Origin of the sequence: Microbacterium sp. C5A9 (genome assembly GCF_022627955.1) — a bacterium.
Lineage (GTDB): Bacteria > Actinomycetota > Actinomycetes > Actinomycetales > Microbacteriaceae > Microbacterium.
Window position 1 is genome coordinate 168,214 of the sequence record NZ_JABXGD010000007.1, and the last position, 54,570, is coordinate 222,783.

At 69.8% G+C, this 54,570-nt stretch carries 59 protein-coding genes (2 of these 59 cut by a window edge); 33 read left to right on the forward strand and 26 right to left on the reverse strand.

Annotated features, from left to right (window positions below):
* The 5 genes in view from HWD99_RS14385 to HWD99_RS14405 are tightly spaced (at most 47 nt apart) and all read right to left on the reverse strand, a layout consistent with a single transcriptional unit that may run on beyond the window.
* On the reverse strand, positions 1-700 hold the 5' portion of the coding sequence (locus tag HWD99_RS14385; protein WP_241796876.1) for an ATP-binding protein. The gene continues 1,835 nt to the left of window position 1, outside the view; only the first 700 of its 2,535 coding nucleotides appear in the window; it begins with the start codon at positions 698-700; the stop codon falls past the left edge of the window.
* On the reverse strand, positions 697-1,299 hold the full coding sequence (gene kdpC / locus HWD99_RS14390; RefSeq protein ID WP_241796877.1) for a potassium-transporting ATPase subunit KdpC: 603 nt from the start codon (positions 1,297-1,299) through the stop codon (positions 697-699). The genes HWD99_RS14385 and kdpC overlap by 4 nt, the downstream gene beginning before the upstream one ends.
* 47 nt (positions 1,300-1,346) lie before the next feature.
* Entirely contained in the window at positions 1,347-3,515 is a 2,169-nt protein-coding gene (gene kdpB / locus HWD99_RS14395) for a potassium-transporting ATPase subunit KdpB (RefSeq protein WP_241796878.1), read from the reverse strand.
* Between the two features lies 1 nt (position 3,516).
* Positions 3,517-5,196: a potassium-transporting ATPase subunit KdpA gene (kdpA, locus tag HWD99_RS14400; RefSeq protein WP_241796879.1), complete on the reverse strand. Its 1,680-nt coding sequence runs from the start codon at positions 5,194-5,196 to the stop codon at positions 3,517-3,519.
* Positions 5,196-5,285: a potassium-transporting ATPase subunit F gene (locus HWD99_RS14405; RefSeq protein ID WP_056276367.1), complete on the reverse strand. Its 90-nt coding sequence runs from the start codon at positions 5,283-5,285 to the stop codon at positions 5,196-5,198. Before HWD99_RS14405 ends, kdpA begins: the two co-directional genes overlap by 1 nt.
* A gap of 227 nt (positions 5,286-5,512) precedes the next feature.
* On the opposite strand from HWD99_RS14405, the gene HWD99_RS14410 reads away from it, so the two are divergent.
* The 3 genes from HWD99_RS14410 (at position 5,513) to HWD99_RS14420 (ending at position 8,302) form a co-directional block, all read left to right on the forward strand.
* Entirely contained in the window at positions 5,513-6,691 is a 1,179-nt protein-coding gene (locus HWD99_RS14410) for an SLC13 family permease (RefSeq protein WP_241796880.1), read from the forward strand.
* 223 nt (positions 6,692-6,914) lie between these two features.
* Positions 6,915-7,598, forward strand: a complete 684-nt coding sequence (locus tag HWD99_RS14415) for a GntR family transcriptional regulator (protein WP_241796881.1) — start codon at positions 6,915-6,917, stop codon at positions 7,596-7,598.
* Between the two features lie 2 nt (positions 7,599-7,600).
* On the forward strand, positions 7,601-8,302 hold the full coding sequence (locus HWD99_RS14420) for a GntR family transcriptional regulator (protein ID WP_241796882.1): 702 nt from the start codon (positions 7,601-7,603) through the stop codon (positions 8,300-8,302).
* A 21-nt stretch (positions 8,303-8,323) separates the two neighbouring features.
* Here the strand turns inward: HWD99_RS14420 and HWD99_RS14425 are convergent, their stop codons facing one another.
* From HWD99_RS14425 to HWD99_RS14435, 3 genes are read right to left on the reverse strand one after another with little or no spacing between them, the layout of a single operon-like run.
* Entirely contained in the window at positions 8,324-8,908 is a 585-nt protein-coding gene (locus HWD99_RS14425) for a GNAT family N-acetyltransferase (protein WP_241796883.1), read from the reverse strand.
* A 58-nt stretch (positions 8,909-8,966) separates the two neighbouring features.
* Positions 8,967-9,566, reverse strand: a complete 600-nt coding sequence (locus tag HWD99_RS14430) for an FMN-binding negative transcriptional regulator (RefSeq protein WP_241796884.1) — start codon at positions 9,564-9,566, stop codon at positions 8,967-8,969.
* Positions 9,566-10,531 (reverse strand): DMT family transporter, encoded by a 966-nt coding sequence (locus HWD99_RS14435; protein WP_241796885.1) that lies wholly within the window; start codon positions 10,529-10,531, stop codon positions 9,566-9,568. Before HWD99_RS14435 ends, HWD99_RS14430 begins: the two co-directional genes overlap by 1 nt.
* On the opposite strand from HWD99_RS14435, the gene HWD99_RS14440 reads away from it, so the two are divergent.
* Entirely contained in the window at positions 10,530-11,936 is a 1,407-nt protein-coding gene (locus HWD99_RS14440) for a PLP-dependent aminotransferase family protein (protein WP_241796886.1), read from the forward strand. The genes HWD99_RS14435 and HWD99_RS14440 overlap by 2 nt on opposite strands.
* 29 nt (positions 11,937-11,965) lie before the next feature.
* On the opposite strand, the gene HWD99_RS14445 is transcribed toward HWD99_RS14440, so the two are convergent.
* Positions 11,966-14,041 carry an APC family permease gene (locus HWD99_RS14445; protein ID WP_241796887.1) on the reverse strand — a complete coding sequence of 692 codons (2,076 nt, stop codon included), beginning with the start codon at positions 14,039-14,041 and terminating at the stop codon, positions 11,966-11,968.
* Positions 14,042-14,170: 129 nt separating this feature from the next.
* The gene (locus tag HWD99_RS14450; protein ID WP_241796888.1) at positions 14,171-14,530 is read right to left on the reverse strand and encodes a nuclear transport factor 2 family protein; all 360 of its coding nucleotides are present in this window, start codon (positions 14,528-14,530) and stop codon (positions 14,171-14,173) included.
* Between the two features lie 99 nt (positions 14,531-14,629).
* On the opposite strand from HWD99_RS14450, the gene HWD99_RS14455 reads away from it, so the two are divergent.
* The 5 genes from HWD99_RS14455 to HWD99_RS14475 all read left to right on the forward strand — a co-directional run bounded on the left by HWD99_RS14455 (position 14,630) and on the right by HWD99_RS14475 (position 18,392).
* Positions 14,630-15,328: a GTP pyrophosphokinase family protein gene (locus HWD99_RS14455; RefSeq protein WP_241796889.1), complete on the forward strand. Its 699-nt coding sequence runs from the start codon at positions 14,630-14,632 to the stop codon at positions 15,326-15,328.
* A 66-nt stretch (positions 15,329-15,394) separates the two neighbouring features.
* Positions 15,395-15,670: a hypothetical protein gene (locus HWD99_RS14460; protein WP_241796890.1), complete on the forward strand. Its 276-nt coding sequence runs from the start codon at positions 15,395-15,397 to the stop codon at positions 15,668-15,670.
* Positions 15,671-15,817: 147 nt separating this feature from the next.
* Positions 15,818-17,428, forward strand: a complete 1,611-nt coding sequence (locus tag HWD99_RS14465; protein ID WP_241796891.1) for a molybdopterin-dependent oxidoreductase — start codon at positions 15,818-15,820, stop codon at positions 17,426-17,428.
* A gap of 38 nt (positions 17,429-17,466) precedes the next feature.
* Positions 17,467-17,952: a molybdenum cofactor biosynthesis protein B gene (locus tag HWD99_RS14470; protein ID WP_241796892.1), complete on the forward strand. Its 486-nt coding sequence runs from the start codon at positions 17,467-17,469 to the stop codon at positions 17,950-17,952.
* Entirely contained in the window at positions 17,952-18,392 is a 441-nt protein-coding gene (locus HWD99_RS14475) for a molybdenum cofactor biosynthesis protein MoaE (protein WP_241796893.1), read from the forward strand. Before HWD99_RS14470 ends, HWD99_RS14475 begins: the two co-directional genes overlap by 1 nt.
* 77 nt (positions 18,393-18,469) lie before the next feature.
* Here the strand turns inward: HWD99_RS14475 and HWD99_RS14480 are convergent, their stop codons facing one another.
* From HWD99_RS14480 to HWD99_RS14500, 5 genes are all read right to left on the reverse strand, one after another.
* On the reverse strand, positions 18,470-18,715 hold the full coding sequence (locus HWD99_RS14480) for a MoaD/ThiS family protein (RefSeq protein ID WP_241796894.1): 246 nt from the start codon (positions 18,713-18,715) through the stop codon (positions 18,470-18,472).
* Positions 18,712-19,191, reverse strand: a complete 480-nt coding sequence (gene moaC / locus HWD99_RS14485; RefSeq protein WP_241796895.1) for a cyclic pyranopterin monophosphate synthase MoaC — start codon at positions 19,189-19,191, stop codon at positions 18,712-18,714. The genes HWD99_RS14480 and moaC overlap by 4 nt, the downstream gene beginning before the upstream one ends.
* Positions 19,188-20,432 carry a gephyrin-like molybdotransferase Glp gene (gene glp, locus HWD99_RS14490; RefSeq protein WP_241796994.1) on the reverse strand — a complete coding sequence of 415 codons (1,245 nt, stop codon included), beginning with the start codon at positions 20,430-20,432 and terminating at the stop codon, positions 19,188-19,190. Before glp ends, moaC begins: the two co-directional genes overlap by 4 nt.
* A gap of 26 nt (positions 20,433-20,458) precedes the next feature.
* Positions 20,459-21,229 (reverse strand): HesA/MoeB/ThiF family protein, encoded by a 771-nt coding sequence (locus HWD99_RS14495; protein ID WP_241796896.1) that lies wholly within the window; start codon positions 21,227-21,229, stop codon positions 20,459-20,461.
* A gap of 84 nt (positions 21,230-21,313) precedes the next feature.
* Complete coding sequence (locus tag HWD99_RS14500) at positions 21,314-22,210, reverse strand: alpha/beta hydrolase (RefSeq protein ID WP_241796897.1); 897 nt, start codon at positions 22,208-22,210, stop codon at positions 21,314-21,316.
* Between the two features lie 158 nt (positions 22,211-22,368).
* Here HWD99_RS14500 and HWD99_RS14505 point away from each other — a divergent pair, with 158 nt between their 5' ends.
* The 6 genes from HWD99_RS14505 to HWD99_RS14530 all read left to right on the forward strand — a co-directional run bounded on the left by HWD99_RS14505 (position 22,369) and on the right by HWD99_RS14530 (position 27,274).
* Entirely contained in the window at positions 22,369-22,761 is a 393-nt protein-coding gene (locus HWD99_RS14505) for a molybdopterin-binding protein (RefSeq protein ID WP_241796898.1), read from the forward strand.
* Between the two features lie 3 nt (positions 22,762-22,764).
* Entirely contained in the window at positions 22,765-23,550 is a 786-nt protein-coding gene (gene modA / locus HWD99_RS14510; RefSeq protein WP_241796899.1) for a molybdate ABC transporter substrate-binding protein, read from the forward strand.
* Positions 23,547-24,335, forward strand: a complete 789-nt coding sequence (modB, locus tag HWD99_RS14515) for a molybdate ABC transporter permease subunit (protein ID WP_241796900.1) — start codon at positions 23,547-23,549, stop codon at positions 24,333-24,335. The genes modA and modB overlap by 4 nt, the downstream gene beginning before the upstream one ends.
* Positions 24,332-25,387 carry an ABC transporter ATP-binding protein gene (locus HWD99_RS14520; protein WP_308220738.1) on the forward strand — a complete coding sequence of 352 codons (1,056 nt, stop codon included), beginning with the start codon at positions 24,332-24,334 and terminating at the stop codon, positions 25,385-25,387. Before modB ends, HWD99_RS14520 begins: the two co-directional genes overlap by 4 nt.
* A gap of 138 nt (positions 25,388-25,525) precedes the next feature.
* A complete protein-coding gene (gene moaA / locus HWD99_RS14525; RefSeq protein ID WP_241796901.1) occupies positions 25,526-26,611 on the forward strand; it encodes a GTP 3',8-cyclase MoaA in 1,086 nt (361 codons plus the stop codon).
* Positions 26,612-26,680: 69 nt separating this feature from the next.
* Entirely contained in the window at positions 26,681-27,274 is a 594-nt protein-coding gene (locus tag HWD99_RS14530; protein ID WP_241796902.1) for a hypothetical protein, read from the forward strand.
* A gap of 12 nt (positions 27,275-27,286) precedes the next feature.
* Here HWD99_RS14530 and HWD99_RS14535 read toward each other — a convergent pair whose 3' ends face one another.
* Positions 27,287-28,501, reverse strand: a complete 1,215-nt coding sequence (locus tag HWD99_RS14535; RefSeq protein WP_241796903.1) for an amidohydrolase — start codon at positions 28,499-28,501, stop codon at positions 27,287-27,289.
* 10 nt (positions 28,502-28,511) lie between these two features.
* Positions 28,512-29,159, reverse strand: coding sequence for a TetR/AcrR family transcriptional regulator (locus HWD99_RS14540; RefSeq protein WP_241796904.1), 648 nt, complete (start codon positions 29,157-29,159; stop codon positions 28,512-28,514).
* A 167-nt stretch (positions 29,160-29,326) separates the two neighbouring features.
* Between HWD99_RS14540 and HWD99_RS14545 the strand changes: the two genes are divergently transcribed.
* The 6 genes from HWD99_RS14545 to HWD99_RS14570 all read left to right on the forward strand — a co-directional run bounded on the left by HWD99_RS14545 (position 29,327) and on the right by HWD99_RS14570 (position 37,244).
* Positions 29,327-30,994 carry an ABC transporter substrate-binding protein gene (locus HWD99_RS14545; protein ID WP_241796905.1) on the forward strand — a complete coding sequence of 556 codons (1,668 nt, stop codon included), beginning with the start codon at positions 29,327-29,329 and terminating at the stop codon, positions 30,992-30,994.
* A gap of 153 nt (positions 30,995-31,147) precedes the next feature.
* The gene (locus HWD99_RS14550) at positions 31,148-31,972 is read left to right on the forward strand and encodes an ABC transporter ATP-binding protein (RefSeq protein WP_241796906.1); all 825 of its coding nucleotides are present in this window, start codon (positions 31,148-31,150) and stop codon (positions 31,970-31,972) included.
* The gene (locus tag HWD99_RS14555) at positions 31,969-32,775 is read left to right on the forward strand and encodes an ABC transporter ATP-binding protein (protein ID WP_241796907.1); all 807 of its coding nucleotides are present in this window, start codon (positions 31,969-31,971) and stop codon (positions 32,773-32,775) included. The genes HWD99_RS14550 and HWD99_RS14555 overlap by 4 nt, the downstream gene beginning before the upstream one ends.
* Entirely contained in the window at positions 32,772-33,860 is a 1,089-nt protein-coding gene (locus HWD99_RS14560) for an ABC transporter permease (protein WP_241796908.1), read from the forward strand. Before HWD99_RS14555 ends, HWD99_RS14560 begins: the two co-directional genes overlap by 4 nt.
* A gap of 1 nt (position 33,861) precedes the next feature.
* Positions 33,862-34,998: an ABC transporter permease gene (locus HWD99_RS14565; RefSeq protein ID WP_241796909.1), complete on the forward strand. Its 1,137-nt coding sequence runs from the start codon at positions 33,862-33,864 to the stop codon at positions 34,996-34,998.
* Positions 34,998-37,244, forward strand: coding sequence for a glycoside hydrolase family 3 N-terminal domain-containing protein (locus HWD99_RS14570; protein ID WP_241796910.1), 2,247 nt, complete (start codon positions 34,998-35,000; stop codon positions 37,242-37,244). Before HWD99_RS14565 ends, HWD99_RS14570 begins: the two co-directional genes overlap by 1 nt.
* 40 nt (positions 37,245-37,284) lie before the next feature.
* Here the strand turns inward: HWD99_RS14570 and soxR are convergent, their stop codons facing one another.
* On the reverse strand, positions 37,285-37,767 hold the full coding sequence (gene soxR, locus HWD99_RS14575; RefSeq protein ID WP_274618304.1) for a redox-sensitive transcriptional activator SoxR: 483 nt from the start codon (positions 37,765-37,767) through the stop codon (positions 37,285-37,287).
* A 76-nt stretch (positions 37,768-37,843) separates the two neighbouring features.
* Here soxR and fdxA point away from each other — a divergent pair, with 76 nt between their 5' ends.
* From fdxA to HWD99_RS14590, 3 genes are read left to right on the forward strand one after another with little or no spacing between them, the layout of a single operon-like run.
* Positions 37,844-38,170 (forward strand): ferredoxin, encoded by a 327-nt coding sequence (fdxA, locus tag HWD99_RS14580; protein ID WP_241796912.1) that lies wholly within the window; start codon positions 37,844-37,846, stop codon positions 38,168-38,170.
* A 12-nt stretch (positions 38,171-38,182) separates the two neighbouring features.
* On the forward strand, positions 38,183-38,704 hold the full coding sequence (locus HWD99_RS14585; protein ID WP_241796913.1) for a flavin reductase family protein: 522 nt from the start codon (positions 38,183-38,185) through the stop codon (positions 38,702-38,704).
* Positions 38,705-38,726: 22 nt separating this feature from the next.
* Positions 38,727-39,356 (forward strand): superoxide dismutase, encoded by a 630-nt coding sequence (locus tag HWD99_RS14590; RefSeq protein ID WP_241796914.1) that lies wholly within the window; start codon positions 38,727-38,729, stop codon positions 39,354-39,356.
* A 196-nt stretch (positions 39,357-39,552) separates the two neighbouring features.
* Here HWD99_RS14590 and HWD99_RS14595 read toward each other — a convergent pair whose 3' ends face one another.
* Both HWD99_RS14595 and HWD99_RS14600 read right to left on the reverse strand, forming a co-directional pair.
* Entirely contained in the window at positions 39,553-39,957 is a 405-nt protein-coding gene (locus tag HWD99_RS14595; protein WP_241796915.1) for an arsenate reductase ArsC, read from the reverse strand.
* A gap of 40 nt (positions 39,958-39,997) precedes the next feature.
* Positions 39,998-41,287: an NAD(P)-binding domain-containing protein gene (locus HWD99_RS14600; protein WP_241796916.1), complete on the reverse strand. Its 1,290-nt coding sequence runs from the start codon at positions 41,285-41,287 to the stop codon at positions 39,998-40,000.
* An 81-nt stretch (positions 41,288-41,368) separates the two neighbouring features.
* Here HWD99_RS14600 and HWD99_RS14605 point away from each other — a divergent pair, with 81 nt between their 5' ends.
* The 3 genes from HWD99_RS14605 to nhaA all read left to right on the forward strand — a co-directional run bounded on the left by HWD99_RS14605 (position 41,369) and on the right by nhaA (position 43,256).
* Positions 41,369-41,710, forward strand: coding sequence for a helix-turn-helix transcriptional regulator (locus HWD99_RS14605; RefSeq protein ID WP_241796917.1), 342 nt, complete (start codon positions 41,369-41,371; stop codon positions 41,708-41,710).
* 34 nt (positions 41,711-41,744) lie between these two features.
* Positions 41,745-41,918, forward strand: coding sequence for a hypothetical protein (locus HWD99_RS14610; RefSeq protein ID WP_241796918.1), 174 nt, complete (start codon positions 41,745-41,747; stop codon positions 41,916-41,918).
* A 66-nt stretch (positions 41,919-41,984) separates the two neighbouring features.
* Entirely contained in the window at positions 41,985-43,256 is a 1,272-nt protein-coding gene (gene nhaA, locus HWD99_RS14615; RefSeq protein ID WP_241796919.1) for a Na+/H+ antiporter NhaA, read from the forward strand.
* A 21-nt stretch (positions 43,257-43,277) separates the two neighbouring features.
* On the opposite strand, the gene HWD99_RS14620 is transcribed toward nhaA, so the two are convergent.
* Positions 43,278-44,288, reverse strand: a complete 1,011-nt coding sequence (locus tag HWD99_RS14620; protein ID WP_241796920.1) for a LacI family DNA-binding transcriptional regulator — start codon at positions 44,286-44,288, stop codon at positions 43,278-43,280.
* 106 nt (positions 44,289-44,394) lie between these two features.
* Positions 44,395-46,056, reverse strand: a complete 1,662-nt coding sequence (locus HWD99_RS14625; protein ID WP_241796921.1) for a glycoside hydrolase family 13 protein — start codon at positions 46,054-46,056, stop codon at positions 44,395-44,397.
* A 139-nt stretch (positions 46,057-46,195) separates the two neighbouring features.
* On the opposite strand from HWD99_RS14625, the gene HWD99_RS14630 reads away from it, so the two are divergent.
* Positions 46,196-46,624, forward strand: a complete 429-nt coding sequence (locus tag HWD99_RS14630; protein WP_241796922.1) for a DUF1761 domain-containing protein — start codon at positions 46,196-46,198, stop codon at positions 46,622-46,624.
* Here the strand turns inward: HWD99_RS14630 and HWD99_RS14635 are convergent.
* Positions 46,621-47,076, reverse strand: coding sequence for a VOC family protein (locus tag HWD99_RS14635; protein WP_241796923.1), 456 nt, complete (start codon positions 47,074-47,076; stop codon positions 46,621-46,623). The genes HWD99_RS14630 and HWD99_RS14635 overlap by 4 nt on opposite strands.
* A 161-nt stretch (positions 47,077-47,237) precedes the next feature.
* Between HWD99_RS14635 and HWD99_RS14640 the strand changes: the two genes are divergently transcribed.
* Positions 47,238-48,503, forward strand: coding sequence for a hypothetical protein (locus HWD99_RS14640; RefSeq protein WP_241796924.1), 1,266 nt, complete (start codon positions 47,238-47,240; stop codon positions 48,501-48,503).
* 57 nt (positions 48,504-48,560) lie between these two features.
* Here the strand turns inward: HWD99_RS14640 and purQ are convergent, their stop codons facing one another.
* From purQ to HWD99_RS14655, 3 genes are all read right to left on the reverse strand, one after another.
* Positions 48,561-49,268: a phosphoribosylformylglycinamidine synthase subunit PurQ gene (gene purQ, locus HWD99_RS14645; protein ID WP_241796925.1), complete on the reverse strand. Its 708-nt coding sequence runs from the start codon at positions 49,266-49,268 to the stop codon at positions 48,561-48,563.
* On the reverse strand, positions 49,265-49,513 hold the full coding sequence (gene purS, locus HWD99_RS14650) for a phosphoribosylformylglycinamidine synthase subunit PurS (protein ID WP_079112131.1): 249 nt from the start codon (positions 49,511-49,513) through the stop codon (positions 49,265-49,267). Before purS ends, purQ begins: the two co-directional genes overlap by 4 nt.
* 81 nt (positions 49,514-49,594) lie before the next feature.
* Positions 49,595-50,125, reverse strand: a complete 531-nt coding sequence (locus tag HWD99_RS14655; protein ID WP_241796926.1) for an adenine phosphoribosyltransferase — start codon at positions 50,123-50,125, stop codon at positions 49,595-49,597.
* A gap of 141 nt (positions 50,126-50,266) precedes the next feature.
* On the opposite strand from HWD99_RS14655, the gene HWD99_RS14660 reads away from it, so the two are divergent.
* The 4 genes from HWD99_RS14660 to HWD99_RS14675 form a co-directional block, all read left to right on the forward strand.
* Positions 50,267-51,574: an ABC transporter substrate-binding protein gene (locus tag HWD99_RS14660; RefSeq protein ID WP_241796927.1), complete on the forward strand. Its 1,308-nt coding sequence runs from the start codon at positions 50,267-50,269 to the stop codon at positions 51,572-51,574.
* Between the two features lie 164 nt (positions 51,575-51,738).
* Positions 51,739-52,824, forward strand: coding sequence for a carbohydrate ABC transporter permease (locus HWD99_RS14665; RefSeq protein WP_241796928.1), 1,086 nt, complete (start codon positions 51,739-51,741; stop codon positions 52,822-52,824).
* Entirely contained in the window at positions 52,821-53,711 is an 891-nt protein-coding gene (locus HWD99_RS14670; protein ID WP_241796929.1) for a carbohydrate ABC transporter permease, read from the forward strand. Before HWD99_RS14665 ends, HWD99_RS14670 begins: the two co-directional genes overlap by 4 nt.
* A gap of 5 nt (positions 53,712-53,716) precedes the next feature.
* On the forward strand, positions 53,717-54,570 hold the 5' portion of the coding sequence (locus tag HWD99_RS14675) for a glycoside hydrolase family 1 protein (RefSeq protein ID WP_241796930.1). It continues 577 nt past the right edge of the window; 854 of the gene's 1,431 nt are visible here — the first part of the coding sequence; it begins with the start codon at positions 53,717-53,719; its stop codon lies off the right edge, out of view.

A 54,570-nucleotide genomic window follows, 5' to 3' on the forward strand; every position in this document is an offset into this window, starting at 1 on the left:
AGGTGCCCTCGATGCCGTGGTCGGCGCGGTAGCTGCGCAGCGCGCTGTCGACCTCGTCGGCCAGCCAGAGCAGGGCGAGCTCGCGCAGCGCGGTGAGGTTGCCGAGGCGGAAGTAATTCGACAGGGCGGCGTCGATCCGTTCGGCGGGATAGACGAGGCCCGCCGAGAGGCGGTCGCGCAGCGACTGGGGGGCGAGGTCGACGACCTCGATCTCGTCGGCCGCGCGCACCACGGCATCCGGAATGGTCTCCTGCTGGGCGATGCCGGTGATCTTCTCGACCACCGCGTTCAGCGAGTCGATGTGCTGCACGTTGAGGGTCGTGACGACGTCGATGCCGGCGGCCAGCAGCGCCTCGACGTCCTGCCAGCGCTTGGAATTCTGGGACCCGGGGGTGTTCGTGTGGGCGAGCTCGTCGACGAGCGCGATCTCGGGGCGGCGCTGCAGCACCGCATCCAGATCCATCTCGCTCAGCGGCACCCCCCGGTGCTGGTCGACGCGCCTCGGCACCTCGGGGATGCCGATGGTCTGGGCCGCCGTCGCCGCCCGCTCGTGCGTCTCGACGATCGCGATCACCACGTCGCGACCCTCGTTCAGCAGCCGCTTGCCTTCGGCGAGCATCTCGAACGTCTTGCCGACGCCGGGGGCGGCGCCGAGCAGCACGCGCAGCCGGCCGCGCTTGCCGTGGCGCTCTGCCGTCATTCGCCCTCCCGCTCATCGAGCGCGAGATTGAGTTCTGCGACGTTGATGCGCTCGTCGCCGAGGAATCCCAGATCCCGCCCTTGAATCCTAGACTCCACGAGGTCGTGCACCTCCTGCTCGGTGAGGCCGCGCGCCTCCGCGACGCGCGGCACCTGCAGCAGGGCGTAGGCGACGCTGATGTGCGGGTCGAGTCCGGAGCCGGATGCCGTCACGGCGTCGGCCGGCACGGCATCCGGGCTCACGCCCTCGCGCTCGGCGATCGCGGCCTTGCGTTCCTCGATGGCCGCGACGAGATCGGCGTTCTCCGGGCCGAGGTTGCTGCCGCTCGAACCGCGGCCGTCGTAGCCGTCGCCGGCGGCCGAGGGGCGCGACTGGAAGTACTCGGGCAGCGCCTCGCCGTCGGAGTCCGTGAAGGACTGGCCGATCAGCGCGCTGCCCTTGTCGTCGGGCAGGGGCGAGCCGTTCGCCGCGAAGGGCAGCAGCAGTTGTCCGATGCCGGTGACGACGAGCGTGTAGCCGACGCCGAGCACGAGGGTGAGCACGAGCATCGCGCGGACGGCGACACCGGCGGTGCGGACCGCGGTGCGTGAGGAGGACATGGGAGGCCTTTCGAGAGTCTGTCGGTGAGCGCGGAGTCGAACCGCGGTCAGAAGCCGGGGATGAGGGTGATGACGAGGTCGATGAGCTTGATGCCGATGAACGGCGCGATCACGCCGCCCAGACCGTAGACGAGCAGGTTGCGCTGCAGGATCTGCGAGGCGCTCGCCGGCCGGTACTTCACCCCGCGCAGCGCGAGGGGGATGAGGAACACGATCACGATGGCGTTGAAGATGATCGCGCTGGTCACGGCGGATGCCGGCGAGTGCAGCTGCATGATGTTGAGCGCCGCGAGCCCGGGGAAGACGCCCATGAACATCGCGGGGATGATGGCGAAGTACTTCGCGATGTCGTTCGCGAGCGAGAACGTCGTGAGCGCTCCGCGGGTGATGAGCAGCTGCTTGCCGATGCGCACGATGTCGATGAGCTTGGTCGGGTCGGAGTCGAGGTCGACCATGTTGCCGGCCTCCTTCGCGGCCGAGGTGCCCGTGTTCATCGCGACGCCGACGTCGGCCTGGGCGAGAGCCGGGGCGTCGTTCGTGCCGTCGCCGGTCATCGCGACCAGGCGGCCGCCCTCCTGCTCGCGCTTGATCAGCTCGAGCTTCTGCTCGGGGGTCGCCTCGGCGAGGAAGTCGTCGACCCCCGCCTCCTTCGCGATCGCCGCGGCGGTCAGCGGGTTGTCGCCCGTGATCATGACGGTGCGGATGCCCATGCTGCGCAGCTCCTCGAACCGCTCGCGCAGACCGTCCTTGACGATGTCCTTCAGGTGCACGATGCCGAGGATCCGGTCGGCGCCCGCGGACTTCACGGCGACCACCAGCGGGGTCCCGCCGCTCGACGCGACGCGGTCGGTGAGCGCGGTCAGCTCGTCATCCGTGTCGAGCCCCATCCACGCGCTGACCGCCGAGCCTGCGCCCTTGCGGATCTGCGTGCCGTCGGCCAGGTCGAGTCCCGACATGCGCGTCTGCGCGGTGAAGGGCACGATGACCGCATCCGCCGGCTCCTCGACGCGGATGCCGTGCACCGTCGCCAGCTCGACGATCGACGCGCCCTCGGGGGTGGGGTCGGCGAGAGACGAGAGAGCGGCGATGCGCAGCAGCTCGTCGGCGTCGACACCCGGCAGGGGGAGCACCTCGTGGGCACGGCGGTTTCCGTAGGTGATGGTGCCGGTCTTGTCGAGCAGAAGGGTCGTCACGTCACCCGCGGCCTCGACGGCGCGACCCGACATGGCCAGCACGTTGCGCTGCACGAGACGGTCCATGCCGGCGATGCCGATGGCCGAGAGCAGCGCGCCGATCGTCGTCGGGATCAGGCAGACGAGCAGGGCGATCAGCACCGGGATGCTGACGGGCGAGGCCGCGTACGACGCGATCGGGTTGAGGGCGAGAACCACGACGACGAAGACGATCGACAGGCTCGCGAGCAGGATGTTGAGCGCGATCTCGTTCGGTGTGCGCTGGCGGCTGGCGCCCTCGACGAGCGCGATCATGCGGTCGACGAAGGTCTCGCCGGGCTTCGAGGTGATGCGCACGACGATGCGGTCGGACAGCACGCGCGTGCCGCCGGTGACGGCGCTGCGGTCGCCGCCCGATTCGCGGATGACGGGGGCGCTCTCGCCCGTGATCGCCGACTCGTCGACGGTCGCGATGCCCGCGACGATGTCGCCGTCACCGGGGATCAGCTCGCCCGCTGTGACGATCACGACGTCGTCGCGCTGCAGCTCGGCCGACGAGACCTCGATCGTCTCCGCGCGCTCGGCCGCGACATCGGCTGCCGCGTCGTACCGTGCGACCTTGCGGGCCATCGTGCTGGTGCGGGTCTTGCGCAGGCTCGCGGCCTGGGCCTTTCCGCGGCCCTCGGCCACCGACTCGGCGACGTTCGCGAACAGCACGGTCAGCCACAGCCAGATCGCGATGCCCCACGTGAACGGCGCGGGAACCGGGGTTCCTCCCGAGTCGGCGGGACCGCCGAGGAACGGCTCGGCGATCGCGAGCACGGTCGTGAACGCGGCGCCGACCCAGACGAGCAGCATCACGGGGTTGCGCACGAGAGATGCGGGGTTGAGCTTGCGCAGCGCGCCGGGCAGCGCCTGGGTCAGCTGCGCCCAGCCGAACGAGCGCGGCGGTTCGGTGATGGCAGGAGCGGATGCCGACGCATCCTGCTCTTCCGGTTCCCCGGTCGTTGACCGAGCGGAGCGAGACGAAACGTGGGAAGTCATGTCAGACGAGTCCTTCAGCGAGGGGTCCCAGTGCGAGCACGGGGAAGTAGGTGAGTGCCGTGATGATGACCGCGACGGCCGAGAGCAGGCCGACGAACTGCGGTCGGTGCGTGGGCAGGGTTCCGGTCGTCTCCGGCACGCGCTGCTGCGCGGCGAAGGATCCGGCCAGAGCCAGCACGAGCACGATCGGGATGAACCGGCCGAGCAGCATCGCGATGCCGAGCGCCGTGTTGAACCACGGGGTGTTCGCCGTGAGGCCGGCGAAGGCCGAGCCGTTGTTGTTCGAGGCCGAGGTGAAGGCATAGAGCACCTCGCTCATGCCGTGCACGCCGGGGTTCAGGATGCTGGTCGCCTCGACGTCGGCGCGGATGCCGGGCACGGCGAAGCTCAGCGCCGTGCCGATCAGCACGAGCGTCGGCGTCACGAGGATGTACAGGCTCGCGAGCTTGATCTCCTTCGGGCCGATGCGCTTGCCGAGGTACTCGGGCGTGCGGCCGACGAGCAGTCCGCCGACGAACACCGCGATGACGGCGAGCACGAGCATGCCGTAGAGGCCCGAGCCGACGCCGCCGGGGGCGACCTCGCCGAGCATCATGTTGAGCATCGGCATCATGCCGCCGAGCGCCGTGTACGAGTCGTGCATCGAGTTGACGGCGCCGGTCGAGGTCAGAGTGCTGGCGCTGCCGAACAGGGTCGAGCCGAGGATGCCGAAGCGCACCTCCTTGCCCTCCATCGCGGCGCCGGCGAGCTCGGGGGCGCTGCCGCGGCCGGCGAGTTCGAAGGCCGAGAGCGCGAACGTCGAGACGAGGAAGATCGTGCCCATCACGGCGGCGATCGCGTAGCCCTGGCGGTTGTCGCCGATCATGCGGCCGAACGTGCGGGGGAGCGCGAACGGGATCACGAGGATCAGCAGGATCTGCAGCAGATTGGTCCAGCCGGTCGGGTTCTCGAACGGATGCGCGGAGTTGGCGTTGAAGAAGCCGCCGCCGTTCGTGCCGAGCAGCTTGATCGCCTCCTGCGAGGCCACCGGTCCGCCGGGGATGCTCTGCGTCCCGCCCGAGACCGTTGTCACATCGGTGAAGCCGGCGAAGTTCTGCACCACGCCGCCCGCGATCAGGGCGATGGCCCCGATCAGCGCGATCGGCAGCAGGATGCGTCCGAGTCCGCGGATCAGGTCGACCCAGAAGTTGCCGATCGTGGTCGATCCGCGCCGGGCGAGTCCGCGGATCAGCGCCACCGCGACGGCCATGCCGACCGCGGCCGAGACGAAGTTCTGCACCGTGAGGCCGGCGAGTTGCGCGGTGTAGCCCATCGTCTGCTCGGGCGAGTACGACTGCCAGTTGGTGTTCGCGACGAACGAGGCGGCGGTGTTGAACGCCAGGCCCTCGGGAACGGCGGGCAGCCCGAGCGATTCAGGCAGGAACGCCTGCAGACGCTGCAGCCCGTAGACGAGCAGCAGGCCGACCACCGAGAACGCCAGCACACCGCGTGCGTAGGCACGCCAGGTCTGCTCGGACGAGGGGTTCACGCCGATCAGGCGGTAGATGCCGCGCTCGACCTTCAGGTCGCGGGGCGTGGAGTAGACGTGGGCCATGTAATCGCCGACCGGACGGTACAGCAGCACGATGGCGACGATGAGGACGGCGGCCTGCAGGATGCCCAGCCAGATGTCGGCGCCCATCAGAACTTCTCCGGGGCGACGAGGGCCACCACGAGGTAGACGACGGCGGCCACGGCCAGGGCGGCGGCGATGATCTCGAAGACGATCACAGTCGTTCCACCCCCGCAGCGATCGAGGAGACGAGGGCGAACAGCGCGAGAGTCAGCGCGATGTAGATGATGTCGAGCACGAGACTCGATACAACTCCCGTGCGGGCCCCGGCATGACGATCCTCATGCTTTGCCTACGGCGATATATGGGATGCATGCGGGATGCTCACGGTCGCGCGGCGACCGGCGTCGAACCGCGACGCCACGTGCGGATCTACACTCAGCGAGTGGGTACGACGCGCCGGCGAGTGGGAGCGGGGACGATCATCGTCCTCGCGCTGGTCGCGGCCGCCGCGGTCTGCCTCGTCACAGGACTCCTGCCCCGCGCGGATGCGGGGGATCTGGGTGCGCGCATCGCCCCGGTGCTCGGGTTCGTCGTCGCGATCACGGTCGTGGCCGAGCTCGCCCGAGACGCCGCGGTGTTCGACGTCGTCGCCCAGCGCCTGGCGCGGTGGGGACGCGGCAGGGTCGTCCTGCTGTGGGCGTCGGTCGTGCTGCTCGCGGTCGTCAGCACCGTGTTCCTCTCGCTCGACACCACAGCGGTGATCGTGACCCCGGTCGTGGTCGTGCTGGCGCAGAGCGTCGGACTCCCGCCGCTGCCGTTCGCACTCGTCACGGTGTGGCTCGCGAACACGGCGTCGCTCGCGCTTCCCGTGTCGAACCTCACGAACCTGCTCGCGGCGCGCGCCATCGGCGACGATCCGTTCTCGTTCCTGGCCCTGAGCTGGGCGCCGACGCTCGTCGGCGTGCTCGTGCCGGTCGCGATCCTCACGGTCGTCCATCGCCGCACGCTGTTCGGCGCCTACACGCGGCCCGTCGGCGCCGCGGCATCCGACCGCGTCCTGTTCTGGGGGGCGGCCGGCATCCTGCTCGTGCTCATGCCCCTGCTCGCGCTGACCCACGAGGTGTGGATTCCCGCGACGATCGCCGCCGTGCTGCTCGCCGGGCTCTTCGCCGTGCGGCGACGTCATGTGCTGCGGCCGTCTCTCGTGCCCTGGCAGGCGATCGGTCTCGCGACCGCGCTGTTCGTGCTCGTCGAGACCGCGCATGCGAACGGGCTGCTCGCCTTCCTCTCGTCGCTGCAGACCGACGGCCACGGACTCGGAGAGCTCCTGCGGCTCGCGGCGGTGGGCGCGCTCGCCGCGAACGGCATCAACAACCTGCCCGCGTATCTGGTGCTCGAACCCGCGGCAGGCGATCCCGTCGCGCTGATGGCGCTGCTGATCGGCGTGAACCTCGGCCCGCTCATCACGCCGTGGGCCTCGCTCGCGACGCTTCTGTGGCACCACAGGGTGGTGTCGCTGGGGGTCGAGATCCGCTGGTCGCGGCTGATGCTGTGGGGAGCGATCGTGGCGGTGCCGACCGTCGCGATCGCGACGCTGGCCCTGGCTCTCGTCGCGGGCTGAACCGAGCGGAGGACCGGCGCGGCGAGGCTGCCACGCCGAAGAAAGGGAAAGGGCAGCGACTCAGGTCAAGGGGATCTGGGGAAATCCGGGCGCTGAAAGGGGAGTTGCGCCGTCTGTGAGCCGCTGCCCCGCAGTCCGACGCTACGCACACCCGCGAGAATCCGCTGAAACTTCAGTGCCTGATGTGTGGTGCAGCGATGTATCGGCGGCATACAGTGTGCCAGTGGACGATGTCAGCTCTCCTCTGCCGATCCGGCCGCGGCAGCTCATCCGCGACCAGGTGTTCGCCACGCTCGCCGAGGAGATCATCACCGGGGTGCGTCCTCCCCTCGAAGAGATCCGCGACCAGGATCTCCAGGCCGAATACGGCATCTCCCGCACCCCCATCCGCGAGGCCCTGAACCGCCTCGCCGACCTCGGGCTGATCGAGGTCAGCACGAACCGCTTCACCCGTGTCGCACCGGTCGACCTGAACGCGCAGGCCGACCGGGTCGAGACCGCGGTCGCGATGATCGGCTACTGCGCCGTGAAGGTCGTGCCGACCTACACCGACGAGCAGGTCGCGGCGATGGACGCGCACATCACCGGCATCCTCGCCACCGACCTCGCCTGGACCACGAATCGTGAGGGACTCGCGCTCTGGTATGCGCTGTGGGCCGAGCTGGTGCTGAGCGCGCACAACCAGACGATGGTCGACATCCTCGACGGACGCCTCGCGATGCACCTGACGAGGACCGTGCCGAATCAACCCGTCGCCGACGACCTCGCGGCCTACATGCGCGCGGCACTCGAACAGCTGCGTGCCCTGCTGCGCGACCGCGACGGCGACGGATCACGCGCTCTGATCGAGCAGCTCTTCGTACGATCGACGATCGAGCCCCTCAGGGCCGCCGCCGCGGAGGAATGACGATGCCCGACGAGCGCATCGACCGGCTGCTCTCCACCCGACTGCTGGGAGGGTCGGGCGCCGCGGCACCGCTCGTCAGCTCCCGATCGGATGCGGTCGTCGACTCCCTCGCGCGATCCATCGAGACCGGAGACCTCAGGCCGGGCGACTCGCTCTCGGTGACGGCTCTCGCGCAGCGTCTCGATGTCGCTGCGGCGACCGTGCGGTCGGCCCTCAGCGCACTCGATGCCATGCACCTGGTCGAGCATCGACCCAACCGTGCCTCGGTCGTGGTGACTCCGACGAGCGCCTGGTTCGTCGCGGTCGCCGCGGAGTGCTCGGGCCTGTCGATCGCCGCCGCCGACCTCGGCATCATCGCCGCGACGGAGGCGCAGATCGAGAGCTTCGCGGCGCGGGCGGACGAGGTCGCGGCGCTCTGGTCGGAGGAGGGGCAGGATCAGGTCGTCGGGGCCGAGGGGCTCTGGGGCCTCCTGCACATGCTCGCCGAGTTCTCGCGCAACCCCTACCTCGCCGCCCTGCACGCCTCGAAGCGCACGGCGCTGGTGTTCGGCATCCGCTCGCTGAGCCGCTCGCGCAATCCGGCGATGCTGAGGTCCGCCGTCGACGCACTCGTCATGGCGGCCCGCGATCGCGACCGCCACGAGGCCGTCGACATCGTGCGCGACCTGTTCATCTTCGTGATCGACGGGGTCACCGAGCTCTGAGCCGGTGGGCGGCGTCGGTGCTCAGCCGCGCCACTCCTCCGCGAGGATGCCGTAGTTCATGCCGTCGAGCCACTCGCCCGATCGGTGCAGCGCGGTCTTGCGGCTGAACTCCTCACGCCTCATGCCGAGTCTCTCCATGAGGCGCCACGAGGGCTCGTTGTCGGCGAAGCATCCGGCGTGCACGCGGCGCAGCCCCAGCGGCCCGACGCACACGTCGATGACCGCACGGATCGCCTCGGTCGCGTAGCCGCGCCCGGTGTAGCCCGGGTCGAGCACCCAGCCCAGCTCCGCCTCCACGCCCTTCGCCTCCTCGGCCACCTCGAGCTGCGCCCACCCGTCGCCGATCCTGATCATGACGTCGCCGATGGGGGTCGGGTCACCGTTCTCGCCCAGGAGCTCGACGATGTGCATCGCGGAGAGGCGGTCGGGGTCGAGGTAACGCTCGCGGAACGCCTCGATCGTCGTCGGCGCGAGCCCGAGCCACCGATTCACCTCGGGGAGCCGCCGCCACTCCCACATCGCGTCGATGTCTGTCGGGGTCATCGGCCTGATCTGCAAGCGCTCCGTGCGGATGGGCCAGACATCAGTGTGCGGCGGGGTGGTCATCGCACCAGCCTATTCATCCGTTCGCGCGGCGCCCTGAGGGAGAGGCGCGACCGCCGACTCACGCCTGCCACCGTCGCATCTCGGCCGCGAGCGCGGGGTTCGTCTCGGTGAAGCGGGCGGTGATGCTCTCGCGGATCTCGGGCGGCTTGTTCTGGCTCAGCTTGGCGCGGGCGTCGAACCGGTCGACGCGCATCCGCAGCCCCACCGTGCCCTTCGCGGCGCGACGTGTGCCCGCCTCGTCCTCCGAGAGGCTGCGGCCGTGCGGGGTGCCGCTCTCGAAATGATCGGTGAGGCGCGCGAGCATCGCGTAGTTCTCCTCCTCACTGAGGATCTCCGGCGTGCCGTACAGGTGCGCCGTGACGTGGTTCCACGTGGGCACGAGCTCGCCCGGTGCATAGAGGCTCGGCGACACGTAGTCGTGCGGTCCCTGGATGATCACCAGCACCTCATGGCGGCCGAGCTCGTGCAGCTGCTCGTCGGGGCGGCCGAAATGGCTGGCGATGACGATGCCGTCTTCGTCGTCGAGCAGGAGGGCCGGGTAGTGCGAGGCCACCAGCCCCGTGCTCGTGTGCGACACGAACGTCGCCCACGGGTTGCCTCGGATGAGGCGCGCGACCTCGAGCGGATCGGTCATCAGGTAGCGGGGTGTATGGCGCATCAGGACTCCTCTGAGGGGTGGCGGGGCGACGGGGCGGAACGGTGCGCGCGGGCACTCGACGATCGCGCGCCCACGGCGAGCGCGGCGCACACGATCACGGTGAGCCCGCCGAGCAGCGTCGACCATCCGATGGACTCGTGCAGCAGCAGGGCGGCCCATGCGATGCCCAGGACGGGTTGGACGAGCTGGATCTGGCTGACCTGCGCCATCGGTCCGATGGCCAGTCCGCGATACCAGGCGAAGAAGGCGACGAACATGCTGACGACCGCCAGGTATGCGAACGCCAGCCATTCGACGGATGTGGCGGTGGGAGGCGCGTCGACCGCGGCGACGATCGCGAGGATGCTCATGGCGGGGGCCGCCAGCACCAGCGCCCAGGACACGGTCTGCCACGAGCCGAGTTCCCTGGCCAGAAGGCCACCCTCGGCATAGCCGATCGCCGCGGCCAGCACGGCCCCGAACAGCAGCAGGTCTGACCAGTGCAGGTCGCCGATGCCCCCGTTCTGCATGGACGCGAACAGCACGGCAGCGCCGGCCCCGGTGCCCGCGAAGGCCCAGAACGCGACGGGAGGCCGTTCCCGTGTGCGCACGACCACGAGCACTGCGGTCGCGGCCGGCAGCAGCCCGATCACGACGGCACCGTGACTGGCGGGCGCGGTCGTCATCGCGAACGAGGTGAGCAGGGGGAAACCCGCCACCACGCCGGCCGCGACGACGGCCAGCCGCCCCCACTGGGCCCTCGTGGGCGGATGCTGGCGCGTGGCCGCGAGCACGAGCGCGGCGAGCACCGCGGCCACGACGGCTCGGGCGGAGCCGATGAACAGTGGCGAGAGGCCGCCGACCGCGATGCGGGTGAGGGGGAGGGTGAACGAGAATCCCAGCACGCCGAGCAGACCCCACCCCCACCCGGCCCGGGGGGATAGCGCTGCCGACGTGCGGACGATAACGCTACTATCTGTACTCATGGGTCACGATAGCAGTGAGCGCATCGTCCAGGGCGTTCGGGCCTGGATCTCCACCGCAGCTCCCGGCGCACGGGTGCCGTCGAATCGTGCCCTCATGGCCGAGTACGGCGCGAGCCCGGTCACCGTGCAGAAGGCGATGTCACGGCTGGTGCGCCTCGGCCTGGTCGAGTCCCGACCCGGTGCGGGGACGTTCGTGCGCGCGCAGCGTGCGCCGAGGGTCGCCGACTACGGATGGCAGACGTCGGCCCTCGGCGCCCCGCCCGCGAGGCTCGCCGGGCTCACCTCGACGCAGCGCACGATCGCCCCCGACGCGATCGGCATGCATTCGGGGTATCCCGCGGTCGACCTGCTTCCCGAGCGGCTCGTCCGCCAGGCGATCACCCGCGCGGCCCGGACGTCGTCTGCGCTGACCCGCTCGCCGGCCGCCGGGCTACCCGAACTGCAGGCCTGGTTCGCGGCCGAGCTCGCGGCATCCGCCCCCGCAGACGTCACTCCCGCGTCCGCCCGCGATGCCCTCGTGATCGCAGGCAGCCAGAGTGGTCTGAGCTCGATCTTCCGGGCCGTCGTGGGGGCAGGCCAGCCGCTGCTGATCGAGTCTCCCACCTACTGGGGTGCTCTGCTCGCGGCGGAGCAGGCGGGCGTCGTGCTGGTGCCGATCCCGTCGGGACCGCACGGGCCCGACCCGGACGCCGTCGAGCGGGCGTTCGCCGAGACGGGCGCTCGCGCGTTCTACGCCCAGCCCACGTTCGCGAATCCGACGGGCGCCCGCTGGCCCGCGGCGACGGGACCCGCGGTGCTCGAGAGCGTGCGCCGTCATGGCGCCTTCCTCATCGAGGACGACTGGGCGCATGACCTCGCCATCGACGGCGAGTCCCGACCTCTGGCGGCGAGTGACGACGACGGTCACGTGGTCTACCTGCGCTCGTTGACGAAGAGCGTGTCGCCCGCGCTGCGGATCGCGGCCGTGATCGCCCGAGGACCGGCCCGCGAGCGCATCCTGGCGGACCGCGGCGCCGAGTCGATGTATGTGAGCGGACTGCTGCAGGCAGCCGCGCTCGACGTGGTCACCCAGCCCGCCTGGGCGACCCACCTGCGCGGGTTCCGCGAGCAGCTGCGGGCCCGCCGCGACCTGCTGCTGTCGAGCCTCGCCGAGCATGCGCCGGCGGCGGCTGTCGAGACGGTGCCTGCGGGCGGACTCAACCTGTGGGCACGGCTTCCCGACGGGACCGACGTCGATGCGGTCGTCCGGCGATGCGAGTCCCGCGGGCTGGTCATCTCACCGGGCGCCGAGTGGTTTCCCGCGGAGCCCTCGGGAGAGTATGTGCGCCTCAACTACGCGAACGCCGACCCGTCGCGATTCGCCGAGGCGGCCGGCATCCTCGGCGCCGTGCTCGCAGCATCCTGACGCCGGGCCCGCCCGGCCGGGTCGACCGCTCAGCTCTCGGGCGGACCCTCGGGACGGTGCGCACGGCGCCCGCTCACGACGACGGGTCGACCGGCGCGCTCCTGGCCGGGCAGAGGACGCGAGCGGCGACCGTAGATCAGCTCCGACGAGTCGAGCAGCCACGGCACGAGCGTGATCGACACCCCGTGCACGAGCATGAGCTGGTTGGCGAGGCGGCGGGCGCGGCGGTTGTGCAGGAACGTCTCCCACCAGTGCCCCACGATGTACTGCGGCAGATAGACGGTGACGACCGACGAACCGTGCTTCTCGCGATACTGCGTGATGAACTGCGTCACCGGCTGCGCGAACGACCGGTACGGCGACTCGACGATCACGAGCGGTATCGGCACGAGATGATCGGCCCAGTCCCGCTGCAGCTGGGCGGCGTCGTCGGATGCCACGGCGACGTGCACGGCGAGCGTCTTGCCGTGCTTGGCGGCGATCGCGTAGTCGATCGCCTTCACGACCGGCTTCTGCAGTCGGTTGACGAGCACGATCGCGAGGTCCCCCGTCGCGCCGAACTTGGTGGTGTCGTCGATCGCGATCTCGTGCTCGACGTCACGGTAGTAGCGCTTGACGCCCATCATCAGGAATGCCAGCACGGGGATCGCGAAGAACACCAGGTACGCGCCGTGGGTGAACTTCGTGATCGTCACGATCAGCAGCACGGTGACCGTCATCGCGGCACCGACCGAGTTGATGATCAGGCCCATCTTCGCCGAGCGGCGGTCGGATGCCGAGGCGCCGTCGATGCCCGAGCCGGCGGTCTTCTCGACGGGGCCGCGCAGCACACGCCGCCAGTGCCGCACCATGCCGATCTGGCCCAGTGAGAACGACACGAAGACGCCGATGATGTAGAGCTGGATCAGCGTCGTCAGGCGAGCCTGGAACACGACCAGCACCGCGATCGCGGCGATGCCGAGCACGATCATGCCGTTCGAGAACACGAGCCGGTCGCCGCGGGTGTTGAGCGACTTCGGTGCGTAGCCGTCGCGCGCCAGCACCGACCCGAGCAGCGGGAAGCCGTTGAAGGCGGTGTTCGCAGCGAGCAGCAGCACGCAGGCCGTCGCCGCCTGGATGATGAAGAACAGGATGCTGCCGCCGCCGAACGTGGCCGAGGCGATCTGCGCCATGAGGCTCGGCTGCGGGTTCGAGCAGTCGAAGCCGATCAGGTCGCACGGGTTCTCGGCGTAGTGCACGCCCGAGATCAGAGCGAGCGCGGTGAGCCCGGCGAACAGACAGGCCGCGATCGAGCCCATGAGCACGAGAGTGGTCTGCGCGTTGCGCACCTTCGGCGTGCGGAACGCCGGTACGCCGTTCGACACGGCCTCGACACCCGTGAGGGCGGAGCATCCGCTCGAGAACGCGCGCAGGATCAGGAGGATGACCGCGGCCTGGCCGAGGTCCTCGGAGTGCACGGCGAACTCGGCGCTCGATGCGACAGGGGCGTCGCCCAGGAACGTGCGGATGAGGCCCGTCACGATCATGAAGCCGACCGAGCCGATGAACAGGTAGGTCGGGATCGCGAACACCAACGACGCCTCGCGCACGCCTCGCAGGTTCACGATGATGATGAGGATCACGAAGCCGACCGCGAGCTCGACGCGCAGCGGGTCGAGTCCCGGCACGGCCGAGATGATGTTGTCGACGCCGGATGCCACCGACACCGCCACCGTCAGCACATAGTCGACGAGCAGCGCGGCCGCCACGATGACGCCGGGGATCTCGCCGAGGTTCTTCGACGCGACCTCGTAGTCGCCGCCGCCCGAGGGGTAGGCCTTGATGAGCTGGCGGTAGCTGAGCACGACCACGATCAGCAGCACCACGACGGCGATCGCGACCAGCGGCGTGAACGACAGGAACGTGAGCCCGCCGATCAGCAGGATCATCACGAGCTCCTGCGGCGCGTACGCGACCGAGCTCAGAGCATCCGACGCGAAGATCGGCAGCGCCATCTTCTTCGGGAGCAGCTGATCGTCGACCTGTTCGCTGGTCAGCGGGTCACCGATGAGGATGCGCTTGGCGCGAGGAGGAGCATCCGTGTTCGCGCGGGTTTCTTCTGACACGTCGGGCGACTCTACGCCCGCTGAACGGTTCCCTCACACGATCCTTACGGAATCCCTACGGGCGCACGACGCGCCCATACGGAATCCTCACGCGCCCGGGAGGTCGCGTCGGGGTCGGTCCCGGGTGGGTCAGTCCTGGTGGGGGCGCGGCATGTACCACTCGGTGAACTCGGTCGCCCGCCCCTCGGCATCGAGCCGGACGATCCAGAGATTGAGGTAGTCGCGCTCGGCCGGGTACTTCGTGCGCCCCTCGATCGCGACGAAGTCGGCGTCTTCGCGGACGATCCACCAGTCGAACGTCCAGGTGCCGGGTTCATCGAGATCCTCGAGCCATCCGGCGACGATGTCCGCCCGGCCGACACGCGGCTCGGAATCGGGGTTGGTCAGATACTTCGCCTCGTCGCTGAACAGCGCCGCGATCTGCTGCGGGTCGTTCGACTTCCACGCCTCGACGTACGCGGCGGTCCACTTCTCTCCGGGGGTCGTCATACGCTCCGTTCTAGACCGGGCCTCCGACATCGTCAAGGCGCTCGACTCTCATCGACGATCCACAGCCACTTCCGATCACGGACGGATAACGTCGAAGACATGACGTCCCTCCAGGTCACCGACGACGCGATCCAGCAGACTCGGGAGCTCCGCGACGAGTTCCAGCGCTTCCTGCGCGAGTACGAGTTCGGCATGCGCGAGGTCGAGACCAAGATCTCGATCCTCCGCGACGAGTTCACCCATCACCACGCGTACAACCCGATCGAGCACGTGAAGAGCCGGCTCAAGACTCCCGACAGCATCGTCGAGAAGATCGCCCGCAAGGGCATCGTCGAGCCGGACTTCGAGCGCATCCGCGGCGAGATCACCGACATCGCGGGTGTGCGGGTGACGTGCAGCTTCGTCGCCGACGTCTACCGACTGTTCGACCTGCTCACCGCGCAGGACGATGTGACCGTGGTGACCGTCAAGGACTACATCGCGAACCCGAAGGACAACGGCTACAAGAGCCTGCACGCGATCATCGAGGTGCCGGTGTTCCTGTCGACCGGCGCGCTGTCGGTGCCGGTCGAGGTGCAGTTCCGCACGATCGCGATGGATTTCTGGGCCAGCCTCGAGCACAAGATCTACTACAAGTTCTCGAACCAGGTGCCCTCGCATCTCGTCGAGAGTCTGACGGATGCCGCCGAGGCGGCCGCCGAGCTCGACAGCCGCATGGAGCGACTGCACCGGGAGGCCCACGGAGTGCCGCAGCGCCAGCTCGCGCCCCCGCCGCCCCCGCACATCGTGCAGGTCTGACCTGACCCGCCCGCCTCGTCGGGGGCGGTGTTGCGCGCGGCATCCGCACCCTGGCACCATCAGGAGGTGGTCAGTACAGCGGAATCCCGGTCTCTCGACGCCGGTCAGGCGGTCGATCTCGACGAACTCGCGGGCCTCGACCGCGGGCGGCAGCGCTGCGAATGCGACCACGGCGACGACGAGGCCTACGCGCCGTGCGGGCGCAGGGCCAAGTGGCGGGTGAGCATCGACTGCGAGTGCGGCGAGAACCACCCCCGTACCGTCGAGATCCTCTGCTCGCGATGCCTGCGCACCCTGCGCCAGACCCAGGACCAGGATTCGATCACCGCGCGACCCCTCTGATCACGCCCTGCTGACCGGGCGTCTCCGACCCGGTCCGGTCGATCCGACTCCATCCGTTCCCGGCTCCGCTCCGAACAACTCCCGACCACAGTGACGCCGGACCACAGCCGACTCCGGAACAGCGCCGCGGCGAACGAGGAGCAGAGCATGTCACAGCACGCACAGCCACGCGGCAAGGGACGCCGCTTCTTCTTCTGGGCCGCCCTGGCCGGGCTGATCAGCGGCGGTGTCTTCCTCGCTGCCGCTGAGCTGTTCGCCCTGATCTTCGCGCGCGCCGCGAGCCCGATCCTCGCGGTCGGCGGCTTCGTGATCGACATCGTGCCGCAGCCCTTCAAGGAGTTCGCGATCGCGACGTTCGGCGAGTACGACAAGATCGCGCTGCTCGCAGGTCTCGGCCTCGCCGTCGTGATCGCGTCGGCGATCGGCGGGATCCTGCAGCTCGTGCGTCCGCCGCTCGGAGTCGTCGCGCTGGTGATCGCGGGTGCCCTCTCGACCGCGGCCATCGTGACCAGGGCCGGCGTGACGCCGCTCGCGTTCCTGCCGCCGGTGCTCGGCACCATCGCCGGCTCCGTCATCATGGTGCTCCTCGGACGTCGCCTGCGCGCCTGGCGCGCGACGGTCACGGCGGGTGCCGCTGCGGAGACCGTCGCCGACGACACGGACGGAGTCGCGGACAAGCCGTCGAAGTCGCTCGATCGTCGACAGTTCTTCCTGCTCGCCGGCATCGCCGGAGCATCCGCCGTGATCGTGGGCATCGCCTCGCGAGCGGCCAGCTCGGTCGTCTCCTCGGTCGCGACGATCCGCGAGGCTCTCAAGCTCCCCTCGCCCGGCACGAAGGTCACCGTGCCGCAGGGCGCGGAACTCGACATCCCCGGGCTCAGCACGCTGTTCACCCCCAACAAGGACTTCTACCGCGTCGACACCGCGCTCACGGTGCCGACGATCGACCCCGCGACCTGGCGGCTGGTGATCGACGGCATGGTCGACGAGCGCGTCGAGCTGAGCTTCCAGGACATCCTCGACATGGGTGTCGACGAATACGCGATCACGCTGACCTGCGTCTCGAACGAGGTCGGCGGCGAGCTGGTGGGCAACGCCCTGTGGCTCGGTGTGCCGCTGCGCGACGTGCTGAAGAAGGCGGGCGTGAAGTCGGGTGCCGACATGGTGCTGTCGAAGAGCGTCGACGGCTACACCGCCAGCACGCCGCTGTCGGCTCTGACCGACGACAACCTCGACGCGATCCTGGCCGTCGGCATGAACGGCGAGCCGCTGCCGCTCGAGCACGGGTTCCCGGTGCGCATGGTGGTGCCGGGCCTCTACGGCTACGTGTCGGCCACCAAGTGGCTCACCGAGCTGAAGGTCACCACGTTCGAGAAGGACGAGGCGTACTGGACCCCGCGCGGCTACAGCGCCGAGGCTCCGATCAAGTTCTCGTCGCGCATCGACACGCCCAAGCTCGGCTCCGCCGTGGACGCGGGGAAGATCCCCATCGCCGGTGTCGCATGGGCGCAGTCGGTGGGCATCGAGCGCGTCGAGGTGAAGATCGACGAGGGTGACTGGACTCCGGCGACGCTCTCGACACCCATCAACGAGGACACCTGGGTGCAGTGGTTCCTCGAGTGGGATGCCACTCCCGGAACGCACTATGTGGCCGTGCGCGCGGTCAACAAGAACGGCGACCTGCAGATCGAGGAGCGTGCGGCGATCGCGCCGAACGGATCGTCGGGGTGGCAGCGCTCGCTCGTTCGCGTCAACTGAGCCGTGCGTCGGGTCGGAGCGCACCCTAGGGTGGAGCCATGACGTCGCTGCCCGCGTGTGTGATCACCGTGTCGGATCGATCGTTCGCGGGCGAGCGCGAGGATCGTGGCGGCCCGATCGCCGTGGGACTGCTGCGGGATGCCGGGTGGCACTGCCCGGATGCCGAGATCGTCGCCGACGGCGTCGAGTCCGTCGCGGATGCTCTGCGCAGGGCCGTCGCGCGAGGGGTGCGGCTGATCGTGACCACGGGCGGCACGGGTGTCGGCCCGAGAGACCAGACGCCCGAGGGCACGCGCAAGGTCGTGACCAGAGAGGTGCCTGGCCTCGCTGAAGAGCTGCGACGATCCGGACTCGCGGACACCCCGCTCTCGATCCTGTCGCGGGGCATCACCGGCGTCGTCGACCCTGCGGGCGCGCTGGTGGTGAACCTGCCGGGTTCGACCAGGGCAGTGGCGTCGGGAGTGCCCGTCGTGCTGACCGTCGCCCGACATGTCGTGGATCAGACCGATGGAGGAGACCACTGATGAACGACGTGCGGATCGCCGCGATCTCGGAGCAGCCGCTCGACCTCGAGGAACACCTCGCCGCCGTCGACGACCCCGCGCTGGGCGGTGTCACGACCTTCATCGGTCGTGTGCGTGACAACGACCCCGACGCGCAGAGCGCGGTGGTGGGCCTCGAGTACAGCGCGCATCCCGACGCCGAGGCCGCACTGCGGCGCATCGCCGAGAACGCCGCGTCGGACGTCGTCGGAGACGAGCGCGTCGTCATCGCGGTGAGTCACCGTGTGGGACATCTCGACGTCGGTGACGCCGCGGTCGTGATCGCCGTCGCGGCGGAGCATCGGGCCGAGGCCTTCGCCGTGTGCCGCGCGGTCATCGAGGACATCAAGAGCGAGCTGCCCGTATGGAAGCGCCAGCTCGAATCCGACGGGACGACGGCCTGGAAGGGCATCGGCGGCTGAACTCTCGCGCCGACCCTTGAATCCGCTCGGTCATCCCGTCCCCGCACCCCTGAGTCCGGGGATGCGGCGAGGAGGCCTCAGCCGCCGGCGAAGGGCGGCAGGATGTCGATCAGCTCGGCATCGTCGAGCGGCCGGTCGTCATCGCTGCGCACGCCGTCGACCATGACCGCGCAGCGCGGCAGGATCTCGGTGAGGGCGGGATGCTCAGCCACGATCGCCGCACGGAGCGCCTGCAGCGTCGCCTCGCCGCGCTCCTCCGCGTCGGCTCCGGCGGCCTCCGCAGCGGCGGCGAAGTAGCGCACGCGCGTCGTGGACGAGGTCATCGGGTCTCTCCCTCGCGCACCCAGTCGCCCGAGCGCCCACCCGACTTCGCCACGATACGCACGTCTTCGATGACGACCGAGCGGTCGAGGCCCTTGATCATGTCGACGATCGCGAGCGCGCTCACCGAGACGGCCGTGAGCGCCTCCATCTCGACCCCCGTGCGATCGGCGGTGCCGACAGTCGCCTCGACGTGCACGCCGTCGTCGACGATGTCGAGTTCGACGTTCGCGCGGTGCACGCCGATCACATGGGCCAGCGGCAGCAGCGCGGGCGTCGACTTGGCCGCCTGGATGCCGGCGATGCGGGCCACCGCGAGTACGTCGCCCTTCGGGGCCGTGCCGTCGCGCAGCGCCGCGATCACGTCGGCACCGCACCGCACGAAGCCCCGAGCGGTGGCGGTGCGCACGGTCGGCTGCTTGGCGGTCACGTCGACCATGTGCGCGTGGCCGGCCGAGTCGAGATGCGTGAAGCTCATTCGACCAGCATGACATCGATCGCGTCGCCCACGGCGACGGCCTCGACGTCGGCGGGCACGATCGCGAACGCCCGGGCGCGGGCCAGACCGCCGGCCAGATGCGAGCCCGAGCCTCCGGCCGTCGCGGGGCGCACGGTGCGGGCCGCGAGGTCGACGACGGCCGGCAGGTACTGACGGCGTCCCGGCGGCGTCGTCCACGCCGCGTCGGCCGTGAAGGATGCTCTCGGGCGATGGATCTCGGTGCGACCCTGCATCGCGAGCAGCGCCGGACGCACGAACACCTCGAACGACACCGCGACGCTCACGGGATTGCCCGGGAGGCCGAACACCAGAGCGCCCGACTCGAGGGCTCCGAACGCCTGCGGCTTGCCGGGCTGCATCGCGACGCTCGTGAACTCGACCGCGCCTCGCCCGTCGAACGCGCCGCGCACGGGCTCGTAGGCTCCGGCGCTGACGCCGCCCGTGAACACGATCACATCGACGCCGCGCTCGACGGCCGTGGCGGTGACGGCGCGCACCGCGTCGGCATCGTCGGCGACCCGGGCGACGAGCACGACCTCGGCGTCGGCATCCGCGATCAGCAGTTCGAGCAGGGGGCCGTTCGAATCGGGGATGCGTCCGCGAGATGCCGGGTCGCCGGGAGCCAGCAGCTCGCTTCCGGTGGAGACGACGGCGACCCGGGGTGCGCGGGTGACCGACACCCGCTCGACTCCCGCCGCGACGGCGGCGGAGAGCTGGAAGGCGCCGAGCCGCTCACCGGCGAGCACGACGTCGTCTCCGGCACGCAGGTCGGCTCCGCGGCGCCGGATGAAGGCGCCGACCGCCGCGGGAGCGCGCAGTACCTGCACCTCACCGAGGGAGTCGGCGAGGCCGCCCGCCGTGTCCTCGAAGGGGACGATGGCGTCGGCCGCACTCGGGGCCGGCGACCCGGTCATGATGCGCGCCGCCTCGCCGGGGCCGAGGGGAGGGTCGTCCGACACCCCGGCAGGCAGGTCTGCGATGACCCGCAGCGTGGTCGGACTGTCGGCAGAGGCCGCCGCGACGTCGGCGAACCGCACCGCGAAGCCGTCCATCGCCGAGTTGTCGAACAGCGGGATGTCGTGCGCGGCCGTCGCGGGCTCGGCGAGAGTGCGCGAGGCGGCGTCACGGATCGCACGGGGCTCTCCCGGCAGCGCCTGCACGGCATCCAGCACCCGGGCGAGCTGCTCCTCGACCGTCCGCCGGCTGCCGCCGCCGCTCATGCCGCCGCCGCTCATGCCGCCGCCGCTCATGCCGACACCGCCGACCGGATCGCGATCTCGTGCTGTCGGGCCGTGAGCCCGTCGATCATGGCGAGTCGGCCGAGCAGCGGCTCTCCGGCGCCGGTGACGAGTTTCACGACCTCGCCGGCGAGCATCCCGCCCACCTGCACGCACAGCGCACCCAGCACGCCCACCTGAGCGCAGCTGGGCGGCTCGCCCTCGGTGCCGAGGGGGAACAGGTCGGCGAGCACGACCGGGGCGTGGCCCTCGGGCGGATCCGACCAGAAGACGGTCGCCTGCGCGTGCCACTCCTGCACCGCGCCCCAGACGAGCGGGATGCCGAGTGCCTCCGCCGCGGCGGCGACATCGCGCCGCGTCGTGAACGAGTCGCTCGTGTCGACCACGATCTGCGCCTCGCCGAGCAGCCGAGCGGCGTTGGCCGCGTCGAGCCGCTCGGCGACCGAGGTGACGACCGCTCCGGGCGACAGCGCCAGGATCGCGCGCTCGGCCGATGCGGTCTTGGGCCTGCCGATGTCCTCGACCCGGTGCGCGAGCTGTCGCTGCAGGTTCGTCAGCTCGACGATGTCGTCGTCGATCACGGTGATGCGGCCGACGCCGGCCGCGGCCAGTGCGAGCAGCGCGGGCGAGCCGAGACCCCCGGCGCCGACGACGGCGACGTGGGCCGCCGCGAGTCGGCGCTGCCCCTCCTCTCCGATGCCGGCGAGCACCGCATGCCTGGCGGTGCGGACGAGTTCGGCGGGATCCAGGGCCGGAGCCGGTGCGACGAGAGGGTGCATGGGTTCAGGGTATGCCCGCATCGATCCCACAGCCGCGGATCGGCGCGGCTGCGACCGGGCGAGCGCGGTGCGGTGCGGTGCGGCTCAGGATCGCAGGGCGTCGTCGACGACCGCGAACACCTCGGGGTCCCAGGTGAGCGCGCGCTCCCAGGGCAATCCGAACGCCTCGGCGAAGAAGATGCTGTGCACATCGCGGTCGACGCTGTGTCGCACGACCTGCGGCAGTACCGCCGGAGGCACGGCGTCGGCACGCGCGCTTCGTTGAGAGACGAGGCCGTCATGCGGCCAGAGCAGATCCGGGTCCGTCGCCGCGCGGAAGTGCCCTGCGCCCACGGCGGTGACTGCCACCGTGTCGAGCGCCCCTGCCTGAGTCGTGTTCCACCCCTGCAGGAAGCGATGGGAGACCTGGTCGGCAGCGCCCTGCGAGTTCTCGGCGGCGTAGCTGCGCGAGCGCTCCAGAATCCCGATGGTTCCGGGATCGCCGTGCGCGTCGGCGATCCCGATGTCCCCCGAGAGCACGTCGCCGAGCAACGACCCGTCCCAGGGGGTCCCCAGTGTGATCAGGCGACGGACCGACGGGCCGGCGCCGCGCAGTTCGCGGATCGCGGCGCGAGAGAAGAGGCCTCCCATCGAGTGCGCCACGAGATCGATGTCGGTGATGTCGTGCTCGGCGCCGAGCCACCGCAGAAACGCGGCCAGACGGGATCCGCCGTCGTCGATCGTGCCGACCGCGTTCACGGTCAGCTCTGCCGGCAGCACGAGATCGACGTCGGCGAAACCCTGCCATCCGGCGTCTTCGCGGACTTCGCCGGTGCCGAGGCGGGCGGGGGCGGTGAAGACGAACGCGCCACGGCCGAGCAGATGCGAACGGAGGGCTGTGAGCGTGTTCCCGGCGGCGAGACCAGAGCCGGCGGCGCGGTCGGGATCGGTGAACGGGGTCACGGCGGCGCCCCCCGATACGAGGACGACGGCTTCTGCCATGGGGTGCTCCTTCTCGGGGGAGGTACGCGGCAAGGATAGGGCAGGACGGCATCCGCTTCGCGCGCCGCCCCCGAGCGGCGATCGGGTCTGCTGTGTTCGGTCTACGCGGGTGCGGAGAAGGGCGATGAAAATATCCGCATCTGCGGTATTCTGCCGGAATGCAGAGCTTTCGGATCTCCCGCGCCGCCCAGTTGCTCGGGGTGAGCGACGACACCGTGCGGCGGTGGATCGACCAGGGCCTGCTGCCGACGACGGATGCCGTGCCCGCCGAGATCCCGGGCGACGCTCTCGCCGCCCGCGCGGTGGCGCTCGCCGAGGAGGCACAGGCGTCGGACCATGCGCTCTCGAGCGCGCGCAACCGCTTCGTGGGCATCGTGACCCGCGTGCAGATCGACGGGGTCATGGCGCAGGTCGACCTGCAGTCCGGTCCCCACCGGGTCGTCTCGCTGATGTCGGCCGAGGCCGCCCGAGAGCTGCGGCTCGAGGTGGGGTCGCTCGCCACCGCATCCGTCAAGGCGACCAACGTCGTCGTCGAAGTCCCGAAGGACTGACACATGAACCGCACGCTCCGTCGAACCGTCACAGTCGCTCTGGCCGCCGCCGCGCTCGCTCTCACCGGGTGCGCCGCCGGGGCGGAGTCGCCGACGCCGACCGCCACCGGTGAGGCATCCGAGAGCGCCGTGAGCGGCGAGCTCACGGTCTACGCCGCAGCCTCCCTGTCGGCCGCCTTCGACGAGATCGGCGACGCGTTCATCGCCGAGAACCCCGACGTGCAGTTCAGCGCGGTCTACGACGGCTCGTCGACGCTGGTCACCCAGCTGCTCGAGGGGGCACCGGCCGACGTGTTCGCCTCGGCCGACGAAGCGAACATGGACAAGCTGGAGGATGCCGCGGTCGACCCCGCGCTCTTCGCCTCCAACACGCTCGTGATCGCGGTGCCCGCGGGAAACCCCGGCGACGTCGAGACGCTGGCCGACCTCGCCGACGTGACCACCGTGCTGTGCGCCCCTGAGGTTCCCTGCGGCGCGGCCTCCGAGACGCTGCTCTCGAACGCCGGTGTCACGGTCGACGCGGCGAGCCTCGAGCAGAACGTGACCGCGGTGCTCACCAAGGTCGCAGCAGGCGAGGCCGACGCCGGACTCGTGTACGCGACCGACGCGATCGGCCGCGACGACGTCGAGGTGATCGTGCCCGACGGAGCCGACGAGGTCGTGAACCACTACCCGATCGCGGCGCTGTCCGACGCGCCGAACTCTGATGCGGCTGACGCCTTCGTCGCCTTCGTGCTGTCAGACGAGGGTCGGAGCATCCTGGCGGACTTCGGGTTCGGAGCGCCGTGAGTGCCGCCGGAGCGCGCGGATACGCGCCGCGCGCGCTGGCCGTCCCCGCCCTGATCGGCCTCGCGTTCCTCATACTCCCGCTCGCGGCTCTGGTCGCCCGCGTCGAGTGGTCGACCTTCATCGCCGATGTGACGTCGGAGGCGGCCCGCTCGGCGCTGCTGCTCTCGCTCGGAACAGGGCTGGTCGCCACGGTGCTCTGCATCGTGATCGGGGTGCCGCTGGCGCTGACGATCGCCCGCTCGGGGCCCAGACTCGCTGCGGTCCTGCGCGCGGCGGTCACGGTTCCGCTCGTGCTGCCGCCGATGGTCGGCGGCGTCGCCCTGCTCTACCTGTTCGGACGAGCCGGGTGGTTCGGCGGGCTCGGCCTGTCGTTCAGCACCCCGGCCGTCGTTCTCGCGCAGACCTTCGTGGCGCTGCCCTTCCTGGTGCTGGCTGTCGAGGGCGCGGTGCGCACCTCGGGGGTCGAGTACGAGCGCACCGCCGCCGCGCTCGGCGCGGGCCGCTGGACGATCCTGCGCCGCATCACCCTGCCCCTGGCCGCTCCCGGAATCGTGGCCGGTGTCGTGCTGTGCTTCGCGCGGGCGATCGGGGAGTTCGGGGCCACGGCGCTCTTCGCGGGCAACCGCCCCGGCGTCACGCAGACCATGCCGCTCGCGATCTACACGGCGTTCAACGGCGCCGGCGTCACGCAGGGCGCGGCGGTCGCTCTCGCGCTGCTGCTGCTCGCCACGGCGATCCTCGTGCTGCTGCTCGTGCGCGGCTGGCGACCGGGGGCCGCCCGGTGAGCGCCGTGGATGGCCTGCGCGCCCATGTCGTCGTGCCGCGCGAGCACTTCACGGTCGATGTCTCGCTGCAGGTGGAGGCGGGCGAGACGGTGGCGGTGATGGGGCCGAGCGGTGCCGGGAAGTCGACGCTGCTGCAGGCGCTCGCCGGACTCGAGCCGCTGGGCGGGGGCGAGATCTCGGTCGAGGGTCGAGTCGTCGACCGGTTCGCGAAGCCCCGGGTGCGCACTGAGCCGATGCGCCGCGGTGTCGTGCTGCTGGGGCAGAAGCCCCGTCTGTTCCCGCATCTGTCGGTGCGCGAGAACGTCGCGTTCGGGCCGCGAGCCGCGGGCGCCGAGGGCCGTGCCGCCCGAGCCGGCGCCGACGACTGGCTCGCGCGGGTCGGGCTCCCCGGCTCAGGAGGGCGGATGCCGCACGAGCTGTCCGGGGGTGAGCAGCAGCGCGTCGCGGTCGCTCGCGCGCTCGCCGCATCCCCTCGCGTCGTGCTGCTCGACGAGCCGCTCGTCGCCCTCGACCCCGAGACGGCCGGCGACATCAGGCGGATGCTCCGCGACCAGCTCGTCTCGACCACGACCGTGGCGGTCACACACGATGCCGCGGATGCCGTCGCCCTCGCCGACCGGTTGATCGTGGTCGAGGGTGGTCGCGTCACTCAGGAGGGGCCCGTGCGCGACGTGCTCGCCGCACCGGCATCCGGTTTCGTCGCGTCGATCGCCGGGGTCAACCGCCTGGTGGGCGTCGCGAGCGGGGGGTCGTGGCGCAGCGGCGAGGTGCTGCTGACCAGTGAGGATCCGGCGTCGCGAGCGCTCGCCGCGACGGATGGTGTCGCGCTCGCCGCCGTGTTCCGGCCGGGGGATGTGCGGCTCGGCGACGCGGGCGTGGAGTCGTGGCCAGCCGTGGTGACGCGCATCGAGCCCACCCTCGTCGGGGTGCGCGTGCACACCGACGCCGGGGCGGCCGACCTGTCGCTGGATGCTGCGGGAGGGTTGACGGTCGGCGACAGGATCCGGCTGCGGGCCGATCCGGCGCTGGTGCGGTTCGTCTCGGTGCTCTGAACGCCCCGAAGAGTCACGCGAACGGCCTCGGTTCGGCCTGCGCCCGCGCCTGGCAATCTGCCGGTCGTCCTCCTCGCACGGGCCTCGCTGCCGGAGGCGCGGGTAGTCTCGGAACATGTCGGGGAGAGGGATCGAGCGATGACGGCCGTGCCGGTCGTGATCGGGATGCGAGCGCCGAGCGCCGCTGTCCTCGATGCCGCCGCGCCCGCGTTGCAGGGACTCGTCGACACCCACGGCCGAGTGCACCGCGACCTGCGCATCTCGCTGACCGACCGCTGCAGCCTGCGCTGCACGTACTGCATGCCCGAGCAGGGCAACGAATGGCTCGCGCGCACCAGCATCCTGTCGACCGACGAGATCGTCGAGGTCGCCACGGTGGCCGCCTCACTCGGCATCCGCACGTTCCGGCTCACGGGCGGTGAGCCGCTGCTGCGTGCCGACATCGTCGACGTCGTGCGACGTGTCTCGGCGATCGAGGGGGACGAGGGTCCCGTCGAGGTCGCGATGACCACGAACGGCATCACGCTCGCGAAGCACCTGCCCGACCTGATCGAGGCCGGTCTCACGCGTCTGAACATCAGCATCGACACGGTCGATCGACAGCGGTTCGCCGACCTCACCCGTCGCGACCGCATCGACGACGTGTTCGAGGGCATCGCGGCGGCGGCGGCATCCGAACTCCGCCCGCTCAAGCTCAACACCGTGGCCATGCGCGGTGTGAACGACGACGAGCTGCCCGACCTGGTCGCGTTCGCGATGGAAGTGGGCGCGCAGCTGCGCTTCATCGAGCAGATGCCCCTCGACGCCGGCCACACCTGGGACCGCGCCTCGATGGTCACCCGCGAGGAGATCCTCGAGAAGCTGGGCGCCCGATGGAGCCTCGAGCCCGTTCCCGGCCGTGGCGGAGCACCGGCCGAGAAGTGGCGCATCGACGGCGGACCCCACGAGGTCGGAGTGATCGCCTCGGTCACCGCGCCCTTCTGCGGCGCGTGCGACCGACTGCGCCTGACGGCCGACGGCCAGCTGCGCAACTGCCTGTTCTCGAACGCCGAGTATGACCTGATCGGAGTGCTGCGGGGAGACGGGGCAGTGGATCCCGCTCAGCGGGCAGCAGGAATCGGCGACATGCTGCGATCGTGCGTGCACGGCAAGCTGCCGGGGCATGCGATCAACGACCCGTCGTTCCTCCAGCCTGCCCGCGGCATGAACGCCATCGGCGGCTGAGCGCGGTCACCGCCCGTCATTCTCTCCGGAACGCTGTCGTGACAGCGGAGCGACTGTTACCGTGAGCGCGTGCGCAGCCCATCACCCGACTCCGACTCCCGCGATGGTCGCCCGGATCCGGTGCCGGTCGGCATGAGGTCGCCCGCATCCGCCCGCGCGACGGGCGTCGTCATCATCGCCATGAGCATCGCGGTCTGGTGGCCGGCTTTCACGCTGGGCGCGTGGGGGACGTTCTTCTTCGATCAGCTGCTCACCGTGTGGGCGGCATCGGTCGGCGCGCTGATCGTGGTGCTCTTCCAGCCCCGGGGGAGGCCACGGGTGCTCAAGGCGCTCGCTCTGCTGGTGCCGTCGCTCTGGCTGGTGCTGTCGTTCGTGCCGCTCGACTCCGACGACGCACTGTCCATCGTGGTCGACCTGCTGGCCGTCTTCGTGGCGCTGCTGAGCGTGCCGGCCACGATCTGGGTGCTCGCCCGCGTCATGTGGCCGGAGTTCGGGGAGGACATCAGCAGGGGTCGCCGATTCCTCGTCGTGATCGCGGTCGTCGTGGTGGGTGTGGCCTCGTTCGCACTCGGTGCGAACCAGGAGCACTTCCTGACCTGCGGAGACTTCACCATCAGCGGCAACTCCGAACCGCAGGGGTGCGTTCCGGGGCCGCCGAGTTGATGAGCTGCCTGCTCAGCCGAGGAACTCGCGCGCGGCTGACGACAGCGCGGTGACGCCGACCTCGATGGTGGGGTGGATCACCGGCGCGAAGAACGGCGAGTGATTCGTGGGGATGTCCTTGTCGAGTGTGCCCGCCGCGGCCGACGCCGCGAACGTCGCCGGGTCCACACCGCCCCAGAACCAGAACACGAGGGGAGCGCCGGTGTCGCGGGCGAACCACGAGACGTCCTCGCTGCCGGTGAACATGCCGGGGTCGACGACCGAGGCCTCTCCGAGCGCGCGCTGCAGCGCCGACGTGACGCGTGCCGTGGCATCCGCGTCGTTGATCGTGGGCGGCAGGGTGTGGTCGGTGCGGATCTCGGGCTCGCGCTCGGCTCCGGATGCCGCGGCCTCGGCGCGCACGATGCGCTCGACGCTCGCGAGCACCTTGTCGCGCATCTCGTCGTTCGGGTACCGCAGGCTGAGCTCGAGCTTGGCCTCGGCGGGGATGATGTTGTTCTTGAGGCCGGCGTGGATCGAGCCGACCGTCACCACGGCGACGTCGCGCGGGTCGACCTCGCGCGAGGCGATGGTCTGCAGGCGCATGACGGTCGCGGCGGCCATGACCACCGGGTCGATCGTCGAGTGCGGGCGCGAGCCGTGTCCGCCCCGCCCGTGCAGCACGACGGTGAGGCCGTCGGACGCCGCCATCTGCGTGCCGGGGCGCACGCCGATCGTGCCGGCGGGCAGCGGGGTGACGTGCTGGCCCAGGACGATGTCGGGACGCGGCACGAGGTCGAGCAGGCCGGCGTCGAGCATCGCGCGCGACCCGGCACCGTACTCCTCGGCCGGCTGGATCAGCACGACCAGGGTGCCCGACCAGTCCGCCCGCTCGGCCACGAGCTTCTCGACGGCGCCGATCATGGCGGTGACGTGCATGTCGTGGCCGCACGCGTGCATGACGGGCACGGTGTTGCCGGCCGGGTCGATGCCGGTCGCGGTGCTCGCGTAGGCGAGTCCGGTCTCCTCGCCGACGGGCAGCGCGTCCATGTCGGCGCGCACCCACACCACCGGGCCGTCGCCGTTCTCCAGCACCCCGACCACGCCGGTGACGCCCACGCCCTCGTGCACCTCGAGGCCGAGGTCCCTCAGGTGACCGGCGGCGATGCCGGCGGTGCGCGTCTCCTGGAACGAGAGCTCCGGGTGCTGGTGCAGGTCGATGTAGAGCGCTTCGAGGTCGATCGTCATGGCCCCGAGCCTAGTCGCGGCGGTAGGACTCCAGTGCGGGGCCGGGGTGCAGCACGCCGTTGACGATCGCGCGGATCGCGAACTCGCTCGCCTCGCCCAGATCGATCACCTCGCGGTGCAGCAGCCACTGCAGCTGCAGGCCGTCCATCACGGCGAGGATGCTCGCGGCGGCGGTGGCGATCGTCTCGGGCTCGGTCACCCCCTCCTGAGTGCAGAGCTCGTGGAAGGCCTCGGTCACCTCGCGGCGGAGGGTCGTGTAGCGGTCTTCGAAGTACTCCCGGCCCGGGTGGTTGTCGGTGACGGACTCCGACGACAGCACGGTGTACGCCTGCACGATGCCCGGACGTCGCTCGTTCGCGATCGCGGTGCGCACGAGGTGCAGGAAGAGCTCGGGGCCACCCGGGATGTGCTGCTCGGCGAGGTCCGCGACATCGGCCTGATCGCGGTACGCGAGCACCTCGAGCAGCAGCTTCTGCTTCGAGCCGAAGTGGTGCAGCACCCCCGCGTGGGTGATGCCGACCTGCTCGGCGACATCGGCGAGGGTGCCGTTGGTCGACCCCTTGTTGCCGAAGATCTCGACGGCGGCCTTGAGGATCTGCTCCCGCTTCTCACGCGTCGCGGGGCGGACGGTCGCGGGTGCGACGGCATCCTTCGCCATGGGTCCTCTTCTCCTGCACGCAATCCTGCACTGGATCGTACTTGCCAACTCTACTTACTGGCGGGTAACCTCGCATCAGCTTACTTTCTCGCCAGTAAGCAAATCTCGTCGGATGCGTGCGCAGACGACGGCCACACAGCACAAAGACCCGTGCCCAAGGAGAAGCAATGAAGCTCAGAAAGTCCCTGATCGCCGTCGCGGCGGTCTCCGCACTCAGCGTGTCGGTCCTCGCCGGTTGTGCCGCCGGAGGATCGGGTGACGGCGAGGGCGGCGCCGGCGGTGCCGCCCTGACCATCGCCAAGCCCGACGGCGCGATCACCACCGAGTCGAACAACCCGTACGTCGGCGATTCGTCGGCCTCGAAGTACGGCTACGGCAAGGTCATCTTCGAGACCCTCGGCCTCGTCAACCAGACCGGCGACCGCGAGGTCACCCCGTGGCTCGCCGAGAGCATCGAGTGGAACGACGACTACACGGCCGTCACGGTCGTGCCCCGCAAGGACGTCACCTGGAGCGACGGCGAGCCGTTCACCGCTGAAGACATCGTGTTCACCTACGAGCTCGTCTCCACGCCCGAGCTCGACACCGCCGGGCTCAAGTTCGAGGGGGCGACGGTCGAGGGCGACGCCGTCACGCTCACCTTCGGAGAGTCGAAGTACGTCAACCAGGCGCGCGTGCTGCACGTGCCGATCGTGCCCCAGCACATCTGGGAGAAGTTCGACTCACCGGCGACCGACCCCGTCAAGGGCGACGACCTCGTCGGCACCGGACCCTACGCACTCTCGAACTGGTCGACCGAGTCGGTCACCCTCGAGGCGCGCGACGACTACTGGGGCGGCGACCTCGCCGTGCCCGAGCTGCACTACGTCTCGTACGGCGACAACACGGCTCTCACCACCGCGCTCGCGCAGGGCGAGGCCGACTGGGCGCAGGCGTTCATCCCGCAGATCCAGGAGCAGTTCCTCGACGCCGACCCCGAGCACAACAAGTTCTTCGTCGCCCCGACCACGGGCTCGGCGACGCTGTTCATGAACCTGCAGGAGAAGCCGTTCGACGACGTCGCGTTCCGCCAGGCGCTCGCCTGGGTCATCGACCGCGACGCCTACGTCGACATCGCCCGCGAGGGGGCGAGCGAGCCGGTCTGGTCGGTGACCGGACTGTCGTCGATCCTCGAGGACGAGATCCAGCCCGAGTTCCAGGGCCAGGAGTACTCGGTCGACGCCGAGAAGGCGCGCGACCTGCTCGAGAGTGCCGGCTACACCTGGAAGGACGACGCGCTGATCGACCCCGACGGCACGCCCGTCTCGTTCACGCTCTCGGTGCCCTCGGGCTGGAGCGACTGGAACACCGCGCAGGAGCTCATCGCCGAGGACGTCACCGAGGCGATCGGCGCCGAGGTCAAGATCGACATGCCCGACTGGGGCGGCTGGGCAGGACCCCGCGACGAGGGCACCTTCTCGGCGATCATCCACTGGCTCGAGGACAGCGGCACGGCCTACGGCCTCTACACGTCGACGATGGACCCGCGCTGGATCTCGCCCGAGGGCATCGCCGGATTCAACTTCGGTCGCTTCGACGACCCGGCTGCCACCGAGGCGCTGAACGCCTACGCGAACGCGTCGTCCGACGACGTGCGCACCTCGGCGATCACCACGCTCGAGCAGATCTTCGTCGACCAGGTGCCGGCGATCCCGCTCGGCGCTCACCCGCTGCTCGGCGAGTACAACACCCGCAACTACGTGGGGTGGCCCTCGGAGGAGGACCCGTACGCCTCGGGTGACCCGACGCAGCAGAACATCGTGATGATCCTCACGAAGCTGAAGCCGGCCGAGTAAGCAGTCCACCCCGGTCGTTGAGCGAGGACCGAAGGACCGAGACGAAACGCGACACACCCCTGCGGTGATGCCTCGAACGCATCCTCAACGCGTTTCGTCTCGCTCCGCTCGCTCAACGACCGGGTGGTCACCACACCCGACGAAGGACCCCTCATGACAGACACCCTCCTCAGCGTGCGCGATTTCTCGGTCGTGTACGACGTCGATCCGCCCGTCGAGGCGGTGAAGAACGTGACGCTCGAACTGCAGCGGGGCGAGATCCTCGGCCTCGCCGGCGAGAGCGGATGCGGCAAGACCACGCTCGCCTACGGTGTGCAGCGCCTGCTGCGGGCGCCGGCCGTGATCGCCGGCGGCAGCGTGACCTTCCACGACGCATCCGGCGAGGACGTCGACATCAACGCGCTCGGCGTCGAGGCCATGCAGAGGTTCCGCTGGGACAAGGTCTCGATGGTGTTCCAGGGGGCGATGAACGCGCTGAATCCCGTCGCGACGATCGGCTCGCAGCTCGAGGACGTCTTCGAGATCCACCGACCGGCCATGACCCGCAGGCAGCGTCGTGCCGAGGCCGAGGACCTTCTCGAGATCGTCAAGGTCGGGCGCCAGCGCATCCGCTCGTTCCCGCACGAGCTGTCGGGCGGCATGCGCCAGCGCGTGATGATCGCGATGGCGCTGGCTCTGCGCCCCCAGCTCATGGTCATGGACGAGCCAACCACCGCACTCGACGTGCTCGTGCAGCGCGAGATCCTCAAGCAGATCTCGCAGCTGCGCCACGAGTTCGGCTTCTCGGTGATCTTCATCACCCACGACCTTCCGCTGCTGCTCGAGATCAGCGACCGCATCGCGATCATGCGTCAGGGCGAGATCGTCGAGCTCGCCTCGGCCGAGCAGATCTGGACGAACCCGCAGCACGACTACACGAAGACGCTGCTGTCGTCGTTCCCCCGACTCACCGGTGCGAGAGGAGTGCTGACCCGATGACCACTCTCGAGTTCGCGCATGTCACGAAGATCTACAACGTCCGGGGTGCCGGCCGCCTCACCGCGCTCGACGACGTCAGCTTCACCCTGACCTCCGGCCAGACCATCGGCCTGGTCGGCCAGTCGGGCAGCGGCAAGTCGACGATCGCGAAGATCCTCACCCAGCTCGAGACGCCGACGAGCGGAGAGGTGCGCCTCGACGGCACGCCGATCCCGCGCCGAGGCCGGGGCCTGCGGAAGTACCGTCAGCAGCTGCGGATGGTCTTCCAGGATCCGTTCGCCTCGCTCAACCCGTACCACTCGATCCGGTACCACCTCGAGCGCCCCATCCGTCTCGACGACGTCGTGCCCAAGAACGACACCGAGGCCGAGGTGCGTCGACTCCTCGAGCGGGTGCGGCTCGACGCGGATGCGGTGATCGACCGCCGCCCGCACGAGCTGTCGGGGGGACAGCGGCAGCGCGTGGCGATCGCCCGCGCCCTGGCCTCTCGGCCCGCTCTGCTCGTCGCCGACGAGCCGGTGTCGATGCTCGACGTGTCGATCCGTCTCGGCGTGCTGAACCTGCTCGCCGATCTGCAGCGCGAAGAGGGGCTCGGCGTGCTCTACATCACCCACGACCTCGCCACCGCCCGCCACTTCAGCGACAAGATCATGGTGCTCAACCAGGGTCGGGTCGTCGAGTACGGCGACGCCGACGACGTCATCCTCACCCCGAGGGACCCCTACACGCGCGAACTGCGGGCGGCGTCTCCCGACCCCGACACGCACTTCGCGACGGCCGGATCGCACGGAGGTGCACAGTGACCACGGCATCCCCCCAGCTTCCGCTCGTGGACGACGAGAACCGCGACGCGCTCGAGGTCGGCACCACTGCGACCACCGCGCAGAAGGGCCGCGCGATCGTGCCCTGGCGGTTCTTCGCCGGACGAGCCGGCTTCTACCTGTTCACCCTGTGGGCGGCCATCACGATCAACTTCTTCCTGCCCCGGTTCATGAAGGGCGACGCGGTCAGCTCGTACCTCGCCCGCAACCGCAACATCAGCCCCGAGGCGGCCGACTCGCTGCGCATCCTGCTCGGCATCGACACCGACAAGTCGATGTGGCAGCAGTACCTCGACTACTGGGCGATGCTGTTCCGCGGCGACCTCGGCATCTCGACGCTGCACGGCCTGCGCCCGGTCGCCGAGGTGCTCGCATCCGCCCTGCCGTGGACGCTCGGTCTCGTCGGTCTCGCGACGATCATCTCGTTCGCACTGGGCACGGTCGGCGGCGCGATCGTCGGCTGGAAGCGCGGCAGCAGGCTCGACGCGCTCATCCCGATCACGACGTTCTTCAACACGATCCCGTACTTCTGGCTCGGCCTCATCGCGATCGCGATCTTCTCGTCGACGCTCAAGTGGTTCCCGTCGTCGCACGCCTACGACAAGGGGCAGTCGCCCGAGTGGAGCCTCGACTTCATCGGCCAGGTGATCATGCACGGCACCCTGCCGGCGGTCACCATCATCATCGCCTCGCTCGGCGGCTGGATGCTGGGCATGCGCAACATGATGCTCACGGTGCTCGACGAGGACTACATCACCGTCGCGCAGGCCAAGGGCATGCCGAACCGTCGCGTGCTGTGGGCCTACGCCGCCCGCAACGCGGTGCTGCCGCAGATCCAGAGCTTCGCGCTCTCGATCGGCTTCATCGTCGGCGGCACGATCGTCATGGAGATGGTCTTCAGCTACCCGGGCGTCGGCAAGCTCCTGCTCGACGCCACCAACGCGAAGGACTTCGCCCTGATGCAGGGAGTGTTCCTCGTGATCACGCTGTCGGTGCTGGTCGCCAACATCCTGGCGGACATCGTCTACGCATACCTCGACCCGCGCACGCGCCAGACGGAGGCCTGACATGAGCGTTCCCACCTCGACCGAGACCACGGCTCCCGACGGCAGCACGATCGCCACCGGGATGCCCGAGACCGCGACGTTCCGCACCGCCGGCGACGAGGCGCCCGCCCGCAAGACCTTCTGGTCGCAGCTGGCGCACTCCTTCGCGATGTTCCGCAACCCGAAGTCGATCGCCGGGCTGATCATCCTCGGGGTGTTCGTGCTGATCGCGATCTTCGCGCCGCTGCTCGCGCCCTACGGCCCGACGCAGAAGGACCGCACCGCGCTCCGCCAGCCGCCCTCCCTCGACCACTGGCTCGGCACCACGCACATGGGGGAGGACGTGCTCAGCCAGCTCATCTTCGGCACGCGCGGCGTGGTCGTCGTCGGCTTCCTCTCGGCCATCATCGCCACGATCATCGCGATCACGATCGGCGTCATCGCCGGGTACGTGCGCGGCTGGAAGAGCGAATCGCTGTCGGCCCTCACCAACGTGTTCCTGGTGATCCCCGGCATCCCGCTGATCATCATCGTGGCCTCGCAGTTCGAGAACCCGCCGCTCATCGTGATCGCCGCGGTGCTGGGACTCACGGGCTGGGCGTGGGGTGCGCGCGTGCTGCGGGCGCAGACCATGTCGCTGCGCAACCGCGACTTCATCCAGGCCGCCCGCGCCAACGGCGAGCCGCTGCACCGCATCATCACGGTCGAGATGCTGCCGAACCTCATGGCGCTGATCGCGTCGAGCTTCGTCGGCACCGTCACCGCGGCCATCCTCGGCCTCACGACCCTCGCCTTCATCGGCGTGATCCCGGTGAGCAACCTGAACTGGGGCACGATCCTGTTCTGGGCGCAGCAGAACGGCGCCTTCCCGCGACTGTGGTGGTGGTACGTGCCCGCCGGCCTCTGCATCGCCATCATCGGCGTGGCCCTGTCGCTCATCAACTTCGGCATCGACGAGTACGTGAACCCCAGGCTGCGGTCGGCGGGTGAGCGCGCCCGCGCGATGAAGAAGAAGGGTCTCAACGTGAACGACCCCGTGACGGCGGTGCGCAGCGTGCCGACGACCGACTCGGGTACCGTGCAGAGCGCGGCGACGACGACGACCCCGACGAAGACCGACAGCGCGACGACCGACGCGAAGACACAGAACGCCGAGTGATGACCTCTCAGACCCTGACCGAATCCCTGCCGTACCTCGACCCCGAGCTGCCGATCGCCGCACGCGTCACCGACCTCCTCGATCGCATGACGGTCGAGGAGAAGATCGGGCAGATGCTGCAGCTCGACGCCCGCGACGACCTCGACGACCACGTGCTGGGAAAGCACGTCGGGTCGATCCTGCACACCTCGCCCGAGCGCATCATCCGGGCGAACGAGCTGACCTCGCAGACCCGGCTGCGCATCCCGCTGCTGGTGGGCGAGGACTGCATCCACGGCCACTCGTTCTGGCCCGGGGCGACCATCTACCCGACGCAGCTCGGCATGGCCGCGACGTGGGATGCGGAGCTGGTCGAGAAGGTCGCCAGGGCCACCGCGGTCGAGGTCGCCGCGACCGGCATCCACTGGACCTTCTCTCCGGTGCTGTGCATCGCGCGCGATCTGCGCTGGGGCCGCATCGACGAGACGTTCGGTGAGGACCCGTTCCTGATCGGCGAGCTCGCCTCGGCCATGGTGCGCGGGTACCAGGGTGAGGGCCTCGACGACCCGACCGCGATCCTGGCCACGGCCAAGCACTTCGCCGGGTACTCCGAGACGCAGGGCGGTCGCGACGCGAGCGAGGCCGACATCTCTCGCCGCAAGCTGCGCAGCTGGTTCCTGCCGCCGTTCGAGCGCGTGGCCCGCGAGGGATGCCGCACGTTCATGCTCGGCTACCAGACCACCGACGGCGTGCCGATCACGGTGAACGACTGGCTGCTCAGCGACGTGCTGCGCGGCGAATGGGGCTACACCGGCACGCTCATCACCGACTGGGACAACGTCGGCCGCATGGTGTGGGAGCAGCAGGTGCAGCCCGACTACGCGCACGCCTCTGCCGCGGCTGTGAGGGCCGGCAACGACATGGTCATGAACACGCCCGGCTTCTTCGCGGGCGCGCTCGAGGCGGTGTCGACCGGGATGCTCGCGGAGGATGCGTTCGACGAGGCCGTCGCGCGCATCCTCACCCTGAAGTTCGAGCTGGGGCTGTTCGAGAACCCGCGGCTGCCGCAGGACGACCTGGATGCCGTGGTCGGCAGCGCCGCGCATGCCGACATCAACCTCCAGACGGCACGCCGATCGATCGTGCTGCTCGAGAACGACGGCCTGCTGCCGCTGGACGCCGCGGCGCCGATGAAGATCGCCGTGGTCGGGCCGCTCGCCGACGACGCCCAGACGCAGCTCGGCGACTGGGCCGGCGGCTCCGGTCAGGCGGGCTGGCTCGACGGCCAGCCGCGCGAGATGATCACGACTGTGCTCGACGGCCTCGCGGGCGTCGACGGCTGGACGGTGACACACGCGCGTGGCGCCGAGATCCTCACCCTCGACGACGACCCGCGGGGAGCGACCTTCCCCGACGGGCAGCCGCGACCCGCGGTCGTGGTGCCCGCGTCGGCCGACGACGCGCTGATCGCCGAGGCGGTCGCCGCCGCCGAAGCCTCCGATGTCGTCGTCGCTGTGGTCGGAGACCGCATCGAACTCGTCGGCGAAGGGCGCTCGACCGCGACACTCGAGCTGATCGGCGGGCAGAACGCCCTGCTCGACGCGCTGATCGCGACCGGGAAGCCCGTCGTCGTGGTGCTGCTCGCGTCGAAGCCGCTGGTGCTGCCGGCATCCGCATCGCGTGCCGCCGCCGTGATCTGGGCAGCGAACCCGGGCATGCAGGGCGGCCGCGCGCTCGCCGAGATCGTCGCGGGTGCGGTCGAGCCCTCGGGGCGCCTGCCGATCTCGTTCGCCCGCCACGTCGGCCAGCAGCCGACCTACTACAACCAGATCCGCGGCCAGCACGGCGATCGCTACGCCGACCTGACGCAGTCGCCCGCCTGGGCGTTCGGCGAGGGGCGGTCGTACTCGACCGTCGAGTACTCGGATCTCGCGCTGACGTCGACCGCCGTGGGGCTCGGCGACACGATCACGGCCGAGGTGACCGTCACGAACACCGGTGCACGCCCGGCGCGTGAGACCGTGCAGGCGTACGTGCGCGACGTGGTCACGAGCGTGAGCTGGGCCGACAAGGAGCTGAAGGCCTACCGCCAGGTCGACGTGGCGCCGGGGGAGTCGGTGCGCGTGCGCCTCGAGCTGCCGGTCGCCGACTGTTCGATCGTCGATGCCGCGGGCACCCGCCTCGTGGAGCCCGGGGCGTTCGAGCTGCTCGTCGGCCCCAGCTCGCGCGACGAGACGCTGCTGGTCGCCCCGTTCACAGTGGCCTGACTCGCCTCCGTCGCGAGAGCGCGATGCGTGACGGGGACGCTCAGGCGTCCTCGTCGCGCAGACGCTGCGGGCCGGCGCCCTGTGTGCCGAGCGCGTCGTCGGGGTTGAGCAGCCCGCAGGCCTTCATCGACAGGCACCCGCAGCCGATGCATCCGGTCAGCTCGCGCTCCAGGCGCTCGATGCCCTCGCGACGCTTCTCGAGCTCGCGCTTCCAGCGCCGCGAGGCGCGCTGCCAGTCGTCGTGACTCGGGGTCTCGGTGAGCGGCACGTCGGCGAAGGCGGCCTGCACATCGGACAGGGGGATGCCGAGGCGCTTCGCGACCGTGATGAGCGAGACGCGGCGCAGCATGTGACGCGCATAGCGCCGCTGATTGCCGGCGGTGCGCGTCGACGCGATGAGCCCCAGGCCCTCGTAGAAATGCAGAGCGGAGGGGGCCACGCCGGTCCTCCTGCTCATCTCGCCGATCGTGAGCGGCTCGTCGGGGGCGTGCGCGACCCGCTCGGACTCTTCTTCCCTGCTCAGGACGACCTCCTCGATTTGACCTCAAGTGTACTTGAGGTCTTACGGTTGCATACGTGACCTCGACAGGAAGTGCCCGATGACCTACGTGATCGCGCTGCCCTGCGTGGATGTCAAGGATCGTGCGTGCATCGACGAATGTCCGGTCGACTGCATCTATGAGGGCGAGCGCTCGCTGTACATCCACCCCGACGAATGCGTCGACTGCGGCGCGTGCGAGCCGGTCTGCCCCGTCGAGGCGATCTACTACGAAGACGACCTGCCCGACCAGTGGCAGGACTACTACAAGGCCAACGTCGAATTCTTCGACGAGATGGGATCCCCCGGTGGTGCCGCGAAGGTCGGCCTCATCGAGCGCGATCACCCGATCATCTCCGCACTTCCGCCCCAGGAGGCACCCGAATGAGTAGGCACATCGATGAGCACTGACCAGCAGCCCGCCGCACCCGTCCCGTCCGAGGTGGGCGAGGGGCTGAAGGCGGCGTTCCGCGCGCACCCGGCCGGGGTCGCGATCATCACGGCGATGACTCCCGACGGCCCTGTGGGTCTCACCGCGTCGAGCGTCGCCTCGGTGGCCGTCGACCCGGCGGCGATCGTGTTCTCGGTGACGCGGGCCACGGGCAGCGCCGGTGCGATCCTGGGCGCCGAGAGCTTCGTCGTGCACCTGATCGACGACGCGCACTCGGCGCTGGCGCAGAGCTTCGCCGTGAGCGGGGCCGAGCGCTTCACCCCCGACCAGGGCTGGAGCTCTCTGCCCACGGGCGAGCCGTACCTGCCCGCAGCCCGTGTGGCGATGCGTGCGCACCCGATGACGACCGTCGCGGTCGGCTCGTCGACTGTGGTGATCGCCGAGGTCGACGAGGTGATCCTCGGTCGGCCGGGGCGACCGCTCGTCTACGTCGATCGCCGATTCCACTCGCTGCCGCACGACCAGAACTGACCTCCGAACGAAAGGAAACAGCATGTCCGCTGCGTACACCCTCCCCGAACTGCCGTACGACTACTCGGCACTCGCGCCGCACATCTCCGGCAGGATCATGGAGCTGCACCACTCGAAGCATCACCAGGCCTATGTGACCGGCGCGAACACCGCCCTCGAGCAGCTGGCCGCGGCCCGCGAGTCGGGTGACTTCGCCGCCGTGAACAAGCTCGAGAAGGATCTCGCCTTCAACCTCGGCGGACACATCAACCACTCGGTGTTCTGGGAGAACCTCTCGCCCGACGGCGGCGGCAACCCCGAGGGCGAGCTCGAGGCGGCGCTCACCGACGCGTTCGGGTCGATCGATGCCTTCCGTGCGCACTTCACCGCCACCGCGCTCGGCGTGCAGGGCTCGGGCTGGGCCGTGCTCGCGTGGGACAGCGTCGGCGCGCGACCGGTCATCTTCCAGCTGTTCGACCAGCAGGGCAACGCGCCGCTCGGTGTGACCCCGCTGCTGCAGCTCGACGTCTGGGAGCACGCGTACTACCTCGACTACCTCAACGTGCGCGCCGACTACGTCAAGGCGTTCTGGGAGCTCGTGAATTGGTCCGACGTGCAGCGTCGGTTCGCAGCCGCGCAGGAGAAGACCCAGGGCCTCATCGTCGCCCGCTGATCGCTGCGGAAGTCCGCCCGACTGCTGCTCCCGGGGTGCCGGGACGCCGCGTCGGGCGGACTTCTCGGCGTCGGGCGCAGGATGAATCAGTATCCGGCCGCCCATCGGGGAGATCCCCGCCCGTCACGGAGCCACGACGACAGCGCAGCAGAGCAGCGCGGCAGATCAGCTCAGCAGAGCAGCGCGGCAGATCAGCTCAGCCGAGCAGCTCGCCTGTCAGCTCCTCGATGCGGCGGCGGATCTCGTCGCGGATCGGGCGCACCGACTCGATGCCCTGGCCTGCCGGGTCGTCGAGCTTCCAGTCCTCGTAGCGCTTGCCGGGGAAGAACGGGCAGGCGTCACCGCATCCCATCGTGATGACGACGTCGGATGCCTGGACGGCCTCGGTCGTGAGCACCTTGGGCTGCTCGGCGGTGATGTCGATGCCGAGTTCACCCATCGCCTCGACCGCGATCGGGTTGATCTGGTCGGCCGGCATCGACCCGGCCGAGCGCACCTCGATGCGGTCGCCGGCGATGTCGCGCAGGAATCCGGCGGCCATCTGCGAGCGGCCGGCGTTGTGCACGCAGACGAAGAGGACGGAGGGCGTGGTGTGGGTCATGGTGTCTCCAGGGTAAGGGCGGGCGCGGGTGTCGTGGGTGTCACGGACGCGTGGCGATCTGCATGACTGCCGGTGCTGCGCAGCATCCGCTCGCCGACGGGTCGAACTCGCTCGATCCGCCGCACACTCCCGTCTCGGGGAGCGCCAGCTCGTTGCGCGCGGCCGCCTCGTGATCGCCGGCCAGATGGGCGGTGACGCTGCGCACCTGCTCGTAGCCCGTCAGTGCGAGGAAGGTCGGTGCGCGGCCGTACGACTTCATCCCGACGATGAAGAACGTCGGCTCCGGCTGGACGAGCTCGCGGGCCCCCGTGGCGCCGACGGATCCGCAGGAGTGGATGTTCGGATCGATCTCTGCGGCGATGCCCGCGACTGCTTCGAGCGACGCATCGAGGTCGAGGCGCAGCTCACGCAGGATCTCGGTGTCCGGACGGAACCCTGTCAGCGCGAACACGCGGGAGACGCCGTCGACCTCGCGGCCGTCCTCCGAGGTGATGACCAGGGCATCCCGGTCTCGTCGGAACGCGGCCACACGGAACTCCGTGACCACGTCGACGACTCCCGATGCGATCGCCCGCCGTGCGCGCGAGCCGAGAGCGGCCCGTTCGGCAAGCCCGTCTCCGGTTCCTCCGCCGAACACTCCGGACGCGCTGCCGCGGCGCAGAAGCCAGGTCACCCGGGTGCCGGGCGCCCGGCGAGCGAGATCGACGAGCCTCAGCACGGCGTGCGTCGCTGAGTGCCCGGCGCCGACGACGGCGACGTGCGACCCTGCGAGTGGCGAGACGTCGCTCGGCACCCGGTAGGAGATGAGGTCGGATGCCGCAGTCTCGCCGGGCGCAGGGTAGCCGTCGGCGCCGGCCGGATTCGGCAGGCCCCACGTGCCGCTCGCGTCGATGACCGCCCTCGCGATGATCCGCTCTTCGCGTCCCCGGATGTCGCGCGTGTGCACGACGAACGGCTGACTCCGACGATCGCTGTCGATGGTCTTGTCGCGGCCCTGCCGAGCGACCCCGGTCACCGTCGTGCCGAGACGGACGCGGTCGCCGAGGGCGGCGGCGAGAGGGGCGAGGTAGTCGGACACCCACTCGGCTCCGGTCGGGTAGCCGGAGGACGGGGCAGCCCATCCCGTCGTCTCGAGAAGGCGACGGGATGCCGCATCGACCAGCTCGGGCCATGCCGAGAAGAGCCGGATGTGCCCCCACTCCGAGACGGCTGCCCCGGCCGTGGCGCCCCGCTCGAGCACCACGACGTCGATGCCGCGGTCGATCAGGTGCGCCGCGGCGGCGAGGCCCTGAGGCCCTGCGCCGATGACTGCGACGGGTAGATCCGGCATGACATCTCCTCGAATCGATCAACTTCAATATGAAGCATCCGTCACATATCGAAGAATGTCAATGCGTGAGAGGATGGCGGTATGACCCTTCCGGTGACCATCGCGGAGACCGCCTGCTGCGCGCCGCGGGCGGCCTCGGCTCTGCCCCTCGCCGAGGCCGAGCGCATCGCCCGACTGTTCAAGGCGCTCGGCGACCCGTCGCGCATCCGTCTGCTCTCGCTGATCTCCGCGGCCGAGGGGGGCGAGGCCTGCATCTGCGATCTCACCGAACCGATCGGCCTTTCTCAGGGAACCGTCTCTCACCACATGAAGCTGCTCACCGACGCGGGTCTCGTCACCCGGGAGCAGCGCGGCAAGTGGGCGTACTTCGCCCTGACGGACGGTGCGCTCGACGCGGCGGGCGACGCCCTGCGTGCTCTCTGACGGGCCTGCCAGCCACTCCCGGTAGGCTCGAATCGTGCCCGCACCCCTCATCGCCGCTTCGGCGCGCGCTCCGCATGAGCTGCGTTCGGCGACCCCGATGAGGACGTCGATGCGTGTCGTGATGCACCCGGGAACCAACGGGTGGACCAGCGTCTGGGGCACCCTCTCGCACGGCGAGATCGCGGGCTGCCCGCCGCCACGCGACTAGACCACGCCTCGACAGGGGTGTGGTCTTCTGCGCCATCCCACCCCTTCTTCCGCGTGAGGTCTTCTCGTGTCCACTTCTCCGTCCCGTCTTCGCCTTGCTCCGCACGAACTGTGGCGCGGCATCCGCTCCACCGCCCGCAGCGACGTGCTCGGCGGGTCACTCCTGCTCGCCGCCACCGTCGCTGCGCTGATCCTCGCCAACACCCCCGCCGTCTCCTGGTACGAGTCCGTGCGGGACTTCACGTTCGGCATCCCCGAGCTGCATCTCGATCTGAGCGTCGGGGCCTGGGCGGCCGACGGTCTGCTCGCGATCTTCTTCTTCGTCGTCGGGCTCGAGCTGAAAGAGGAGTTCGTGACCGGCCGCTTGCGTGATCCTCGCGCGGCGGCGCTGCCGATCGCCGCCGCGGTCGGCGGCGTCATCGTGCCGGCGCTGATCTTCGTGCTCATCAACCTCGGCAGCGGAGCCGACGTGCTGCGCGGTTGGGCGATTCCCACGGCGACGGACATCGCGTTCGCGGTGGCGGTGATCGCCGTCGTCGGAAAGTTCCTTCCTCCCGCGCTGCGTGTGTTCCTGCTGACGCTGGCGATCATCGACGACCTGATCGCGATCACGATCATCGCGACGTTCTACACCGACTCGATCAGCTTCCCCTGGCTCGCCCTGGCGCTGCTTCCCCTCGCGGGCTTCGCGTTCCTCGTGCAGAGGGGCGTGCGTGCGTGGTGGATCCTGCTTCCTCTCGCGCTCGCGGTCTGGGTCTGCATCCACGCCGCCGGCGTGCACGCGACCGTGGCCGGCGTGCTCCTCGGGTTCGTCGTGCCGGTCGTTCCGACGGAGCGCGCGCGGGTGCGTGCGGGGGAGGATGCCGACGGCGAGCCCGTGTACGACGGGATGGCACCGCACTTCGCGGATCGCTGGGGCGTCGTGGCCACGCTCTTCGCGGTGCCCGTCTTCGCCTTCTTCGCGGCCGGTGTGACGATCGGCGGAATCGACGGGCTGGTATCGGCCCTCACCGACCCCCTCACGATCGGCATCATCGTCGGCCTCGTGCTGGGCAAGCCGATCGGCATCCTCGTGACCACGTTCCTGCTCAGCCGTGTGCCGGCGCTGCGTCTCGACGAGTCGCTGCGCTGGCCCGATCTCACCGGCATGGCGTTCCTCGCCGGCATCGGCTTCACCGTCTCGCTGCTGGTCGGCGAGCTCGCCTACGGCGCGAGCTCCGTCGCCGACGAGCACGTGAAGATCGGCGTGCTGCTCGGGTCGCTCATCGCCGCGGTCGTGGGCGGGGCGCTGCTCGCGAGGCGCAACGCGCGGGCGCGCAGGGCGCAGCTCGCGGACTGATCTCGCGGAGAGGCGGCGCGGCTACGGAACGAGCCGCGCCGTCGTCCCTCTCACGTTGAGCTCATAGGGCAGGGCTGCGGGGATGCCGGCGGCCTCGCCCTCGGTGAGCTTGGCGAGCACGGCTTCTGCTGCCCGTTCCCCCTGACCGAGGGGGAACTGATCGACGGTCGTGAGGCGGAAGAACTCGCCGAGCTCGTGGCCGTCGATCCCGATGATCGACAGATCGCCCGGCACGGCGAACCCGAGATCGCGGGCGGCGAGGATCGCGCCGATCGCCATCTCGTCGGATGCGGCGAACACCGCGGTGGGCCGAGGGCCGGGGCGGCCGAGCAGCTGCTTCGCGGCGCGGTATCCGCCCTCGACGGTGAAGTCCGCCGGCTCGAGGAACGCGGGATTCAGGGGGATGCCGGCCTTCGCCAGCGCCTTCTCGAAGCCGAGGCGGCGGTTGGTCGGGATGTGGAAGTCGATGTCGAACTCGGGGTTCGCGCCGATGTGGGCGATGTCGTGGTGACCGAGGCCGATCAGGTGCTCGGTCGCGAGCTGGGCGACGGTGACGTCGTCGACGGTCAGGGTGTCGAGCTTGGGGTTCGGGCCGCCGATCGCGATCACCGGCAGTCCGAGGTCGAGCAGGTATTGGGTCTCGTCGTCATCGAGCTCGATCGACACGGCGATCACGGCATCCACCCGCTGGCGGCGCAGGAAGGTGTCGAACACGTGCCGGCGCACGTCCTTGTCGGCGGTGATGTTGTAGAGCGTGATGTCGTAGCCCTCCCGCATCAACGCGGCCGAGACCCCCGACAGCACGGTGCTGAAGAACCAGCGGTCGAGGAACGGCACGACGACGCCGATGTTGCGGGTGCGGCCGGATGCCAGGCTCGATGCCCGCGACGACACGACGTAGCCGAGCGCCGATGCGGCCTCCTGCACGCGCAGCCGTGCGGACTCCGACACGTGGCCTCGTCCGCTCAGTGCGCGCGAGACCGTGGCGGTCGAGACGCCGGCGAGCCGGGCGACCTCATCGATGCTCGCCATGGGAGTCCTCTCGGAGGGTGTGGGGGCTGCGAGACCCCGCTCCTGCCGCGAGATCCGCCGTCGGAGCGGCGGCCTCGTGCAGAGAGCGGGGTCTCGTCAGACTACGTCAGGCCTTCGTGTACCAGACGGCGGTGTCGACCGGCAGCGCGGTGCCGTCGAACGGCTGGCTGCTGACGATGACCGTGGCGCCGGCCGGCAGTTCCAGCGGCTTCGTGCCGAGGTTCGCCAGCACGTGCACGGCTCCGCGGCGGAAGGCGACGGCGTGCGTGCCGGCGTCCTCCCACACGAGCGACCCGCTGCCGAACCCGTGCTCGCGGCGCACGGCCAGCAGCTGCTTGTACAGCGACAGCGTCGAGGTCTCGTCCTTCTCCTCGACCTCTCGCGAGTACGCTGCCCAGTCGGCGGGCTGCGGCAGCCACGAGGCGCCGGTCTCGTTGAAGCCGAACGCCGGAGCGTCGGCCTCCCAGGGCAGCGGCACGCGGCATCCGTCACGTCCGTAGCGCTCGCCGTTGGTGCGGAACCAGGTCGGGTCCTGACGGAACGCGTCGGGGATCTCCATGGCCTCGGGCAGGCCGAGCTCCTCGCCCTGGTACAGGTACGCGGAGCCGGGCAGCGCGAGCATCACGGTCGTCGCGGCGCGGGCGCGGGCGAGTCCGATCGCGGTGTCGGGCTTGTGCGGGGTGTTCGGGCCGATGCCCTCGCCCTGCGGGTTGTCGTCGGTCAGCGCGAGACGTGAGGCGTGTCGCACGACGTCGTGGTTCGAGAGCACCCAGGTGCTCGGCGCGCCGACCGCACCGAACTCGTCGAGCGACTCGCGGATGACGTCGCCGAGGGCCTTCGCGTCCCACTCCGTCATGAGGTACGGGAAGTTGAAGGTCTGGTGCATCTCGTCGGGGCGCACCCAGAGAGCGGTCTGCTTCAGCGTCGGCATCCAGGCTTCACCGCACAGTGCGCGGTCGCCGTCATACTCGGCGAGCACCCGGTGCCAGTCGCGATAGATGTCGTGCACGCCGTCCTGGCCCCAGTACGGCACGTTCGCCTCGCCGCCGCCCATCGAGTCGGCGTCGGCCGGCGGGGTGTAGTCGGGCAGGCCGTCGGCCTTGATCATGCCGTGGGCCACGTCGACGCGGAAGCCGTCGACGCCGCGGTCGAGCCAGAAGCGCAGGATCGACCGGAACTCCTCGCGGACCTCTTCGTTGTTCCAGTCGAAGTCGGGCTGCGTGGGGTCGAAGATGTGCAGGTACCACTGGCCCGGGGTGCCGTCGGCCTCGGTGACGCGTTCCCACATGCCGCCGCCGAAGACGGACTCCCAGTTGTTCGGCGGGAGCTCGCCGTTCTTGCCCTTGCCGTCGCGGAAGATGTAGCGCGCGCGCTCGGGGCTGCCGGGGGCCGCCTTCAGCGCCTCCTGGAACCAGGCGTGCTGCGCCGACGAGTGGTTCGGGACCAGGTCGACGACGACCCGGATGCCGCGGGCGTGCGCCGCGTTGAGCATGGTGTCGAAGTCGTCGAGCGTGCCGAACAGCGGGTCGACGTCGCGGTAGTCGGCCACGTCGTAGCCGGCGTCACGCTGCGGGCTCGTCATGAACGGGCTCAGCCAGATCGCGTCGACGCCGAGCTCCTTCAGCGAGTCGAGGCGGCTGGTGATGCCGGGCAGGTCACCGATGCCGTCGCCCGAGGCGTCGGCGAACGAACGAGGGTAGATCTGGTAGATGACCGCACTGCGCCACCACTCGGAACCGGGGGCTGCGATCTGCTCAAGCTGTGCCATGGCAACAGGCTAGTGCAAACGCTTGCAGGTCCGCCACCGCTGAGATCGAATCGTTTCGGGGGAGTGGAGTTCGAGTCCGATCCGTGTCGGCTTGCAGCCCCGGGAGTATGCTTCGTGCATCCGACGACTGGAGGCTGTCATGGTTCCCGAGATCAACTACTGGGCGGTCCTGCTCGCCACGGCCTCGAGCATGATCGTCGGCTCGGTCTGGTACGCGCCGAAGGTCTTCGGCACGCGCTGGTCGAAGCTCGCGAACGTCGACATGGATCGGCCGTCGTCGAGCGCGACGCTGGCGATCATCACCACCGTGTTCGTGAGCTTTGCGACGGCCTGGGTGCTGGCCGGAGCATCCGCCATCGCCTGGCACTTCTACGACGGGTCGTTCTTCTGGGCCGCCGTCGTCACCGGGGTGCTCCTGTGGGCGGGCTTCACGGCTGCGCGGTTCATCACGCATGACGCGTTCGAAGGGCGTCCGACCGCGCTGACGACCATGAACATCGCGCACGAGCTGGTCACGATCGTCATCATGGCGGTGCTGATCGGCGTGTGGCCACCCGCGCTCGGCTAGGCCTGCGGGCTCGGGTCGCCCGTCGTCAGATCCTGCGCGAACATCACGAGGATGCCGCTGGGGCCGCGCAGGTACGTGAGCTTGTAGACACCCTGATAGTTCGCCACCCCGCGCAGCGGCTGATACCCGTGCCGAGCGGCGATCGCCAGCGACTCGTCGATGTCGTCGACCGAGAACGCGACCCGGTGCATCCCGATCTCGTTCGGCAGTGTGGGCTCGGTCTCGATCGCCGCGGGGTGGATGTACTCGAACAGCTCGAGCCGGCCGTGGCCGTCGGGAGTCGTCAGCACCGCGATCCTGGCATGGTTGCCGTCGAGCCCGACGGCGGTGTCGGCCCAGTCGCCGCTGACCTCGTCGCGCCCCATGACCGTGAGCCCGAGATCGGTGAAGAAGGCGATCGTCGCCTCGAGGTCGCGCACGGCGATGCCGACGTTCTCCAGTGTGATGGGCATGGCCGGATGATACCCGGGAGGGCGGACGTCGGAGAAGGGCGCAAGATCTAGACCTTTGCCCCTTCCGCCGAGACTTCTTGGTATGCCAGCATTTTTCTCGTGACCTCCTGGTCGCCTGCGGGCCGTGAACTCGGACCGCGGTCCTGACCTAGGGGGTCTTGATGTCGGGTCCTTCGCGCCGTTCGGCGCCCTGGATGATCGCCGCGGCGCTCGTCGCGGCGGCGCTGGTCGCGGGTGCGGCGACGGCCGCGTCCGGTGATGCGACGCCGGACGACCCGACCGCGTCAGGCGCCGCCCCCGATCCCACGCTGTCGGTCTCGATGGCCTACGAGTTCCTCGACGCCCGCGTCGACGAGTTCTGCGATGGCGACGGTCGCTGCCTGCCTCGCAGCTACCAGGGCGGATTCTTCACCGACCTGCCGACATGGGACTTCACGCCCTCGTTCGTCTACGACGACGCTCTCGTGATCATCGCCTACACGGCTCGGGGCCTGCCCGATGATCTCCGCCGCGCGCAGGCGGTCGGCGACACCCTGCTGTTCGTGCAGGACGAGGACCCGATCGGCGACGGGCGCGTGCGCACCTCGTACGAGCCGCACGGCATCGGGCAGGGGCGGGTCGAGATCACGGGCCCCGGCACCTTCACCGGCAACCAGGCCTGGACCGGTATGGCCCTCACCCGGCTCTTCCACGCGACGGGGGAGCAGAAGTACCTCGACGGCGCGGTGCGGATCGCGCAGTGGATCCAGGCGAACACGGCCGACATGGCACGTGCCCCTTACGGGTACACGGGCGGACAGCTCGAAGACGGCACCTCGCTGGTCTGGAAGTCGACCGAGCACAACAGCGACATCGCCGGGTTCTTCACCCAGCTGGCGCAGCTCACCGGCGACTCCGTCTGGGCCGATCGAGCCGCGGTCGCCACCGACTTCGTCGCCGCGATGCAGAGCGCCGACGGCCATGTCGACACCGGGACGCTGCTGGACGGCTCCACCGTGAACACGCACCCGGTGCCCCTCGACTCGCAGACGTGGACCTCGCTCGCGACCGGCGACGACCGCTACGACACGGCGCTCGACTGGACGCTCGCGAACCTCATCGCCACCGACGGCCAGTACCAGGGGCCGTCGATCAGCGACACCGACGTGTCGAAGGTGTGGTTCGAGGGCAGCGGTCACCTCGCCCTGGCGCTCAAGCTGCGAGACGGGGCAGGAGACGCGGATCGCGCCGAGGCCCTGCTCGACAGCATCCGCCTCGGCCAGCGCGATGCGGCGAACGGCGACGGCAAGGGGATCGTCGCGACCTCGACCGACGGCCTCGACTCCGGCTTCGGAGACCTCTACTACGCGAGCCTGCACACCGGAGCCACGGCCTGGTATCTGCTCGCGGCCGCGGGCGACAACCCGTTCAGCCTTCCGGCCGACTGACTCCGGCCGGCGCCGCGGACGGCGTACCTGCGCGAGCCGGTGGAGGGTGCGCGCTGGTTAGGCGGCGACGCGGGCGATCGCGGCGACCGCGCTCGTGAAGAAGTCGACTCCGTCGATGCCCGACCGCATCGCTGCCGCGGTGTCCGGGCCGAAGCCCGCCTCGGTGGCGTGCTCGGGGTGCGGCATGAGCCCCACGACGTTGCCCGCCTCGTTGGTGAGGCCCGCGATGTCGCGCAGCGAGCCGTTCGGGTTCACGCCCGCGTAGCGGAACGCGACCAGGCCCTCGCCCTCGAGACGGTCGAGCGTCTCTTCGTCGGCGATGTACCCGCCGTCGGCGTTCTTCAGCGGGATCGTGATCTCCTGGCCGGTGCGGAACCGGTTGGTCCACGCCGTGTCGGAGTTCTCGACGATGAGCTTCTGATCGCGACGCACGAAGTGCTGGTGGTCGTTGCGGATCAGGCCGCCGGGCAGCAGGTGCGCCTCGACGAGCATCTGGAAGCCGTTGCAGATGCCGAGGATCGGCATGCCCTTGGCGGCGGCGTCCTTGACCTCGGCCATGATCGGCGAGAGCGCGGCGATCGCACCGGCGCGCAGGTAATCGCCGTAGCTGAAGCCGCCAGGCAGCACGAGCGCGTCCACGCCCTCGAGGTCGTGCGAGCCGTGCCACAGGGCGACGGGCTCGGCGCCGGCGATGCGGACAGCACGCTGTGCGTCGCGATCGTCGAGCGATCCGGGGAAGGTGATGACCCCGATGCGCGTGGTCACTCGGCGACCTCGATGCCGACGACATCCTCGATCACGGAGTTGGAGAGCACCTCGTCGGCGATGCGGCGGGCCTCGGCGAGGATCTCGTCGGTGACCTCGCCCTCGACGGTGAGCTCGAAGCGCTTGCCGATGCGGACATCGGTGAAACCCTCGACGCCCAGGCGGCTGAAGGCGCCGGAGACGGCCTTCCCCTGCGGGTCGAGCAGTTCGGGCTTGGGCATGACGTCGACGACGATGGTGGGCATGAACGGCTCCGGGAGTCGCGGGCGGACGGGCGCGACCAGTCTACCGGCTCGCGACCGGCTCGATTCCCTGGGTGTCGGGCCTCAGGCGTGGAAGACGGTGTGCAGGTCGCCGATCGCGTCACGACCGCCGAGGCCGTCGATCTCGAACAGCACCGAGATGCCGACCACGTGGCTGCCGAGGCGCTCGACCAGCTGGCGTCCTGCGGCGAGCGTGCCACCGGTCGCGAGCACGTCGTCGATCAGCAGCACCCGCGAGCCCGCGGGCAGATCGTCGTGCATCTCGATCGTGGCGGTGCCGTACTCGAGCGCGTAGTCGACGGATGCCGCGGGACGGGGCAGCTTGCCCGCCTTGCGGATCGGGATGAGGCCGACGCCTGCCGCGATCGCCGCGGCTCCGGCGAGGATGAACCCGCGCGCTTCGATGCCGGCGACCACGTCGAACTGACCCTCGAACGGGGCGATGATCGCGTCGGTCGTGGCCTTCAGTGCCTCGGCGTCGGCGAGCAGCGGGGTGATGTCGCGGAAGATGATGCCGGGCTCCGGGTAGTCCGGGATGCTGCGGATCAGCGACTCGGCACGGACGAGAGCGGGGGAGAGTTCGGTGTCGGGCACCGGACAAGGGTACGCCACGGGGTGGGCTTGACATTCGTGGGAGCGCTCCCATAGAGTCGCTGATCAATGCGTGGGAGCGCTCCCACGCATCCCGACAGCACCTGCACCATCACCGCACGACCCACCACAAAGGAGTGACCTGTGAACACACGTGCCCGCACCCGGATCCTCACCGCGACCGCCGCGGCATCCGTCTCCGTCCTGGCCCTCGCCGGCTGTGCAGCCGGCAGCGGCGACGACGCCGAGGGAGGCGACGACAAGATCACGCTGACCGTCACGACGTTCGGAACCTTCGGCTACGAAGACCTCTACGACGAGTACGAGAAGGCGAACCCGAACGTCACGATCGAGGCGACCAACATCGACACCGGCGGCAACGCCCGCACCGACGCCTTCACGAAGATCGCCGCAGGCTCGGGTCTCAGCGACGTCGTCGCGATCGAAGAGGGATGGCTCGGCGCGATCATGGACGTGTCCGACACGTTCGTCGACCTGCGCGACTACGGCATCGAAGACCGCAAGGCCGACTGGGTCGACTGGAAGTACGGTCAGGCGACGGACGCCGAGGGGCGCGTGATCGGCTACGGCACCGACATCGGCCCGAGCGGCATCTGCTACAACGGCGCGGCCTTCGAGGCCGCAGGCCTGCCCAGTGACCGCGAGTCGGTCGCCGAGCTGCTCAACGGCGACTGGGAGAACTACTTCGCGGTCGGCGCCGACTACACGGCCAAGACCGGCAAGGCCTGGTACGACCACTCCGGCTTCGTCTGGAACGCCATGGTCAACCAGCTCGACGAGGGCTATTACACGACCGACGGCGAGCTGAACGTCGAGGACAACGCCGAGCTCAAGGAGCGCTTCGAGCTGCTCGGGGCCGCGACCGAGGGCGGACAGTCCGCCGCGCAGACCGCGTGGGACTGGAACGGCGGCAAGTCGTTCGTCGACGGCACCTTCGCGACCTTCGTCTGCCCGGGCTGGATGCTCGGCGTGGTGCAGGGTCAGGTCGAGGCCGGCGGCGGCGACGCGACGACCGGCTGGGACTTCGCCGACGTGTTCCCCGGCGGCGCGGCCAACTGGGGCGGCGCCTTCCTGTCGATCCCCGAGACCTCGCAGCACAAGGAGGCCGCGGCCGAGCTCGCCGACTGGCTGACGCAGCCCGAGCAGCAGGTGAAGCAGTCCGCCGCCGCGGGCAACTTCCCCTCCACCATCACGGCGCAGGAGACGCTCGCGTCGGAGGCGACCCCCAACGAGTTCTTCAACGACGCGCCGACCGGGGCGATCCTCGCCGAGCGGGCGAAGGGCGTCGTGGCGCAGTTCAAGGGCGCTGACGACTCGGTCATCCAGGAGAACGTCTTCGGTCCGGCCCTCAGCGGCCTCGACCGTGGCGAGACCGACACCCAGGGTGCCTGGGATGCCGCGGTCGAGCTCCTGAACGAGCTGGTCGGCTGACCCAGCCGCCGCATCCCTCCGGCTGTCGAGCGAGGACGACGCACCGCGTGTCGTCTCGGTGCTTCGCTCCTCGCTCGACGGCCGGAGGTGGCCACACGCCGGTCGTCGAGTGAAGACGACGACGTCGCCCGAGACGAAACGCGTCATCCGATGAAGGAACCCTCATGACTCTCACTGCGGAACGCCGCGACACGGCATCCGAACAGCCGAAGACGGATGCCGCCGGCAGGCGTCCCTGGCGGCATCGCCTGTCGCGGTTCGACCAGAACGCGTCGCCGTACTTCTACATCTCGCCGTTCTTCCTGCTCTTCGGCCTGGTCGGCCTGTTCCCGCTGATCTACACGGTGTGGGTGGCCGTGCACGAATGGGACCTGCTCAAGGGGCAGGGGGAGTTCGTCGGCGCGGGCAACTTCGTCGAGATCCTCGGCGACGGGATGTTCTGGAACTCGATCTTCAACACGCTGAGCATCTTCCTGCTGTCGGCGATCCCGCAGCTCGCTGTCGCACTGGTCATCGCCTACCTGCTCGACCGCGGCCTGCGCGCTCCCACATTCTGGCGCATGAGCGTGCTCATCCCGTTCGTGGTCACCCCGGTGGCCGTCGCGATCATCTTCTCGAGCATCTTCAACGAGGCCGACGGTCTCGCCAACAACCTGCTGAACCTGATCGGCATCGCCGACCAGGAGTGGAAGCACAACACCGCGCTGTCGCACCTCGCGATCGCCGTCATGGTGAACTTCCGCTGGACCGGCTACAACGCGCTGATCCTGCTCGCCGCGATGCAGGCGGTGCCCCGCGACCTCTACGAGTCCGCCGCGCTCGACGGCGCCGGCGCCGCGCGCCGCTTCTTCTCGATCACGATCCCGACGATCCGCCCGACGCTGATCTTCGTGATCATCACCGCCACGATCGGCGGTCTGCAGATCTTCGCCGAACCGCGTCTGTTCGACGTGTCGACCGCCGGCGGCATCGGCGGCAGCGATCGACAGTTCCAGACGACCGTGCTGTTCCTGTGGGAGCTCGCGTTCTTCCGGCGGGATCTCGGCGAGGCATCCGCCGTCGCGATCCTGCTGTTCCTGCTCATCGTCGGCATCGGCGTGATCAACTTCCTCATCTCGCGGCGCATCTCCACCGGGGATGCTCCGAAGAACCGCGCCGCGCGCCGCCGTGCACGCACCGCATCGAACGCTGCCGCGAAGGCCGCAGCAGGTACGACGATCGCCACCACGACCGAGGAGAACGCGCGATGACCGCCACCCAGGCACTCAGCGTCCCCGAGAAGCTCGCACGCCGCCGCGGGGCCGTCGGCGGCAACGCCGGGATCGGCAGCCGGCCCGGGTTCCTCACCTACGGTCTGCTCGCCGCGTTCATCATCGGCAGCGTCTACCCGCTGTGGTGGTCGGTGGTCGTGGCGAGCGGCACCAACGCGACCCGCGGCGAGACCCTGCCGCTCATCCCTGGCGGCAACTTCTTCGCGAACGCGGCCAAGGTCTTCGACGCGATCCCGTTCTGGCTCGCGCTCGGCAACTCGTTCCTCATCTCGGGGATCATCACGATCTCGGTCGTGACGTTCTCGACCCTCGCGGGCTATGCATTCGCCAAGCTGCGGTTCAAGGGGCGAGACGGACTGATGATCTTCGTGATCGCGACCATGGCGATCCCCACGCAGCTCGGCATCATCCCGCTGTTCATGCTGATGCGCGAGCTCGGCTGGACCGGCTCGATCGGCGCGGTCATCGTGCCGACCCTCGTCACGGCCTTCGGCGTCTTCTTCATGCGGCAGTACCTGGTCGACGTGATCCCCGACGAGCTCATCGAGGCCGCGCGCATGGACGGCGCGAACCAGTTCCGCACGTTCCTGACGGTCGGCATCCCCGCCGCCCGACCGGCGATGGCGATCCTCGGACTCTTCACCTTCATGACCGCATGGACCGACTACCTGTGGCCGCTGATCGTGCTCTCCCCGCAGAACCCGACCCTGCAGACGGCGCTCAGCCAGCTGCAGTCGGGCTACTACATCGACTATTCGATCGTGCTCGCCGGCGCGGTGCTCGCGACCCTTCCGCTGCTCGTCCTCTTCGTGGTGGCGGGTCGGCAGCTGGTCAGTGGCATCATGGCGGGCGCGGTGAAAGGATGACCCGTATGACCCGCGCCTTCCCCGAGAACTTCCTCTTCGGAGCCGCGACAGCGGCGTACCAGATCGAGGGCGCGGCCTTCGAGGACGGGCGCACCGCATCGATCTGGGATGCGTTCAGCCGCGAGCCGGGAGCGGTCATCGGAGGCGACAACGGCGACGTGGCGTGCGACCACTATCACCGGTATCCGCAGGACATCGCGCTCATGAGGCAGCTCGGACTGCAGACGTACCGCTTCTCGACCTCGTGGTCTCGGGTGCGACCCGACGGCGGCGCCGTGAACCCGAAGGGCGTCGACTTCTACGAGCGCCTCGTCGACGAGCTGCTCGCGAACGACATCCTGCCCTGGCTCACGCTGTACCACTGGGACATGCCGCAGGCGCTGCAGGAGACCGGCGGCTGGACCAACCGCGACACGGTCGGTCGCTTCCTCGAGTACGCGGGCACGATGCACGACGCGCTGGGTGACCGGGTGAACGTGTGGACGACGTTGAACGAGCCGTGGTGCTCGTCGTTCCTCTCGTACACGGGCGGCGAGCACGCGCCGGGGCACACCAGCGTCGCCGAGGGGCTGCTGTCGGCCCACCACCTGCTTCTCGCCCACGGCGAGACCGTGCGCGAGCTGCGCGGACGCGACGCGAGCCTCGACCTCGGCATCACCCTGAACCACACGGTCGCCGACCCTGCCGACCCGACGAACCCGGCCGACGTCGATGCCGCACGTCGCGTCGACGGCCAGTTCAACCGCTGGTTCCTCGACCCGATCTACCGCGCCGAGTACCCGGCCGACATCGTCGAGGACATCCGCGCGGTCGATGCCGAGGCCGTGGCGCGCTTCGAGGCCGCCGTGCACGACGGCGA

What these genes read in the sequence shown, in the direction of transcription:
- glp (WP_241796994.1), bottom strand. Translation starts at nt 20,432, where the DNA reads ATGAGCGGCGGCGGCAGCCGGCGGACGGTCGAGGAGCAGCTCGCCCGG.
- HWD99_RS14600 (WP_241796916.1), bottom strand. Translation starts at nt 41,287, where the DNA reads ATGCCGGATCTACCCGTCGCAGTCATCGGCGCAGGGCCTCAGGGCCTC.
- HWD99_RS14590 (WP_241796914.1), top strand. Translation starts at nt 38,727, where the DNA reads ATGTCCGCTGCGTACACCCTCCCCGAACTGCCGTACGACTACTCGGCA.
- HWD99_RS14505 (WP_241796898.1), top strand. Translation starts at nt 22,369, where the DNA reads ATGCAGAGCTTTCGGATCTCCCGCGCCGCCCAGTTGCTCGGGGTGAGC.
- HWD99_RS14605 (WP_241796917.1), top strand. Translation starts at nt 41,369, where the DNA reads ATGACCCTTCCGGTGACCATCGCGGAGACCGCCTGCTGCGCGCCGCGG.
- HWD99_RS14500 (WP_241796897.1), bottom strand. Translation starts at nt 22,210, where the DNA reads ATGGCAGAAGCCGTCGTCCTCGTATCGGGGGGCGCCGCCGTGACCCCG.
- purS (WP_079112131.1), bottom strand. Translation starts at nt 49,513, where the DNA reads ATGCCCACCATCGTCGTCGACGTCATGCCCAAGCCCGAACTGCTCGAC.
- HWD99_RS14425 (WP_241796883.1), bottom strand. Translation starts at nt 8,908, where the DNA reads ATGACCACCCCGCCGCACACTGATGTCTGGCCCATCCGCACGGAGCGC.
- fdxA (WP_241796912.1), top strand. Translation starts at nt 37,844, where the DNA reads ATGACCTACGTGATCGCGCTGCCCTGCGTGGATGTCAAGGATCGTGCG.
- HWD99_RS14665 (WP_241796928.1), top strand. Translation starts at nt 51,739, where the DNA reads ATGACTCTCACTGCGGAACGCCGCGACACGGCATCCGAACAGCCGAAG.
- kdpB (WP_241796878.1), bottom strand. Translation starts at nt 3,515, where the DNA reads ATGACTTCCCACGTTTCGTCTCGCTCCGCTCGGTCAACGACCGGGGAA.
- moaC (WP_241796895.1), bottom strand. Translation starts at nt 19,191, where the DNA reads ATGAGCTTCACGCATCTCGACTCGGCCGGCCACGCGCACATGGTCGAC.
- kdpA (WP_241796879.1), bottom strand. Translation starts at nt 5,196, where the DNA reads ATGGGCGCCGACATCTGGCTGGGCATCCTGCAGGCCGCCGTCCTCATC.
- HWD99_RS14495 (WP_241796896.1), bottom strand. Translation starts at nt 21,229, where the DNA reads ATGCACCCTCTCGTCGCACCGGCTCCGGCCCTGGATCCCGCCGAACTC.
- HWD99_RS14535 (WP_241796903.1), bottom strand. Translation starts at nt 28,501, where the DNA reads ATGACGATCGACCTCGAAGCGCTCTACATCGACCTGCACCAGCACCCG.
- HWD99_RS14470 (WP_241796892.1), top strand. Translation starts at nt 17,467, where the DNA reads ATGACGTCGCTGCCCGCGTGTGTGATCACCGTGTCGGATCGATCGTTC.
- HWD99_RS14625 (WP_241796921.1), bottom strand. Translation starts at nt 46,056, where the DNA reads ATGGCACAGCTTGAGCAGATCGCAGCCCCCGGTTCCGAGTGGTGGCGC.
- HWD99_RS14585 (WP_241796913.1), top strand. Translation starts at nt 38,183, where the DNA reads ATGAGCACTGACCAGCAGCCCGCCGCACCCGTCCCGTCCGAGGTGGGC.
- HWD99_RS14545 (WP_241796905.1), top strand. Translation starts at nt 29,327, where the DNA reads ATGAAGCTCAGAAAGTCCCTGATCGCCGTCGCGGCGGTCTCCGCACTC.
- moaA (WP_241796901.1), top strand. Translation starts at nt 25,526, where the DNA reads ATGACGGCCGTGCCGGTCGTGATCGGGATGCGAGCGCCGAGCGCCGCT.
- HWD99_RS14565 (WP_241796909.1), top strand. Translation starts at nt 33,862, where the DNA reads ATGAGCGTTCCCACCTCGACCGAGACCACGGCTCCCGACGGCAGCACG.
- modA (WP_241796899.1), top strand. Translation starts at nt 22,765, where the DNA reads ATGAACCGCACGCTCCGTCGAACCGTCACAGTCGCTCTGGCCGCCGCC.
- HWD99_RS14435 (WP_241796885.1), bottom strand. Translation starts at nt 10,531, where the DNA reads ATGAGTACAGATAGTAGCGTTATCGTCCGCACGTCGGCAGCGCTATCC.
- HWD99_RS14640 (WP_241796924.1), top strand. Translation starts at nt 47,238, where the DNA reads ATGTCGGGTCCTTCGCGCCGTTCGGCGCCCTGGATGATCGCCGCGGCG.
- HWD99_RS14630 (WP_241796922.1), top strand. Translation starts at nt 46,196, where the DNA reads ATGGTTCCCGAGATCAACTACTGGGCGGTCCTGCTCGCCACGGCCTCG.
- HWD99_RS14595 (WP_241796915.1), bottom strand. Translation starts at nt 39,957, where the DNA reads ATGACCCACACCACGCCCTCCGTCCTCTTCGTCTGCGTGCACAACGCC.
- kdpC (WP_241796877.1), bottom strand. Translation starts at nt 1,299, where the DNA reads ATGTCCTCCTCACGCACCGCGGTCCGCACCGCCGGTGTCGCCGTCCGC.
- HWD99_RS14550 (WP_241796906.1), top strand. Translation starts at nt 31,148, where the DNA reads ATGACAGACACCCTCCTCAGCGTGCGCGATTTCTCGGTCGTGTACGAC.
- HWD99_RS14540 (WP_241796904.1), bottom strand. Translation starts at nt 29,159, where the DNA reads ATGGCGAAGGATGCCGTCGCACCCGCGACCGTCCGCCCCGCGACGCGT.
- HWD99_RS14480 (WP_241796894.1), bottom strand. Translation starts at nt 18,715, where the DNA reads ATGACCTCGTCCACGACGCGCGTGCGCTACTTCGCCGCCGCTGCGGAG.
- HWD99_RS14670 (WP_241796929.1), top strand. Translation starts at nt 52,821, where the DNA reads ATGACCGCCACCCAGGCACTCAGCGTCCCCGAGAAGCTCGCACGCCGC.
- HWD99_RS14430 (WP_241796884.1), bottom strand. Translation starts at nt 9,566, where the DNA reads ATGCGCCATACACCCCGCTACCTGATGACCGATCCGCTCGAGGTCGCG.
- HWD99_RS14555 (WP_241796907.1), top strand. Translation starts at nt 31,969, where the DNA reads ATGACCACTCTCGAGTTCGCGCATGTCACGAAGATCTACAACGTCCGG.
- HWD99_RS14450 (WP_241796888.1), bottom strand. Translation starts at nt 14,530, where the DNA reads ATGACGACCCCCGGAGAGAAGTGGACCGCCGCGTACGTCGAGGCGTGG.
- HWD99_RS14420 (WP_241796882.1), top strand. Translation starts at nt 7,601, where the DNA reads ATGCCCGACGAGCGCATCGACCGGCTGCTCTCCACCCGACTGCTGGGA.
- HWD99_RS14455 (WP_241796889.1), top strand. Translation starts at nt 14,630, where the DNA reads ATGACGTCCCTCCAGGTCACCGACGACGCGATCCAGCAGACTCGGGAG.
- HWD99_RS14570 (WP_241796910.1), top strand. Translation starts at nt 34,998, where the DNA reads ATGACCTCTCAGACCCTGACCGAATCCCTGCCGTACCTCGACCCCGAG.
- HWD99_RS14465 (WP_241796891.1), top strand. Translation starts at nt 15,818, where the DNA reads ATGTCACAGCACGCACAGCCACGCGGCAAGGGACGCCGCTTCTTCTTC.
- HWD99_RS14475 (WP_241796893.1), top strand. Translation starts at nt 17,952, where the DNA reads ATGAACGACGTGCGGATCGCCGCGATCTCGGAGCAGCCGCTCGACCTC.
- HWD99_RS14620 (WP_241796920.1), bottom strand. Translation starts at nt 44,288, where the DNA reads ATGGCGAGCATCGATGAGGTCGCCCGGCTCGCCGGCGTCTCGACCGCC.
- HWD99_RS14635 (WP_241796923.1), bottom strand. Translation starts at nt 47,076, where the DNA reads ATGCCCATCACACTGGAGAACGTCGGCATCGCCGTGCGCGACCTCGAG.
- HWD99_RS14440 (WP_241796886.1), top strand. Translation starts at nt 10,530, where the DNA reads ATGGGTCACGATAGCAGTGAGCGCATCGTCCAGGGCGTTCGGGCCTGG.